The 56,329-nt window shown below is 64.4% G+C and carries 49 protein-coding genes and 1 tRNA gene (1 of these 50 cut by a window edge); 21 read left to right on the plus strand and 29 right to left on the minus strand.

Going from position 1 to position 56,329, the window contains the following annotated elements; translation table 11 throughout:
• Positions 1 to 99: 99 nt before the first annotated feature.
• Positions 100 to 1,533 carry an aldehyde dehydrogenase family protein gene (locus AC07X4_RS03130; protein ID WP_056067777.1) on the minus strand — a complete coding sequence of 478 codons (1,434 nt, stop codon included), beginning with the start codon at positions 1,531 to 1,533 and terminating at the stop codon, positions 100 to 102.
• A gap of 103 nt (positions 1,534 to 1,636) precedes the next feature.
• Entirely contained in the window at positions 1,637 to 2,341 is a 705-nt protein-coding gene (locus AC07X4_RS03135; RefSeq protein WP_056743535.1) for a Crp/Fnr family transcriptional regulator, read from the minus strand.
• 117 nt (positions 2,342 to 2,458) lie between these two features.
• Between AC07X4_RS03135 and AC07X4_RS03140 the strand changes: the two genes are divergently transcribed.
• Positions 2,459 to 2,995 (plus strand): Mpo1 family 2-hydroxy fatty acid dioxygenase, encoded by a 537-nt coding sequence (locus tag AC07X4_RS03140; RefSeq protein ID WP_260667008.1) that lies wholly within the window; start codon positions 2,459 to 2,461, stop codon positions 2,993 to 2,995.
• Here AC07X4_RS03140 and AC07X4_RS03145 read toward each other — a convergent pair.
• The 5 genes from AC07X4_RS03145 to AC07X4_RS03165 all read right to left on the minus strand — a co-directional run bounded on the left by AC07X4_RS03145 (position 2,989) and on the right by AC07X4_RS03165 (position 8,863).
• The gene (locus tag AC07X4_RS03145) at positions 2,989 to 4,197 is read right to left on the minus strand and encodes an ABC transporter permease (RefSeq protein ID WP_494739198.1); all 1,209 of its coding nucleotides are present in this window, start codon (positions 4,195 to 4,197) and stop codon (positions 2,989 to 2,991) included. The two genes, AC07X4_RS03140 and AC07X4_RS03145, sit on opposite strands and share 7 nt — an antisense overlap.
• On the minus strand, positions 4,197 to 5,369 hold the full coding sequence (locus tag AC07X4_RS03150) for an ABC transporter permease (protein ID WP_494739199.1): 1,173 nt from the start codon (positions 5,367 to 5,369) through the stop codon (positions 4,197 to 4,199). The genes AC07X4_RS03145 and AC07X4_RS03150 overlap by 1 nt, the downstream gene beginning before the upstream one ends.
• Before the next feature lie 216 nt (positions 5,370 to 5,585).
• A complete protein-coding gene (locus AC07X4_RS03155; protein ID WP_494739200.1) occupies positions 5,586 to 6,572 on the minus strand; it encodes an HlyD family secretion protein in 987 nt (328 codons plus the stop codon).
• A gap of 17 nt (positions 6,573 to 6,589) precedes the next feature.
• Positions 6,590 to 8,023 carry a TolC family protein gene (locus AC07X4_RS03160; RefSeq protein WP_494739201.1) on the minus strand — a complete coding sequence of 478 codons (1,434 nt, stop codon included), beginning with the start codon at positions 8,021 to 8,023 and terminating at the stop codon, positions 6,590 to 6,592.
• Positions 8,024 to 8,041: 18 nt separating this feature from the next.
• Positions 8,042 to 8,863, minus strand: a complete 822-nt coding sequence (locus tag AC07X4_RS03165; RefSeq protein ID WP_494739202.1) for a metal-dependent hydrolase — start codon at positions 8,861 to 8,863, stop codon at positions 8,042 to 8,044.
• Between the two features lie 140 nt (positions 8,864 to 9,003).
• Between AC07X4_RS03165 and AC07X4_RS03170 the strand changes: the two genes are divergently transcribed.
• Complete coding sequence (locus AC07X4_RS03170) at positions 9,004 to 9,627, plus strand: TetR/AcrR family transcriptional regulator (RefSeq protein ID WP_494739203.1); 624 nt, start codon at positions 9,004 to 9,006, stop codon at positions 9,625 to 9,627.
• Positions 9,628 to 9,670: 43 nt separating this feature from the next.
• Here the strand turns inward: AC07X4_RS03170 and AC07X4_RS03175 are convergent, their stop codons facing one another.
• From AC07X4_RS03175 to AC07X4_RS03200, 6 genes are all read right to left on the minus strand, one after another.
• A complete protein-coding gene (locus AC07X4_RS03175) occupies positions 9,671 to 10,057 on the minus strand; it encodes a VOC family protein (protein ID WP_494739204.1) in 387 nt (128 codons plus the stop codon).
• A 17-nt stretch (positions 10,058 to 10,074) separates the two neighbouring features.
• Complete coding sequence (locus AC07X4_RS03180; protein WP_494739205.1) at positions 10,075 to 12,606, minus strand: cation-translocating P-type ATPase; 2,532 nt, start codon at positions 12,604 to 12,606, stop codon at positions 10,075 to 10,077.
• Between the two features lie 112 nt (positions 12,607 to 12,718).
• The gene (locus AC07X4_RS03185) at positions 12,719 to 12,883 is read right to left on the minus strand and encodes a rubredoxin (RefSeq protein ID WP_494739206.1); all 165 of its coding nucleotides are present in this window, start codon (positions 12,881 to 12,883) and stop codon (positions 12,719 to 12,721) included.
• Positions 12,884 to 12,915: 32 nt separating this feature from the next.
• Positions 12,916 to 13,683 (minus strand): cytochrome b/b6 domain-containing protein, encoded by a 768-nt coding sequence (locus AC07X4_RS03190; protein WP_494739207.1) that lies wholly within the window; start codon positions 13,681 to 13,683, stop codon positions 12,916 to 12,918.
• A gap of 40 nt (positions 13,684 to 13,723) precedes the next feature.
• Positions 13,724 to 14,248, minus strand: a complete 525-nt coding sequence (locus tag AC07X4_RS03195; RefSeq protein WP_494739208.1) for a diheme cytochrome c — start codon at positions 14,246 to 14,248, stop codon at positions 13,724 to 13,726.
• Between the two features lie 10 nt (positions 14,249 to 14,258).
• Entirely contained in the window at positions 14,259 to 14,663 is a 405-nt protein-coding gene (locus AC07X4_RS03200) for a DUF1924 domain-containing protein (protein WP_494739209.1), read from the minus strand.
• 115 nt (positions 14,664 to 14,778) lie between these two features.
• Between AC07X4_RS03200 and AC07X4_RS03205 the strand changes: the two genes are divergently transcribed.
• The 3 genes from AC07X4_RS03205 to AC07X4_RS03215 are packed head-to-tail and all read left to right on the plus strand — an operon-like array spanning position 14,779 to position 17,321.
• Positions 14,779 to 15,165: a PepSY domain-containing protein gene (locus tag AC07X4_RS03205; RefSeq protein WP_494739210.1), complete on the plus strand. Its 387-nt coding sequence runs from the start codon at positions 14,779 to 14,781 to the stop codon at positions 15,163 to 15,165.
• 24 nt (positions 15,166 to 15,189) lie between these two features.
• A complete protein-coding gene (locus AC07X4_RS03210; RefSeq protein WP_099729929.1) occupies positions 15,190 to 15,882 on the plus strand; it encodes a response regulator in 693 nt (230 codons plus the stop codon).
• Complete coding sequence (locus tag AC07X4_RS03215) at positions 15,879 to 17,321, plus strand: sensor histidine kinase (RefSeq protein ID WP_494739211.1); 1,443 nt, start codon at positions 15,879 to 15,881, stop codon at positions 17,319 to 17,321. Before AC07X4_RS03210 ends, AC07X4_RS03215 begins: the two co-directional genes overlap by 4 nt.
• A 212-nt stretch (positions 17,322 to 17,533) precedes the next feature.
• On the opposite strand, the gene AC07X4_RS03220 is transcribed toward AC07X4_RS03215, so the two are convergent.
• Complete coding sequence (locus AC07X4_RS03220; RefSeq protein ID WP_494739212.1) at positions 17,534 to 19,903, minus strand: DUF1631 family protein; 2,370 nt, start codon at positions 19,901 to 19,903, stop codon at positions 17,534 to 17,536.
• Positions 19,904 to 20,000: 97 nt separating this feature from the next.
• Entirely contained in the window at positions 20,001 to 22,082 is a 2,082-nt protein-coding gene (locus tag AC07X4_RS03225; protein WP_494739213.1) for a sodium-translocating pyrophosphatase, read from the minus strand.
• A gap of 256 nt (positions 22,083 to 22,338) precedes the next feature.
• Here AC07X4_RS03225 and ppa point away from each other — a divergent pair, with 256 nt between their 5' ends.
• Together ppa and AC07X4_RS03235 are read left to right on the plus strand one after the other, a co-directional pair.
• Positions 22,339 to 22,875 carry an inorganic diphosphatase gene (gene ppa, locus AC07X4_RS03230; protein WP_056067328.1) on the plus strand — a complete coding sequence of 179 codons (537 nt, stop codon included), beginning with the start codon at positions 22,339 to 22,341 and terminating at the stop codon, positions 22,873 to 22,875.
• A gap of 222 nt (positions 22,876 to 23,097) precedes the next feature.
• On the plus strand, positions 23,098 to 24,933 hold the full coding sequence (locus tag AC07X4_RS03235; RefSeq protein ID WP_494739214.1) for a methyl-accepting chemotaxis protein: 1,836 nt from the start codon (positions 23,098 to 23,100) through the stop codon (positions 24,931 to 24,933).
• A gap of 186 nt (positions 24,934 to 25,119) precedes the next feature.
• Here the strand turns inward: AC07X4_RS03235 and AC07X4_RS03240 are convergent, their stop codons facing one another.
• Entirely contained in the window at positions 25,120 to 25,929 is an 810-nt protein-coding gene (locus AC07X4_RS03240; protein WP_494739215.1) for a lipase family alpha/beta hydrolase, read from the minus strand.
• A gap of 273 nt (positions 25,930 to 26,202) precedes the next feature.
• Between AC07X4_RS03240 and AC07X4_RS03245 the strand changes: the two genes are divergently transcribed.
• From AC07X4_RS03245 to AC07X4_RS03260, 4 genes are all read left to right on the plus strand, one after another.
• Positions 26,203 to 26,742 carry a chemotaxis protein CheW gene (locus tag AC07X4_RS03245; RefSeq protein WP_494739216.1) on the plus strand — a complete coding sequence of 180 codons (540 nt, stop codon included), beginning with the start codon at positions 26,203 to 26,205 and terminating at the stop codon, positions 26,740 to 26,742.
• Positions 26,743 to 26,787: 45 nt separating this feature from the next.
• A complete protein-coding gene (locus AC07X4_RS03250) occupies positions 26,788 to 28,584 on the plus strand; it encodes a methyl-accepting chemotaxis protein (RefSeq protein ID WP_494739217.1) in 1,797 nt (598 codons plus the stop codon).
• A 601-nt stretch (positions 28,585 to 29,185) separates the two neighbouring features.
• Positions 29,186 to 30,979 (plus strand): methyl-accepting chemotaxis protein, encoded by a 1,794-nt coding sequence (locus AC07X4_RS03255; RefSeq protein WP_494739218.1) that lies wholly within the window; start codon positions 29,186 to 29,188, stop codon positions 30,977 to 30,979.
• A gap of 377 nt (positions 30,980 to 31,356) precedes the next feature.
• Positions 31,357 to 33,108, plus strand: coding sequence for a methyl-accepting chemotaxis protein (locus AC07X4_RS03260; protein WP_494739219.1), 1,752 nt, complete (start codon positions 31,357 to 31,359; stop codon positions 33,106 to 33,108).
• 105 nt (positions 33,109 to 33,213) lie between these two features.
• Here the strand turns inward: AC07X4_RS03260 and AC07X4_RS03265 are convergent, their stop codons facing one another.
• Complete coding sequence (locus AC07X4_RS03265; RefSeq protein WP_494739220.1) at positions 33,214 to 34,473, minus strand: GNAT family N-acetyltransferase; 1,260 nt, start codon at positions 34,471 to 34,473, stop codon at positions 33,214 to 33,216.
• 80 nt (positions 34,474 to 34,553) lie between these two features.
• Between AC07X4_RS03265 and AC07X4_RS03270 the strand changes: the two genes are divergently transcribed.
• A complete protein-coding gene (locus tag AC07X4_RS03270; RefSeq protein WP_494739221.1) occupies positions 34,554 to 36,212 on the plus strand; it encodes an NAD+ synthase in 1,659 nt (552 codons plus the stop codon).
• Between the two features lie 54 nt (positions 36,213 to 36,266).
• Positions 36,267 to 36,605, plus strand: coding sequence for a P-II family nitrogen regulator (locus AC07X4_RS03275; protein WP_015013651.1), 339 nt, complete (start codon positions 36,267 to 36,269; stop codon positions 36,603 to 36,605).
• Between the two features lie 175 nt (positions 36,606 to 36,780).
• Here the strand turns inward: AC07X4_RS03275 and AC07X4_RS03280 are convergent, their stop codons facing one another.
• The 6 genes from AC07X4_RS03280 to AC07X4_RS03305 are packed head-to-tail and all read right to left on the minus strand — an operon-like array spanning position 36,781 to position 40,309.
• On the minus strand, positions 36,781 to 37,374 hold the full coding sequence (locus AC07X4_RS03280; RefSeq protein ID WP_494739222.1) for an LOG family protein: 594 nt from the start codon (positions 37,372 to 37,374) through the stop codon (positions 36,781 to 36,783).
• The gene (locus AC07X4_RS03285) at positions 37,367 to 37,777 is read right to left on the minus strand and encodes a diacylglycerol kinase (protein WP_056744177.1); all 411 of its coding nucleotides are present in this window, start codon (positions 37,775 to 37,777) and stop codon (positions 37,367 to 37,369) included. Before AC07X4_RS03285 ends, AC07X4_RS03280 begins: the two co-directional genes overlap by 8 nt.
• A 4-nt stretch (positions 37,778 to 37,781) precedes the next feature.
• Positions 37,782 to 38,330, minus strand: a complete 549-nt coding sequence (locus tag AC07X4_RS03290; protein ID WP_494739223.1) for an RDD family protein — start codon at positions 38,328 to 38,330, stop codon at positions 37,782 to 37,784.
• Positions 38,331 to 38,367: 37 nt separating this feature from the next.
• Entirely contained in the window at positions 38,368 to 39,267 is a 900-nt protein-coding gene (locus AC07X4_RS03295; protein WP_494739224.1) for a DUF3106 domain-containing protein, read from the minus strand.
• 20 nt (positions 39,268 to 39,287) lie between these two features.
• Positions 39,288 to 39,743, minus strand: coding sequence for a DUF3619 family protein (locus tag AC07X4_RS03300; RefSeq protein ID WP_056067352.1), 456 nt, complete (start codon positions 39,741 to 39,743; stop codon positions 39,288 to 39,290).
• Entirely contained in the window at positions 39,740 to 40,309 is a 570-nt protein-coding gene (locus tag AC07X4_RS03305) for an RNA polymerase sigma factor (RefSeq protein WP_056067354.1), read from the minus strand. The genes AC07X4_RS03300 and AC07X4_RS03305 overlap by 4 nt, the downstream gene beginning before the upstream one ends.
• 292 nt (positions 40,310 to 40,601) lie before the next feature.
• On the opposite strand from AC07X4_RS03305, the gene AC07X4_RS03310 reads away from it, so the two are divergent.
• The 6 genes from AC07X4_RS03310 (at position 40,602) to pbpG (ending at position 48,171) form a co-directional block, all read left to right on the plus strand.
• Entirely contained in the window at positions 40,602 to 42,395 is a 1,794-nt protein-coding gene (locus tag AC07X4_RS03310) for an acetolactate synthase 3 catalytic subunit (protein WP_494739225.1), read from the plus strand.
• A gap of 144 nt (positions 42,396 to 42,539) precedes the next feature.
• Positions 42,540 to 43,031: an acetolactate synthase small subunit gene (gene ilvN, locus AC07X4_RS03315; RefSeq protein ID WP_015013659.1), complete on the plus strand. Its 492-nt coding sequence runs from the start codon at positions 42,540 to 42,542 to the stop codon at positions 43,029 to 43,031.
• Positions 43,032 to 43,191: 160 nt separating this feature from the next.
• A complete protein-coding gene (gene ilvC / locus AC07X4_RS03320; RefSeq protein ID WP_056638514.1) occupies positions 43,192 to 44,208 on the plus strand; it encodes a ketol-acid reductoisomerase in 1,017 nt (338 codons plus the stop codon).
• 192 nt (positions 44,209 to 44,400) lie between these two features.
• Positions 44,401 to 45,234, plus strand: coding sequence for a CDP-diacylglycerol--serine O-phosphatidyltransferase (pssA, locus tag AC07X4_RS03325; RefSeq protein ID WP_056067359.1), 834 nt, complete (start codon positions 44,401 to 44,403; stop codon positions 45,232 to 45,234).
• 206 nt (positions 45,235 to 45,440) lie between these two features.
• Entirely contained in the window at positions 45,441 to 46,979 is a 1,539-nt protein-coding gene (locus AC07X4_RS03330; RefSeq protein WP_056067361.1) for a 2-isopropylmalate synthase, read from the plus strand.
• A 115-nt stretch (positions 46,980 to 47,094) separates the two neighbouring features.
• Positions 47,095 to 48,171 carry a D-alanyl-D-alanine endopeptidase gene (gene pbpG / locus AC07X4_RS03335; RefSeq protein ID WP_056067362.1) on the plus strand — a complete coding sequence of 359 codons (1,077 nt, stop codon included), beginning with the start codon at positions 47,095 to 47,097 and terminating at the stop codon, positions 48,169 to 48,171.
• Between the two features lie 276 nt (positions 48,172 to 48,447).
• Here the strand turns inward: pbpG and AC07X4_RS03340 are convergent, their stop codons facing one another.
• From AC07X4_RS03340 to AC07X4_RS03355, 4 genes are all read right to left on the minus strand, one after another.
• Positions 48,448 to 49,275, minus strand: a complete 828-nt coding sequence (locus AC07X4_RS03340; RefSeq protein ID WP_116749561.1) for an IclR family transcriptional regulator — start codon at positions 49,273 to 49,275, stop codon at positions 48,448 to 48,450.
• Positions 49,276 to 49,331: 56 nt separating this feature from the next.
• On the minus strand, positions 49,332 to 50,090 hold the full coding sequence (locus AC07X4_RS03345; RefSeq protein WP_056744184.1) for an arginyltransferase: 759 nt from the start codon (positions 50,088 to 50,090) through the stop codon (positions 49,332 to 49,334).
• Positions 50,087 to 50,842 (minus strand): leucyl/phenylalanyl-tRNA--protein transferase, encoded by a 756-nt coding sequence (gene aat / locus AC07X4_RS03350; protein ID WP_494739226.1) that lies wholly within the window; start codon positions 50,840 to 50,842, stop codon positions 50,087 to 50,089. Before aat ends, AC07X4_RS03345 begins: the two co-directional genes overlap by 4 nt.
• Positions 50,843 to 50,952: 110 nt before the next feature.
• Positions 50,953 to 51,028 (minus strand) — tRNA-Asn (locus tag AC07X4_RS03355).
• Positions 51,029 to 51,192: 164 nt separating this feature from the next.
• Between AC07X4_RS03355 and def the strand changes: the two genes are divergently transcribed.
• A complete protein-coding gene (def, locus tag AC07X4_RS03360; RefSeq protein WP_116749563.1) occupies positions 51,193 to 51,732 on the plus strand; it encodes a peptide deformylase in 540 nt (179 codons plus the stop codon).
• Positions 51,733 to 51,765: 33 nt separating this feature from the next.
• Here def and AC07X4_RS03365 read toward each other — a convergent pair whose 3' ends face one another.
• On the minus strand, positions 51,766 to 54,366 hold the full coding sequence (locus AC07X4_RS03365) for a [protein-PII] uridylyltransferase (protein ID WP_494739227.1): 2,601 nt from the start codon (positions 54,364 to 54,366) through the stop codon (positions 51,766 to 51,768).
• Positions 54,367 to 54,466: 100 nt separating this feature from the next.
• Positions 54,467 to 55,282 carry a type I methionyl aminopeptidase gene (gene map, locus AC07X4_RS03370; protein ID WP_056067376.1) on the minus strand — a complete coding sequence of 272 codons (816 nt, stop codon included), beginning with the start codon at positions 55,280 to 55,282 and terminating at the stop codon, positions 54,467 to 54,469.
• A gap of 137 nt (positions 55,283 to 55,419) precedes the next feature.
• On the opposite strand from map, the gene purL reads away from it, so the two are divergent.
• On the plus strand, positions 55,420 to 56,329 hold the 5' portion of the coding sequence (purL, locus tag AC07X4_RS03375; RefSeq protein ID WP_494739228.1) for a phosphoribosylformylglycinamidine synthase. The gene runs 3,098 nt beyond the window's last position; only the first 910 of its 4,008 coding nucleotides appear in the window; it begins with the start codon at positions 55,420 to 55,422; its stop codon lies off the right edge, out of view.

The raw sequence follows: 56,329 nt of genomic DNA on the forward strand, positions 1-56,329 counted from the left end.
GCTCAGGGGCATGGGGAAGAAAAATCGTCGTACAGAAGCAGCCGAGGTTAGCGGGGCCTGCCCATGCCGTCGTGCGCGGGCGGGACACCTTGTGGTGCTTCAACCGTACTTGATGGCAACGGTCTTCAAGGTGGTGAAGCCGTACAGCGCCTCAAAGCCCTTTTCGCGTCCATAGCCGCTGGATTTGACGCCGCCAAACGGCAGCTCCACACCGCCGGCCGCGCCGTAGTTGTTGATGAACACCTGGCCGCTGTGCACACGCTTGGCCATGCGGAACTGGCGCGCACCATCGCGCGTCCAGATGCCGGCCACCAGGCCGAATTGCGTGGCGTTGGCCAGCTCGACCGCGTGGTCCTCGTCCTGGAAGGCCATGGCCGACAGCACGGGGCCGAAGACTTCTTCCTGTGCCAGGCGGTGGCCCACGGGCACATCGCGCAGCAGGGTCGGCGCCTGGTAGTAACCGGTCTCGGGCGCTTCGTCCACCACCACGCCCTGGGCCACCATGGGGATGCCGGCCACTTGCGCGTCCGATAAAAAGTCCCACACGCGCTGCTGCTGCGTCTGGCGGATCAGCGGGCCCACATCCAGGTCCATGGCAGCGGGGCCGACGCGCAGCTTTTCAAACGCCTTGCCCAGGCGCTCCAGCAGGGGTTCATAAATCAGCGAGTCGATCAGCACGCGCGAACCGGCCGAGCAGGTCTGCCCGGCGTTCTGCACGATGGCGTTGATGACCACGGGGATGGCGGCGTCCAGGTCGGCGTCGGCAAAGATGATCTGGGGGCTCTTGCCGCCCAGCTCCAGCGTCACGGGGCAGTGGCGCTCGGCCGCCACCTGCTGGATCAGCGTGCCGATCTTGGGGCTGCCGGTGAAGCTGATGTGGTCGATGCCGGGATGGCGCGCCAGCGCGTCGCCCACCTCATGGCCATAGCCGGTGACGATGTTGAGCGCCCCTGCAGGAAAGCCAACCTCCGCTGCCAGCTGCGCCACGCGGATCAGCGACAGGCAGGCGTCTTCGGCCGGCTTGACCACGCACACATTGCCCGCCGCCAGGGCGCCGCCCACGCTGCGGCCAAAGATCTGCATGGGGTAGTTCCAGGGGATGACATGGCCCGTGACGCCGTGGGGCTCGCGCCAGGTCAGCACGCTGTAGCCGTCGGGGTAGGGGATGGTCTCGCCGTGGAACTTGTCGCACGCACCGGCGTAGAACTCGAAGTAGCGTGCCAGCGCAATCGCGTCGGCGCGTGCTTGCTTGGTGGGCTTGCCGCAGTCGCGTTGCTCCAGCGCCGTCAGCTCGTCCGCATGCTCCAGGATCTTGGCCGAGAGCTTTTGGAGCAGGCGGCCGCGCTCCACCGGGGCCAGCTTCTGCCACACCGCGTGGTAGCACTGGCGGGCTGCATGCACCGCCGCGTCGATGTCGTCGGCGTTGCTGCGCTGGATCTCGTCGAAGGGCTGGCCGTCGGACGGGTCGATCACGGGGATCGTGCGGCCCGAGGACGAGGGCACCGAGGCGTTGGCGATGTAGTTCAGTTGCATGGCCGTCATTTTGCCCGGAAATGGAATGTGTGCTTAGTATTTGTGTGAAAACACGCCGATGTGCTATTGCAATATGCCTTAGTTGCTATCGATTTAATAGTAATCAGGCGCAGGCACCCCGCAGGCCGGCCAGGTCCAGAATCTCCACCTCGCCGCGCTGCACGCGCACCAGGTGGCGCGACTCCAGGTCCTTGAGGATCTGGTTGGTGGTCTGGCGCGAGATCGCCAGCATCAGCGACAGCTGCTCTTGCGAGATCTCGATCACGCGGCGCGACTGCCCCTCTGCCGTCCACTGGCCGTAGCCCTCGGCCATCATCACCAGGCGCCGCGCCAGACGCTGCGGGGCGGGCAGCAGGGCCAGCTCTTCCATCGCAACAAAGGCCGAGCGCAGCTTGTCGGTCATCAACAAGGCCAGCGCATGCCAGTGCTGCGGGTGGGCCTGCAGCCAGTGCTGCAGCCGCTCGTGCGGGATGTGCACCAGGGTGGTGGGTTCGGTGGCCTGCGCATCGTGGGTGCGGGCCGAGTTGTCAAACACCGAGATCTCGCCAAACCAGTGCGGCGGCTCCAGGCGGATCAGCAGCGCCGCACGCGCCTCGTCGGCCCGCCCCCCGGTGCCCGAGATGCTGACCGCGCCGCGCACCACGGCATACAGGCCACAGGGCGCATCGCCGCGCCGGAACAGCACCTCGCCCGTCGGCAGATGGCGCAACTGCGCCATGGCAATCAGCGGCTGGGAAAAGTCGGGCGGCAGGTGGGCAAACCAGCGGCCAGACTGGAGGACAGGCAGGTAGGCGGAAGGGGTGGACATGGGATGCGATTGAACGGGGCAGGAGGGCGCGGCGGCTTTTTGTCGTCTGCACGACAGACGCTGGCGCGGCCTGAGAGCGAGTATTGATGCTGCGCAAAACACATGCTGGAGACACCCATGAAAACCCTGATCGACCACCTGTCCCAATACGCCGACTATCACCGCGACCCGCGCAACATCCACACCCATTTTGTGGGCGTTCCCATGATCATGTTCGCCGTCGTCATCCTGCTGTCGCGTCCGACCTGGATGGTGGGTGCGCTGCCGCTAAGCCCGGCGCTGCTGGCAGCGCTGGCGGCCAGTGTTTTCTACTTCCGGCTGGACATGCGTTTTGGCCTGGCCATGGCCGCGCTGCTGGCCGCCATGCTGGTGGGCGGGCAATGGGTGGCCGCCCAGACCCTGGCCGTGTGGTTGGCCACGGGCATCGGCCTGTTTGCCGTGGGCTGGGTGATCCAGTTCGTGGGCCACTACTACGAAGGCCGCAAGCCCGCGTTTGTGGACGACCTGGTGGGCCTGATCGTCGGCCCGCTGTTTGTGGTGGCCGAGTGGGCGTTTGCACTGGGCCTGCGCAAGGAAGTGCAGGCGGCGGTGGAAGAGCGCAGCGGCCCGGTGCGCTTGCGTACCGGGCAACAGGCTGCTGCCCACCCTCAGTAAGCGCTGCGCTCGCGCTCCGCCGCGTTTGCTGCTTGAGCGCCAGGGCTTGACGGCCTCGCAAGGGCCAGCACGGCCCCTGCGCACACCGCACCCAGCGCCACCAGCGCGCACAGGTACGGCAACGCAGCCGACAGCGGCGCGCCCAGCTGGTTGAGCCGCAGAGACGCCTGCACGCCCGAGGTGCTGGGCAGCAGCCAGCGCAGCCACTGCAGCGGCTCGGGCAGGGCCTCCACCGGCCACGAGAAGCCTGCGACGAACGCGATGGGCAGCGTGGTGAACAGCAGCACCTGCAGCGCGCGTTCACGGTTGCCAAACCACAGGCCCAGCAACGCGCCCAGCGCCGCGATGGCCGGGATGTAGCAGGCCAGCAGCGCCAGTGCGCCCAGCGGGTTGCCGCCGCGCGGGTAGTCGTGCAACACAAAGATCCACCCAAAGTAGAAGAGGCCACTGGCCCAGCCCAGCGTGCACAGTGCCAGCAGGCGGCCCAGCCAGGTGGTGGCGCGGGCGCGGTGCTGGACGCTTTCGACCCAGGTGCCGGTGAGCATCGCAGCGCCCATCAGCAGGGTCTGCTGCAGGATGAGCAGCGCCACGGCAGGCACCACAAAGCTGCCGTAGCCCTCGGTGGGGTTGAACAGCGCCACCATCTGCAGCTGCACGGGCGCCCGGCTGGCGCGGGCCTGCGGAGCGCTCTGGCCGCTGGCCTGCAGCTTGCGGATCTCGACCCCGGCAGACACCGTGCCGACGGCTTCCGCAAAGCCGTATTGCACGGCCTTGTTCAGCAGCGCGTAGGCGCCGTTGGCCTCGATGCTGACCACGGCGTTTTCGCCGCGCACCACGTTGCGCTTGAGCCCGGCTGGGATCACCGCGTAGCCCTCGATCTCGCCGCGCCACAGGGCCTCCTGCGCCTCGCGCTCGCTACCGGTGACCAGATGCACCTCGATGCGCGGGTCGGCGTCGGCAAAGCGGGTGATCTGGCGCGACAGGCTGGTGTGGTCCAAGTCCACTACCGCCACGGGGACTCGGGTCAGCACCTCGTCGGCGTAGAACCAAGGATAGAAAAAGCCGTAGAGCACGGGCGCGCCCACCAACAGCAGCAGCACGCCCTTGTCGCGCACCACGGTGGCCAGCGCGTGCAGCCAGGCGCCCAGCAGGCCTTGCTGCGAGGGAGTTGCCCCGGGCACGGGTTGTGTTGTCGTGTTCATCAGCGGCTTCCCCACGTTTCGGGGCGCTGGTGTGCCAGCGTGAGTGCAGTGGCGCCCAGCAGCCACAGCACGGCGGTGGCGAGGATCAGCGCCACGACGGTCGATACGCTGGTGGCCAAGGGCGCTCCCATTTGCAGCTGCTCAATCTGCAGACGGATGTAGTGGGTGAACGGCATGGCCTCGGCCCAGGCGCGGGCGCTGCCGGGCATGCCCGCGAGTGGGAAAGCCACGCCGCTGAACGCAAACGCCGGTGCTGCAAAAAAGCCCGCACCCGACAGCGCAGTGCGCAGCGACCGCGTGATGCCCGCCAGCGCAGCGCCTGCGGTGATCGACACCGCTATCAGCAGCGCCAGCGCCGCAGCCACCCACCACAGGTTGCCCGGCGGGTGCCAGCCCCGGCCCCAGGTGATGCCCACCAGCGCCAGCAGGCCCACCAGCGTGAGAGATACCCAGGGCAGGGCCAGCTTGCCGGCCAGCGCGCCCGCAGTGCGCACCCAGCCCCCCGCGCCCAGCCATTCGCCCAGCGTGCGGTCACGCAGTTCGCGGCCCACCGTCCAGGCACCTGCCGTCATGGCCAGGATGTGCAGCAGGGCGGGGATCAGCGCCGCGCCCAGAAACTGCTCGTAATTGCTGGACACGTTGAACAGCGCCACCATCTGCGTGTGGATGGGCTCCATGCTCACGTGCACGGCCTGGGCGCTTTCGCCGCGCTTGTTGCGCGCGGCCATCTCGATACCCGCCGACAAGGTGCCCACGGCCGTGCGCACATCGCGCTGCAGCAGGCCCGAGTGGGTGGACATCTGCGCGTTGTGCAGCAGCGTGACCTGCGCAGCGCGGCCTTCCTTCACGGTGCGCGCAAAGTCGCGCGGAATGGAGACCACGGCGTACACGTCCACCGCTCGCAGCGCGCGTTCGGCCTCGGCCGCGTTGGTGAAGTGCTGGGTGATCTGTACGCCCGGCGTGGCGTCCAGCATGCGCACCAGCTGGCGCGACAGGCTGGAGTGGTCGTCGTCCACCACGCCCACCGCCAAGTGGCGCGGCAGGCCGGCCGAAAAGATCCACCACAAGAGCGCCACGCCCAGCAGCGGCACCCAGGTGACCATGGCCAGGTCCCACGGGTCGGCCGCCAGGCGGCGGGCTTCGCGGCGAAGGCTGTTTGCTATTGAATTCATAGCTTTTTGCGCTTGTAAGATAAGCGCTGGAGGCACTTTTTTGGATCGGTTTTCCATCGCGCTCCACTCCCGTCGCGGAATTCGGAACAGGCGCGGCCCTGCGAGGGCAGCCGAGCAAGGGCCGCCCCGCAGCGAGGGCTGCGTCCCCCTGCCCGCAACGTATAGCGTTGCGAGAGCGGGGGGAAGCGCCGAAGGCGCTCAGGGGGGTGTCGCATTTCAGTTCACCAGCACCGTCATGCCAGGGCGTGCGCCTTCGATGGGGGCAGCCGGGCGCGCGCGCACTTCAAACGTGCGGGCGTCAAAGCCCTGGCCTGCGCGCGTGGCGCGCCAGGTGGCAAAGTCGGGCAGCGCAGCCGTGTGGTAGACCTTGAACTTCACGGTCTTGCCGCCCAGCGCGGGCAGGGTGGCGTCGAACTCGTTGCCGATGGCAAAGCGCTGCAGGCGGTCTTCGCGCACGTTCAGCACCACCCACTGGTCCTTCAGGTCCACCACCGTGACCACGGCCACGCCCTGCGGCGACAGCTCACCGGTGCGGGCCAGCACCTTGGCCACTTCGCCGGCCACGGGGCTCTTGAGCTCGGTCTCGGCCTGGGCGGCCTGCACCTCGGCCACCACGCCCGCCACCTGGCGCGCCTGGGCGCTGGCGGCGGATCGGTCTTCGCTGCGCGCACCGGCGCGGGCCAGGTCGTACTGGGCTTTGGCGGCCAGTGCCTGGTCGCGCGAGGCCTTGAAGTTGGCCTCGGCCTCGTCGCGTTTTTGCGCCGCCACCAGGCCCTCGCGGGCCAGGCCATCGACACGCTTGAAGGACGATTCGGCCAGGTCGGCGGCGGCCACGGCGCGCTGCCAGTTCAGGCGGGCCATTTCAATCTCTTGCGGGCGCGCGCCGTGCTGGGCCTTGTCGGCCACGGCCTGGGCAGCCTCTTGCGCCGCCGTGGCCTGGGCCAACTTTGCGGTGACTTCGGGGCTGTCCATCCGGATCAGGGGCGCGCCCACGGCGATCTGGTCGCCTTCCTTCACCAGGATCTGCGCGATGCGCGCAGTGACCTTGGGCGCGATGTCGGCCTCTTGCGCTTCGATCTGGCCCTGAAAGACTTCGGGCGCGGGCTGCGAGGCCTTCCACAGGCCAAAGCCCACAAAGCCTGCCACGGCCACAAAGGCCACGGTGCCGATCACGGCTGTCTTTTTGCTGTTGTTCTTGCTCATGTTCGTTCCACCTTTACTCATTCCACCCGCACCACATCAGCGCGCGCCATGTATTTGCCAAAGTCTTCCGACAGGCCGCAGGCCTCCAGCAGATCGGCCAGCGCCTTCACGTAGTCGTGGGCGGCCTGCGCGCGTTCGGTCTGGGCCTTGGCCTGGTTGACCTGGGCGTCGATCAGGTCCAGCGTGGTGCTGGTGCCCGCCTCCAGGCCGGAAATGCGCAGGCGCAGCACTTCGTCGGCCAGCTCCAGACCCGGCTGCAGCGCAAAGTAGGCGCGGCGCGCCTGCTCCAGGGCCAACCAGCGTTTTTCCACCAGCAGGGCAATGTCGTTCTGCGCCTGCGCGCCGGTGCGCTCAGCCTGCTCGATCTGGCGGTTGGATGACTCGGCCAGCGCGTTGCGGTCGATGGAGTCCCACAGCGTCCAGCGCACGCCCACGCCGGCCACCCAGTCGGCATCGCGGCCGGTCTTGAGCTGACGCTGGCCAAATGCGAACACCTGGGGCTTGCGCAGTGCCTCCTGTGCGGCATGCAGTTGTGTGGCTTGCTCTTTCTTGGCGGCCACCTTGTCCAGCCCGGGGTGGTGGGCTAAGGCGGTGTCGATGAAGTGGGGCAGGGGCTCGACCGGCTGGCTCAGCACAAACAGGGGGCTGGTGGGCGTCACAGGGTCGGACGCCTTGAGGGTGCGGGTCAGCGCCGTGGCGGCCAGCTCGGCATCGTCGCGGGCCTTGCGGGCATTGCGTCGGGCCTCTTCCAGTGCGGAGCGGGCCTGCAGGCGTTCGACGCGCGCGATCACACCGGCGTCCAGCATCTTCTGTGCGGCGGCGTCGTGCTGCTCGATGGTGGTCAGGGCCGATTCGCGCAGCAGGGCAGCGCGCTGCGCCAGCTGGGCGCCAAAGTAGCGCTGCACCAGCAGGGTGGTGGCCTCGTGGCTGGTTTTGGTGGCGTCGGCCTGGGCCTCTTGCGCCTGGGCATTCAGCAGGCCCCGGGCGGCATGGCTGGCGCCGCCCATGTAGATGGGCCAGATGGCGGAGACCGAGGCCGTGGTGTCGCTCTTGCTGCGGTTGAGCGTGTAGCTGGACGGCAGGTGGGGCAACTGGGCCAGCGAGCCCGCCAGCTGGGGCGGCAGCTGCGACAGCACGCCGGGCAGGGCGCGGTTCAGCGGGTTCAGGTCCACGTCCAGGTTGGCGTTGTAGGTATAGGCGGCGCCGCTCAGGTTGACCACCGGGCCGCCCAGGCGCTGCATGGCGTCGCGGCGCAACTGGGCGCTTTCGACGGCGCTGCGCGATGCGGCCAGCTGGTCGGAGCGCTGCTGCAGCTGCTGCAGCGCTGCGTCAAACGCCAAAGGGGCGGCGTGGGCCTGCAGGGGCAGCAGGGTCAGGGTGGTAGATGCAAGCAGGCAGAGCAAAGCCGCGCCTGCCCGGCCTGTGTGCCGGGGCGTGGTGGGATGGGTCATGGTGTCAGGTTGTGGTTGTCAGCGCGCACCCACCGGGGTGTAGGCGTTGCTGTGCTCTGCCAGCCAGCGTGCCGACAAGTCGGTGCCGTGCTGGCTGGGGTGAAAGTCGGGGCGCAGGTACTCGCGCCAGGGGCGCCAGGTCTCGCGCACCAGACCGCCCTTGCCGAACAGCGTGCGTGCGGCGCTGGTCCACGTGCTCCATTTCCACAGCGAGCCATCGCGGCGCAGGTTCAGCACCGTCTGGCGCAGCACATCGCCAAGGAACACCACCGTGATGCGGCGAAACCAAGTGATGCGCCACTCGTGGTTGCCGCCCAGGGCCTGGTAAAGGTCGAAGGCCGTGTTCTTGTGCTCGGACTCTTCGGCACAGTGCCATTGCCACATCGTGGCCAGGCGCGGCTCGGCGCCCTGCAGTACCTCGGGGTGGGCAAGCAGCCATTCGGCGAGCAGGGCGGTGAAGTGCTCGTTGGCAGCGGTCACAGCCAGCGGATGGCGTGGGTCGGCGCCCGCAAACAGCTTCATGCGCTCTTGCGCACGCGGGGCCCATTCATTGGCGAGGCCCTGCTGGTCGAGGTGGCCGTTGAACAGCGCATGGATGCGGCGGTGTGTGGCCTCCTGCCCGATGAAGCCATGCACTTCGTTGGCAAACTGCGCTTGCTTGTCGGGGGGCAGGGCCTTGTGGCCATCACGCACTGCGTCGATAAAGAACTGCTCGCCGACCGGAAAGCTCATCGACAGCGCGTTGAACAGCGCAGAGCGAAACGCGTCGCCACCACACCAGTGGCGCGCAAACGGCGTCTCCAGGTCGATCAGCAGGCGGCGGACAACGAGTTCGGTCATGAAGAGGGCTCCTGGCGCAAGGGGGCTGCGCGGTGGTGCATGGATTTGGTACTTTGCAGTACCGGTGGATTTGTATGATGCAGATCAACTATGGTACTGTCAAGTACCTCGTCGAATTTTCTGCATTGCGATCAGCCTCCATGAGTGAAGTCACCGCCCCAATTGCTGCGCCCGCTCCACCCGCTGCGGGCATCGAACACCGCGCCCGCCTGCTGGAGGGCATGGCGCGCGCCGTGGCCGCCAAGGGCTATGCCGACACCACCATTGCCGACATCGTGCGCGAAGCCAGCGTGTCGCGCCGCACCTTTTATGAAAATTTTGCCGACAAGGCCGAGTGCCTGACCGCGCTGTACGAGGCGGCCAGTGGCAACGCGATTGCGGTGCTACGCGCTGCCATCGATCCGCACAGCGACTGGGAGGCCCAGGTGGAGCAGGCCATGGCGGCGTACTTTGGCGTGTTGGCGCGAAACCCCGTGCTGCTGCGCACCTTGTTCATCGACATCCTGGGCCTGGGCCCGACGGGCCTGGCCGCGCGCCGCCGCGCCAACCAGCAACTGGCCGACCTGATGCTGGACGTGGTGAACAACCGCCCGGGTGAGCGCAAACGCAAGACGCCCCTGCAGCCCATGATGGCCATGGCCGTGGTGGGGGGCATCAACGAGATGGTGCTGCACTCTATCGAGCAGGACCGGGCCGGGCAGCTGCAAGAGCTGGTGGAGCCCGCGGCAACTTTGTTGCGGGCGGCGATCTCGGCCGAGTTCTGATCGTTGTGTTGGAGACCGTACTGCGATCGGTGCAGCCAGCGCCTCACACCTCGTTGGCAATCTCGATGAGGTTGTCGTCCGGGTCGTAAATGTAGACCGAGCGCAGCCGGTGGCGGGCGCCCGTTGCTCCCACCGGGCCTTGCACGATGGGGACGCCTTCGGCCTGCAGGTGGGCGACGACGTCGTCGAGCGGCATCTGGGTGAGAAAGCACAGGTCGCCCGAGCCCGCCGTCGCGTGGCGCACATTGGGGTCCACCACCGTGCCCACTTCGTGCAGGTTGATCTTTTGCGCGCCGAAGTGCAGCGCGTACCGCTGGGGCTTGAACTCCCGCGCGGTCATGCCCAGCACACGCTCATAAAACGCAATGGTTTTGTCGATGCTGGCGACGGTGAGCACGACGTGGTCGATGGATTCCAGAACAATGGGCATGGTGTAGGGCGGGAGGATCAGGCGAGGGAAGTATGGCGCGCCAGTGTGGCGGGCTGCAGCCAGCGCTTGTTGGCCATAAACACCACCGTGAGCAGCAGCCCGGCCAGCAGGGCCATGAACCAGTGCAGGGGCGATAGCGGCACAAACCGGAAAGCGTTGGCCAGCCACGGCACGGTGGTGATGGCCGTCAGCGCGGCCAGCGTGCCGCCCGCCACCCACAGGCTGACCGGGGTGAGTCCCTTCCACAGGCTGCGCCACACCGTCTGGCTGCTGCGGCTGGGCAGGATGAGCGCGGCGTTGGCGGCCACCAGCACCACAAACGCGGCCGTGCTGGCGGTGGCGGCATGTGCGGGCTGGCGCAGCAGCCAGGCATACAGGCCCACCACGGCAGCGGTCACCACGCTACCCTGCAGCACGCTCAGCAGGATGTGGCGGGTGGACAGCAGGGGTTCGTCGGCCGCGCGCGGCGGCTGCTGCATGAGGTCGGCAGCACCTTCTTCGGCCTCGAACACGATGGAGCAGGCCGGGTCGATGACCAGCTCCAGAAATGCGATGTGCAGCGGCGCCAGCACCAGCGGCAGCCCGAACAGCACCGGCAGCAGCGCCAGCCCAATAATGGGCACGTGCACCGCCAGCGTGTAGACCATGGCGTGGCGCAGGTTGGCAAAGGTCTGCCGGCCCCGGTGAATCGCCAGCACGATGGCCGCGAAGTCGTCGTGCAGCAGCACCAGGGCAGCGGCCTCGCGGGCTACGTCGGTGCCGCGCTGGCCCATGGCGATGCCGATGTGTGCGGCCTTGAGGGCCGGGGCGTCGTTCACGCCATCACCGGTCATGGCCACCACCTCGCCCTGGGCTTTGAGGGCTTCCACCAGCGCCAGCTTCTGATGCGGCTTGATGCGCGCAAACACGCTGACCTGCCGGACCTGGTCGGCCAGCACCTGCGGCGGCATCTGTCCCAGCTCGTCGCCTGTGATCACGCGGTCGTTGGCGATGCCTGCCTGGGCTGCTATGGCGCGCGCGGTGCGGGGGTGGTCGCCGGTGATCATCACCACGCGAATGCCCGCCTGGCGGCACTGCGCAACGGCCTGGGGCACCTCGGGGCGCAGTGGGTCGGCCAGTGCGACCAGACCCAGCCATTCAAAGTCGAAGCCGTGCTGGGCGTCTGGCCAGGTGTCTTGCGTGTGGTGCCGGGCCTTGGCCACGCCCAGCACCCGCAGGCCCCGATCGGCCAGGCGCGCGGCCTGGGCGCTGAGGGCGGCGCGCTCGGCGTCGGGCAGGTGGCAGAGGTCGGCCACGGCTTCGGGCGCGCCCTTGGTGGCTACCGTGTCGTGTGCCGAGGTGCCGTCGCGCCACAGGTGGCTCATGGCCAGCAGCTCGGGCGACAGCTCGTACTCGCGCGCCAGCGACCATGCGGGGTGCAGGTGCTCGGTGTCCACCAGGTGGTCCGCCGCCATGCGGTGAAAGGCCTGCTCCATGGGGTCGTGGGGTTCGATCTCGCTGGCCAGCACGGCGTATTCGAGCAGCTCGTGGAAGGCATCGGGCAGCGCGCTGCCATCCGCAGCGGCAGGCAGGTTCTGCACATCCAGCTCCTGGCCCGCAACGCAGAGCGCTGCCACTGCCATGCGGTTTTGGGTGAGGGTGCCAGTCTTGTCCACGCACAGCACCGTGGTCTGGCCCAGCGTCTCGATGGCGTTGAGCCGCCGCGTGAGCACCTGCTGCGCCGCCAGCCGCCGCGCGGCCAGGGCCAGGAAGATGATCATGATCACGGGCAGTTCTTGCGGTAGCACCCCCATGGCCAGCGTGATGCCCGCCAGCACGGCCTGCAGCCAGTCGCCCCGCAGCGCCCAGAACAGGGCCACCAGCAACGCGCACAGCGACAGGCCAATGACCACCAGCTTGCGCGTGAGCCACGCCATTTCCTCGCGCAGCGGCGAGGCCTGCAGGGCAATGGTGTCGAGCGACTGGCCGATGCGGCCCAGCTCGGTGTGGCGGCCCACGGCGGTCACCTTCAGCAGGCCCTGGCCGTTGACCACGAGCGTGCCCGCAAACACCTTGTCGGCAGGTTGTTTGGCCACAGGCTCCGACTCGCCGGTCAGCATCGACTCGTTGGCGGCCAGTTCGTGGGCCTGCAGCAGCGTTCCGTCGGCCGGGATGCGGTCTCCCTCGGCAATCATCAGCAGGTCTTCGCGCACCACGTCGCGGCCGGCAATGTGCACCATGGTGCCGCCGCGCAACGCCAGGGCCCGGGGGCTGGAGAGGTCGCGCAGGACGTTCAGCGCGTTATCGGTGCGGCGCTCCTGCAGCACCGTGATCGCCATGATGATGACCACGAAGCCCAGCAGAATCATTGCCTCGTGCGCGTCGCCCATGGCGAGGTAAATGGCACCTGCACCCAGCAGGAGCAGGAACATGGGCTCGGTGACCACATCCCAGGCCATGTCGCGCAGCGTGCGGCGCTGGCTGATGCCCAGTTCGTTGGGGCCTTCTTCACGCAGGCGTTGGGCGGCCAGTGCCGGGTCGAGGCCAGTGGGGGAGTCGGTAGTGGGCATGTGGGGCGTGACGCTGCGTTGCAAGGAGGGTCGCAGCGGTGTAACAGTTATACCGCGCGCTGGTGTCAGCCGCCCTGACGGAGCGCAGTGCGCGGCATTCCACCTGCCTTCATCACAACTCGCACATCACAAAGTCAGCCTTGCCAACATTGCATTCGGGGCAGCGCCAGTCTTCGGGCACGTTGGCCCAGAGGGTGCCGGGCGCGATACCGTGGTCGGGCAGGCCTGCAGCCTCGTCGTAGATCCAGCCGCAGACAGCACACATGTAGATTTTCATAGGGCGGTTCCTTCGTGTTCGGTGGCTCTGCGTCAGTCGTCATCGTGGTGCCGTTGGCGTTCGGTCGATGTGCCGCTGGCAACCCAGCCGCTGGGCGACTGCTGCCACTGCCAGGCACCAAAGGCCAGTGTTGCGATCAGCAGCAGGGCGGCGAGCCAGGTGCGGTTCTTCGGGACCAGGTCGGGTCCCTTGCCCTCTACCCGGCCGGTGAGCATGGGCAGTGCCTGGTTCTTGCGGCGCAGCAAGCTCAAGCCAGCAATCAGCGCAATGTGGGCCAACACCACAAACAGCAGGGCGTTGCCGAAGAACTCATGCACTTCTTCCATCGCTTCTCCCATCCAGTTGCCACCCAGCGCGGCACCCCAGTCGTTGTACGTGGCATATCCGCTGAGGGTGAGGGGCACCACCAGCGCCAGCAGCAACACGATGGCCAGCGCCATCAGCAGGTTCTGGCCCTGGCGCCAGTTGATCTGCGTGACCGATGGGGCCTGGGGCAATGTGCGCAGCCATGCGGGCGCCCCTGTCAGCTTGCGCCACAGCAGGCCCAGGCCCGAGGTGCGTGGCCCGAAGATGCCGTACAGCAGTCGAAAGCCCAGCAGCCCCGCCATGGAGTAGCCCAGCGTGACGTGCAGCAGCCGCCAGTGCTCGCCGTCGGCTGTGGCGTAGGCCCCCGCAAAGCACAGTGCAAACAGCCAGTGGAACATGCGCGTGGGCGCATCGGTCACTCGGCGACTGGGAGCCTTGGCGGGGGCGGGTTGCGCCGAGGCATCGGCGGGATGGAGGGTAGGTGTGTTGTTCATCGTGTGTTCCTTGATGGGGCGCAGTTCAGATTCACCGCTCTCAGTCGTTCCAGGCGCGGCGTGAGCGGGCATCCAGCCCCGCCGGCATGCGCAGGTTGTGTTCGTCAAACTGCCCCTGGTCTGCGCCTGTGTGGCATGCCGAACAGTTGGCAGCGCTTTTCACGCTGGCGAGCTTCCAGGTGGTGGGTTCGATCTTTCGGTGCTTGCGTTCAAACCAGGCCGAGCGGGTGATACGGTCCTCGGGTGGCTCCTCATTCACCCGCTTGTAGGTGCCTGCGTGGGCCTGCAGCCACTGGTTGAGTTGGCGTACGGTGGCAGCGTCCAGCGATGCGTCGGTGCCGTAGTGCCTGTCCAGGCCCGTCATCACGCGGTTCCAGGATGCTGCGGGCAGCAGGCCGGGCGGGTAGGCGGTGTGGCAAGCGGCGCATTCCTGTGTGTAGGCACTGGGCACGTTGCGGGGCATGGCGCGCCCACTGTCTGCATGGGCGCTGGAGAGTGACAGCAGGGTCAGTGCGCACACAGCGGCGGCCAGGGCTGCAGGGCGTAATGGGGCTGGTTTTTGCATGGTGTCGGTCTCAGGGCTTGAGGGCGTTGAGGTAGGCCAGCACGTCGGCTTTTTCCACTGCTGTGCATTCACGGCTCACCACGTCGTTGCAGTTGCGGCGGAGCCACTTGTCCACCTTGGCGGTGTCGGTGAACGCCTTGGGGTTGAAGGCCGGAGCCAGGGGCGCAATCGACTTGCCGGTGCTGGCGTGTTTGCCCTGTGCGGTGGGCGGTGTGCCGTGGCAGGATGCGCAAGACCATTCGCCACCATGGCGTGCGTTGAAGAACACCTTGCCTTTGTCTGCATTGCCTGGGCTGCCGGCCTGTGCGCTCCAGTGGGCGAGCTGCTGGGCTGCGGTGGTGTCAGCGGCGTGGCTGATGCTGGTGGCTGCAAGTGCACAGAGCGCGGCCAGAGTCAGGGTGCGAAGGGAAGTCATGCTGTGGTCCTTGTGGGTTTCATCGCTTGTGCAGCCATTGTTGAAATCCCCGCCTGAACGGCGCGTGAAAGGGCTGTTCATCGGCCGTTCAGATATCGCGCAGGACAATGCGCCCATGCCTTTCTCCTTCCACGCTGCTTGTGCGGGCCGCCATGTCCGGTGCATGTGCTTGGCGGCGTGTGTGCTGTGGGCTGCCGCGCTGGCCGTGCCGTCCGCGTGGGCCAGCGGCAAGGAAGACCACGACCGCGCCCGGCAGGCCGTGCAGGCGGGCCAGGTGCTACCACTGCCCGTCGTGCTCGATCGCCTGCAGCGCGAGGTGCCTGGTCAGGTGCTGGAAGTGGAGCTGGAGCAGGAGCGCGAGCGCTGGATCTACGAGATCAAGCTGCTGACGCCTGCCGGGCAGTTGACCAAGGTCAAGCTCGATGCGCGCACGGCGGAGGTGCTGCGTGTGCGATCCCGAGAATCGCGCCAAGATCAGCAGCGAAGCCGTGACAATCGCTGACACCCTTCCGACCACGACACCTCCATGCGCATCCTGCTGGTAGAAGACGACACCCTGCTGCGCGCCCAGTTGCGCAATGCCCTGCACGGCGCGGGTTACACGGTGGACGAGGCAGACAACGGACGCGACGCGCAGTTTCTGGGCGACACCGAGGCAGTGGATGCCGTGGTGCTGGACCTGGGCCTGCCGGTGGTGGACGGGCTCACGGTGCTCAAGCGGTGGCGGGCCGAGGGGCGCAACATGCCGGTGCTAATCCTCACCGCGCGCGACAACTGGCACGAAAAAGTCGCAGGCATCGATGCCGGTGCCGACGACTACCTGACCAAGCCCTTTCACCTCGAAGAACTGCTGGCGCGCCTTCGCGCACTCATCCGCCGCGCCAGCGGGCAAGCGTCGGCCGTGCTGCAGTGTGGAGACTGGTCGCTGGACACCCGCAGTGGCCGCGTGACCTGCGCGGGCCAGCCGGTGACGTTGACAGCGCATGAGTACAAGGTGCTCGACTACCTCATGCACCGGCCTGGCGTGCTGGTGTCACGCGCGGAGCTGACCGAACACATCTATGCGCAGGACTTTGACCGGGACTCCAACACCATCGAGGTCTTTGTGGGGCGCTTGCGCAAGAAGATGTTGCCTCCTGCGGCTTCGTCGGCTGCCCTGGCGGATTCGGCACGCATCGAAACCGTGCGTGGCATGGGCTACCGCCTGGTGCCGCCATGAGCGCGCAGGCTGTGTCACCTGCGCCTGCCGTGCACTGGTCCCGGTCGTTGCGGGTGCGGCTGCTGGCCGTCACGCTGGCGGGGGCGGCCGTAGCCATGGCGCTGGCTGGGCTGGTGCTGAGCGGATTGTTCCGCGAGCATGTGCAGCAGCAGTTTCAGGCTGCACTGCAGCTGCAGCTGGACCAGATCACGGCGCGGCTGGAGTTTGACGCCCAGGGGCAGCCGGTGATTGCTGCCGAGGCGCTGTCCGACCCGCGGTGGCTCAAGCCTTACTCCGGCCTGTATTGGCAGGTGGACGCCATGGCGCCCGACGGGCGGGAGCGGGCAGGGGTGTTGCGCTCGCGCTCGTTGTGGGACACCAGCCTGGCGCTACAGGTGGATGCGTTGGCCGATGGCACCGTACATGTGCACGAGATGACAGGCCCGCAGGGCGTGCCTTTGCTGGTGCTGGAGCGCACGTTGCGCGCCGAGGGCGTGCATGCAGCGCGCTGGCGCTTGATTGTGGCCGCCGACCTGCAGGGCACGCGGGCAGCCACGGCCCGGTTCACTGGCGTGCTGGGGCTGTCGCTGGCGGTGTTGCTATTGCTGCTGGTCGCCGCCGCCTGGGCGCAGGTGGCGGTGGGGCTTAAGCCCCTGCAGGCGCTACAGCGCGCGGTGCAGGATGTGCAAGAAGCGCGGGCTTCGCAATTGCAAGGCAGCTTCCCTGCGGAAGTGCAGCCGCTGGTCGACGACTTTAACGCCGTGCTGCGCCGGCATGGCGAGGTGGTGGAGCGGGCACGCACCCAGGCGGGCAACCTGGCCCATGCGCTCAAGACGCCCCTCACGGTGCTGGAGAACGCGGCCCGCACACAACCGTCCACTGATGGCCCGGAGCTGGCGGCGCTGGTGCGAGAGCAGGTGGTGGTGGCCCGCAGGCACATCGACTGGCACCTGGCGCGGTCGCGGGTGTCGGCATCTGCGCGCTTGCCCGGGCAGCGCACGCCGCTGCAGCCGGTAGTGGATGGGCTGGTGCGCGTGATGAACAAGGTGCATGCGGACCGGTTGCTCGATATCAGTGTCGAGTCTTCAGCGGTGCCGCTTTTCTTTGCGGGCGAGGCGCAGGACCTGCAGGAAATGCTGGGCAACCTGCTGGACAACGCCTGCAAGTGGGCGCAGGCTGCGGTGCGGCTGCAGATGCAACTGCTGCCCGCCGGATCGGGCGCTGCGCAGCCCCAACTGGTGGTTGCGGTGGAAGACGACGGCCCCGGCATTGATGCCGCGCAACGTGATCAGGCGCTGGAACGCGGCGTGCGCCTGGATGAAACCGTGCCCGGCACGGGACTGGGCCTGGCCATCGTGCAGGACCTGGCAGCTTTGTATGGGGGGCGGCTGGATCTGGAGCCCGCAGGCCTTGGCGGCTTGCGGGCGACGCTCACCCTGCCTGCTGCGAGCGCTCACTGAGCCACAGTGGCTGCGGCTGTTCGACACGCCAAAAAAGTCCCGCTGGGCGGGGCGCCTAGAGAAGAACCGCCAAAGCGGAAAACCATTAAAAAAGCCCGCCAAAGCGGGCTAAGGCCCTGACAAATTCCCCTGAATTCTGCAAAGCCTTGGAGTGATGGCGACAGGGTATCACCGTCTGCCGTGTTTGACCACTTTTGTTGTGCAAGCGGCCTTCAGTGCCTGCTTTCCACGCTGTTTTGCATGGCTGTCTGAGCGACGGCGTCCAGGGCGTTGTCCACCACGGTGTGCTCGGCCAGCACCTGCATCGCTCCCTGTTGCAGCAGCCGGTCCAGCAGCCGCAGGGTCATCGATTGGGTGCGGCCAGCGGCGCTGGTAAAGAGGAACAGGTTGCCGTGCGAGCCGATCCAGGACAGCTGTGTGCGCTCCCACTGGCCCGCCACCTGCAGATTGACCCAGGTGCCCACCGTGATGGTGGCGGCGGGCAGCGGCAGGGGCGCAGCGCTGCTGGGGGCAGCTTCGGGGGCCGTGTCTGCGCCCTCGCTCTCGGGCGATTGCGAGATATCGATGTAGCCGGACTCCCTCGCTTCGGAGGGCGCAACCCAGGGGTCGTCGTCGTCAAGGGGCGCCGGTTGTTGCGGCTCTGCCGCGGGCGTTGCAAAAGTCGCTGCGGCTGCAGGGGCTGGCGCAGCCACCCGGGGCCCGGGTTTGAAGGCCTGCTGGTGCAGTTGCATCAGCAGCTCAAAAACAGCCTCCGTGCGGTCTGCAGGGTAGTCGATGGACGCCAGACCTTCGCGCAGTTTGGCCAGCAGCTTGGGCAGCAGGCGAGCCAGCTGGCCCGTGTTGGCGCGCGTCAGTTCGGGTTGTACGCTCCAGATCAGCGCGTCCACCAGTTCCTGGTAGCGGCCCGGGTCGGTCGTGCCTGATTTGTCCGAAAGACGCGCCTCCGCCATGACCTGGGCCCAAGCGCCCAGCAAAAAGCGCGAGATGGCGTCCGGCACCTTGCCGATGTCGGGCAGCAGCCAGATCTCGCGCGATATCTGTGCGGCCAGCAGATGGCGCTGCTCTGCATGCTGCAGGGCCTCGATGGCGCGCAAGCGCTCCTGCTTGAGCGCCTGGTCCTTCTCGGCCCATTTGGCGTGCAGTTGCTGCAGCACTTGTTCAAAGTCATCAGCGCTGTCGATGGTGGTCGTGGCCAGCGGGCCTGCGATGTGCATGAGCGAGCGCATGAAGCTCTGAAAACCAGGGGCTTCGGGGCTGTTGAAGGCCTGGCTGCGGTCGGTGATGTCCTGCAGCAGGCGGCGCGCGGCATGCTCCTTGTGGCTGAAAAAGCGGGGGTCGGCCAATGCCAGCTGCATCAGCGCAGGCTCCAGCGCGCGGATGAACTGTTGCACCGGCCACAGCAGCCGGGTGTCGCGCGCGATGTTGTCCACCATCAGCGCCACCACCTCCATGCTCAAGGCCTGGCCCAGGCCCTGCGCCTGCGCCCGCTGCGCGGCAGCAGGGTTGCCGTCTGCATCGTTGCCGGCTGGCGCGCGTGGCGTACCCAGACGCTCCATCATCTGGCCGACCTGGTTCATCTCTTGCAGCGCCTCAAACGCTGCGGGCACCGTCATCGCGAAATCCGTGGCCGGTGGGTCGATCTGCGGCAAACCTTGTGACGGGTGTTCAAACTCCCGGTCAAACCGGTCTGCGAAAGATTCCTGGGGGTTGTCGCCGCTGGCGTGCATGTCCGCAGGGGCGGCTGCGTCATTGAACTCGCCCAGCAGCAGGCGGCGCAGGCGGTCCAGCGTCAGCAACGGGTCGCCCGCGCTGGTGGACGACACGTACAAGTCGTTGTCGGCTGCAAAACCGGGGGACGCCCCGGCGTCGGCCGGCGCCACATAGACCACTTCACCCGTGGCCTGCCGCATGGCATAGCCCACAGGCTTCACACCACTTTGCTTGAGCTGGTCGATTTGCGCGAGGTACAGGCTGCGCAGCTCGGCGCCCAATGCCTGTGCCATCAGCCCTACCCAGTCGTGGCGCACCTGGGGTGTGACCTGCATTTGCGACACCACGGACTGCAGAGCCTGCAAGAACACGTCGGGGCGCAGCGGGTTGTGCTCCGGCTGCACCCGGGACAGCCCCTGGGCCGCGCACACCAACGCGTCCAGGTCAGCCAGCGGACCTTCCACTGCAGCGATCAGTACCTGACGGGCACGTGCGCGCTCCACGCTGTCGTTGATCTGCGCCTCGTCCATCAGTTCGAGGTCGTCAAAGTGCACGGTGAACAGTGACCGCGTGGGCTTGTCGTCGCCCTGTGCCGTGTCCTGGTCCAGCGCCTTGCGCAGTGCGTCGGGGTAGCGATCTGCCATCACCGATGCCAGCCGCACCAGTTGCTGCCGTGCCTCCTGCATCGCATGGTGCTCGCCGGGGGTGCGGGCACTGTCCAGGCGCGCTTGCAGGGACACGCGCGTGGCCTCAATGACGCGCTCCACCACAGGCCGGGCCTGGGCCAGCGCGATCTGGACGATGCGCTGCTGGGGCGCAGCGGGGCTGTCGGTCGGGGCCGGGGCGGGCAGGGTGGTGTGTGTCAAGGCCATCTTCAGTGGAACGCGATACCAGTGGCTGCTGCAGTGGATACGATGTTACGCGTCAAAAAGGGGCCAGAGGCCCCTTTTTGACGATGGTGGGGCGCTTTTACCCGCCGTGGAACTTGACCACCAGCGGCACGATGAGCAGTGCCACGATGTTGATGATCTTGATCAGCGGGTTGATGGCCGGGCCGGCCGTGTCCTTGTAGGGGTCGCCCACGGTGTCACCGGTCACGGCGGCCTTGTGCGCCTCGCTGCCCTTGCCGCCGTGGTGGCCGTCTTCGATGTACTTTTTGGCGTTGTCCCACGCGCCACCGCCGGTGCACATGCTGATCGCGACAAACAGACCTGTGACGATGGTGCCCATGAGCAAGCCGCCCAGCGCCTTGGGCCCCAGCAGCAGGCCCACCGCAATCGGCACCACCACCGGCAGCAGGCTGGGGATCACCATTTCCTTGATGGCGGCGGTGGTCAGCATGTCCACGGCCTTGCCGTATTCGGGCTTGCCCGTGCCGTCCATGATGCCCTTGATGGTGCTGAACTGGCGGCGCACCTCCACCACCACAGCGCCTGCGGCGCGGCCCACAGCCTCCATGGCCATGGCGCCGAACAAGTACGGAATCAGCCCGCCGATGAACAAGCCCACGATGACCAGCGGGTCCGACAGATCAAAGGTGATGGCCTTGCCATAGCTCTCCAGCTTGTGGGTGTAGTCGGCAAACAGCACCAGTGCAGCCAGGCCGGCCGAGCCGATGGCATAGCCTTTGGTCACGGCCTTGGTGGTGTTGCCCACGGCGTCCAGTGGGTCGGTGATGTCGCGCACACTGCTGGGCAGCTCGGCCATTTCGGCAATGCCACCCGCGTTGTCGGTGATGGGACCATACGCATCCAGCGCCACTACAATGCCCGCCATGCTCAGCATCGACGTGGCTGCCACCGCAATGCCGTACAGGCCAGCCAGGCCATAAGACACGATGATGGCCGCGCACACAAACACCACGGGCCAAGCCGTGGAACGCATCGAAACGCCCAGGCCCGCAATGATGTTGGTGCCGTGGCCGGTGGTGGACGCCTGGGCAATGTGCTGCACGGGCGAGTACTGCGTGCCGGTGTAGAACTCGGTGATCCAGACCAGCGCGGCCGTCAGCACGAGGCCGGTGGCGCAGGCGCCAAACAGCCGCAGCTGGGTGCCCGTGGCCGTGACCGCGTTGTCCGGCATGATCCACAGCGTGACGAAGTAGAAAGCGATGAGCGACAGCACGCCCGCGATCGCCAGACCCTTGTACAGCGCAGGCATCACGTTCTTCATGCCGGGCGTTGCCTTGACGAAGAAGCAGCCAATGATGGATGCGATGATGGACACCGCCCCCAGCGCCAGCGGGTACACCACCGCATTGACCTGGGCCGTGGCCACCATCAGGGCGCCCAGCACCATGGTGGCGATCAGTGTCACCGCGTAGGTCTCGAACAGGTCGGCCGCCATGCCCGCGCAGTCGCCCACGTTGTCGCCCACGTTGTCGGCAATCACGGCCGGGTTGCGCGGGTCGTCCTCAGGGATGCCAGCCTCCACCTTGCCCACAAGGTCGGCGCCCACGTCCGCGCCCTTGGTGAAAATGCCACCGCCCAAGCGCGCAAAGATCGAGATCAGCGACGAGCCGAACGCAAAGCCGATCAGCGGGTTGAGCAGCGTGGCCAGATGGGTAGTGGGCGTGTGGTTGCCGTTGCCCGCCAGGAACCAGTAAAAGCCCGTGACACCCAGCAAACCCAGCCCCACCACCAGCATGCCGGTGATGGCGCCGCCACGGAACGCGACATCCAGCGCTGGGCCAATGCCTTGGGTGGCCGCCTGCGCGGTGCGCACATTGGCGCGCACAGAGACATTCATACCGATGAAGCCGCAGGCGCCCGAGAGCACGGCGCCCACCACAAAGCCGACCGCAGTGGTGCCGTCCAGAAACACGCCGATGAGCACCGCCAGCACCACGCCCACGATAGCAATGGTCTTGTACTGGCGGGCCAGGTAGGCTGCGGCGCCGGCCTGAATGGCGGCGGCAATCTCCTGCATGCGGGCGTTGCCCGGGTCTTTGGAAAGGATCCAGCCCCGGGCCCAGATGCCGTAGGCCACCGCGATGAGCCCGCAAACGAAGGCGAGGATGAGAGGGGATGTCAGTGCTGAACTTGCAGCCATTCAATTCTCCTTGGTGTGTTGCACGGAGGGGGACCAACGCATCGGTGGCTTCCCCGCTGCGTTGCTTCCTCGTGCTACCCATGCGTTTCGCGCAGGAGCCGATTGGCCAACAGGCCCAATTTACAGGCAAACGCCGGTTTGCAAGCGGGCAGAAAGGGGCGTGCGCCTAAAATCAGGGTTAATCCCGACGCTTCGTTGCGCTGCATCAGTGCCGAAGGCCTCGCGGGTTATCGTCAACAAACCACTATCCAAAGACATGTCCCTCAACAACGTCCCCCCAGGCAAGAACGTTCCTGACAGCTTCAACGTCGTCATCGAGATTCCGATGAACGCCGATCCGATCAAGTACGAAGTGGACAAGGAATCGGGCGCCATTTTTGTGGACCGTTTCATGACCACCGCCATGCACTATCCCACCAACTACGGGTATGTGCCGCAGACGCTGTCGGGCGACGGCGACCCAGTCGATGTGCTGGTGATCACGCCTTACCCGCTGTTCCCCGGCGTGGTCGTGCCCTGCCGCCCCCTGGGCATCTTGATGATGGAAGACGAGGCCGGTGTGGATGGCAAGGTGATTGCTGTGCCCACGTCCAAGATCCTGCCCATGTATGACCACTGGAAGACCATCGACGATGTGAACGCCATGCGCCGCAACGCCATCGCCCACTTCTTTGAGCACTACAAGGACCTGGAAAAGGGCAAGTGGGTCAAGGTGCTGGGCTGGGAAGGCATCGACGCCGCCAAGAAGGAAATCACCGACGGCATCGACAGCTACAAGAAGTCGCAGGCCTGATAGGTCAGATAGGTCAGATAGGCCGGTAGGGCTGGTGCTGATTGCACCAGATGCTATCAAAATAAAAGCACGCCATCCGCCATGGATGGCGTGCTTTTTTGTGGGCGGTGCCCCGGTGGGGTAGGGAAAAGCCGCGCAATGTGCGGTCAGGCCCGCTGATAGACTGCATTTGGTTACACACCTGGGGTGGTCCCGGTGTCACGAGGTACTTTGAGGTGATTCATGAAAATTTCTGATCTGCGCATCGGCGTGAAGCTGGCGGCGGGTTTCCTGGCGGTGGTGCTGCTGACCGCCTTGCTCGGCGCCATTGCGCTGGTGCAGATGTCCCGCATCCACGCCAACGCCGAGGAGATCGCTACCAACCTGCTGCCCAGCGTCACGCAAACGGGCGAGCTGCGGGTGCTGCTCAACCGCATGCGCCGTGCGGAGGCGGGCATGGTCACGGCGCGCAGCGCTGCCGAGGTCAAGGCGTTTGCCGAGCAGGTCGCGCAGCGCCACAAGGACCTGACCCGAGTTGAGGCGATCTACGAGCCGCTCATCGACATGCCCAAGGAGCGCGAGGTGTTCAACGCCTACAAGGCGCGCAAGGCGGCCTATGTGGCGTTGCAGGACAAGCTGGCGGACATTGCCAAGGGCGTGGACTTCAGCACTGCCGAGACCATGGAACTCACGGCAGATGCGTTGAGCATGCTGTATGCGGGCGAATCGGAGTCAGCCTTTGTGGCCACCGCCGAGACGCTGGGCGAGCTGCAAAAGATCAATGCGGACGCCGCCTTGCAGGCCAACGAGGAAGCGAAGACGGTGTTCAGCGTGGCCCGCGCCTGGGTGCTGGGCACCCTCGCGCTGTGCGTGGCGTTGGCGGCCGTACTGGGTGTGGCCATCACCCGCGCCGTTACGCGCCCCGCCCATCACGCCGTGTTGGCCGCCCGCGCGATTGCCGATGGCGACCTGGCGACCGAGGTGCCCCCCGGCGGCAAGGATGAAATGGGCCAGCTGCTGAATGCGCTGGGCGACATGCGGGCCAACCTGGCGCGTGTGGTGTCGGGCGTGCGTGGCAACGCCGAAGGCGTGGCCTCGGCGAGCGCACAGATCGCCTCAGGCAACAACGACCTGAGCGCACGCACGGAACAGCAAGCCAGTGCCCTGGAAGAAACAGCCGCCTCGATGGAAGAGCTGGGCTCCACCGTGCGCCAGAACGCCGACAACGCGCGAGCCGCCAACCAGCTGGCCGTGAGCGCCAGCACTGTGGCCGTGCAAGGCGGAGACGTGGTGGCCGAAGTGGTCGAGACCATGAAAGGCATCAACGCCAGCAGCAACAAGATCGCAGACATCATCAGCGTCATCGACGGCATTGCCTTCCAGACCAACATCCTGGCGCTCAACGCAGCCGTGGAAGCCGCCCGCGCCGGCGAACAAGGCCGGGGCTTTGCCGTGGTGGCCGGAGAAGTGCGCAACCTGGCAGGACGCAGCGCAGAAGCCGCCAAGGAAATCAAAGCCCTCATCACCGCCAGCGTGGAACGCGTGGAACAAGGCACTGCCCTGGTCGACAAGGCCGGAGCCACCATGACCGAAGTCGTCAGCGCCATCCGGCGAGTGACCGACATCATGGGAGAGATCAGCGCCGCCAGCAGCGAACAAAGCGCAGGTGTCGGCCAAGTCGGCGAAGCCGTCACCCAGATGGACCAGGCCACCCAGCAAAACGCTGCCCTGGTGGAAGAAATGGCCGCAGCTGCCAGCGCCCTGAACGCCCAGGCCGGCGAACTGGTCAACGCCGTGGCCGTGTTCAAGCTCGACGCCAGCAGCACGAACAGCAACTACAGCCAGAACCGCCACACGGCAGCGCCCGCCCGCACCCCCATTGCAGCGCCCAGCTACAAAGCCCCGGCCCGCAGCACCAGTCTGGGCAAAAGCGCCAAGACCGGCAGCAAACCAGCCGCCAGCCTGGCGGCGCCCAAGGCCAGCAGCCCGACAGCCTCACCCGCCGCCAAGCCCGCAACGCCCAGCCCGGCCCCGGCACCCAAGGCTGCGGGAAGCGACGACGACTGGGAGAGCTTCTGACCAAGGGCTGCGCAGGCCCCTGAGTGAAGAAATCAGGTCCAAACGGCTGCAAGCGCAGGTGGAACATGCGCTGAAAGCTATCAAAAACAAAGCAAGAAAGCACGCAGAGGAGGCTACCTTCTGCGTGCTTTTTTGTGGGCGGGCGCTTCGCGTCGGCGTAGTCGGATGCGCCGCCGCACCTGCCGGTCAGCGGTGCGGGTTCGGGTACACCAGATGCAGCCCTGGCAGCTGGGGGCGCTGGAACGGCTGCCACACCACGCCTGGCCCGTGCGGCTGGCTCAGCCGGTCGGCCACGGCCCACCAGGCGCTCGGGTTCAGGCCGATGCCAAAGTGGCTGGCCACCACCTCGATGTTCTCGGTGTGCGGGTTGTGGTCGGCGGGCGCCTGGATGCTGCCGCGCCAAGCCACCACGCCGTCGGTGCGCGAGTAGATGCTGGTGGTGGGCACCGGGGGCGCCTCGGGCAGGTTGTAGTTCTCGGTTTCGCGCTCGATGCTGCGGCCGCTGGCGAACTGGTAGATGCGCCATGCGTTGGTAGAGGTGTGGGGGCCGGCAAAGGGCGTGCCCAGGGTCACCACGCAGCGCACCAGGTCGGGCATTTCCTTGGCCAGCTCGCGGGCGTAGATGCCTCCCAGGCTCCAGCCCACCAGGCTGACCTTGTTGCCGCCGGCATTGGCCGCTTGCTGCAATTGGGCCTTGGCGTTTTCCAGCACGCCCTCGCGGGGCCCCAGGTTCAGGCCCTGGCCCCAGCCCAGCGTGTTGTAGTTGCGCGATTCGAGGTAGCGGCGCAGGGGCAGGGTGGTGGCGTCGCCAGCTGTCAGGCCCGGGAACACGATGACCGTGTGCCCATCCCCCAGGGGTGCACGCTGCAGCACAGGCCAGGCGGGCAGCACTGCGCCAAACTCCCACGGAGCCCGCAGCTCCAGGGCCAGCAGGGGCAGGCTCGGCGGTGGCATGTGGTCGGGGGCGGTGGATTTGCGGTCGGAGAAGAGGGGCATCGATTCGTCGTTCCAAAACGGCGCGTGCCAGGCAAGGCACACGGGTGGTGCGACGGTAGCAGTTTTTGCGCACCAGGGCGGGGCGCGAAATGGAGCAAGCTCTCCAATTGCCCCCGCCCGGGCCGGGGGAGTCCCCTTCAGATGGTGGGGGGGATTGCCCACGAATGTCACATTTTGCAACCGTGCGCTGCTATGCTTTGGATAGCTTTTGCGTTCGTCGCGTTCTGGCGCTGTTCGCAACCCTCCCGTTCCAACCGCCTGAAAGCCCGCGCCATGACCGCTATTGCCGACGCCGCTGCGCCTGCCGTCACCCACTCTGCGCACCCCTCGCTGGCCCCAAGCCCCACCGCAGCCCCTCGTGAATTCCTGACCTTTCGCCTGGGTGCTGAGGAGTACGGCATTGACATCCTGCGCGTGCAGGAGATCCGCTCATACGATAGACCCACGCGCCTGGCGCAATCGCCCGACTTCATCAAGGGCGTGATCGATCTGCGCGGCCGCATCGTGCCCATCCTGGATCTGCGGGTGAAGCTGCAATGCCCTGAAGCCAGCTACACCGACTTCACCGTGGTGATCATTCTGGACATCGGAGCCACGGTGATTGGCGCGGTGGTGGACGCGGTAGCCGATGTGGTCTCGCTCACTCCCGACCTCATCAAGCCCACGCCCCAGTTCGAGCGGCAGGGCCATGTGGACCCGGCCTTTGTCACTGGCATTGCCAGCCTGGGCGAGCGCATGCTGATCGTGATGGACATCGAAGCTTTGCTGAGCAGTGACGAAATAGGGCTGGTGAGATCAGCTGCGCACAAGTAATGTGACAACCCACTACACAAGATCAACACACAGAGGAGAAGAAGGATGAATCAGCTCAAGATTTCAACCCGGCTGGCTGTGGCATTTGCCGTCATGGTGCTTCTGTTGGTCGCTTTGGGGGCAGTGAGCTTGGTGCGGTCGGCCAGCCAGCGCGAGGCACTAAATGACATCACCGAGATGCGGATACCCATCACCAAATCGATGGGAGCTCTGGCTGATGGGGTGAACGTCCAGGCCATTCAATTCCGGAACCTCGCAATTTTCAACAATGAGAGCATCACCAAATCTTCAACAGAGCGTGTAGCTGCTGCGCGGATTGCCATTGCTGAGCAAATTAAAACGCTCACCACGCTCATTCAGTCGGAAAAAGGCAAGGAAATTCTGGCCCGTGTGCTACAGAGCCGCGCGGCGTTCCTCAAGCTCGGCGACGAGTACATGGTGCTTATTCAGCAAGGCCAGCGAGACGAGGCGCTGAAGCTCCTGGAAGAGAAGTTGCGTCCCGTTCAACTGGAGTATCAGAAAGCAATCCAGGAGCAAGTCGAATACCAGGCGCAAGTGACAGTGGCGGCGGGCCAGAGAGCAGAAGCTGAGGCGAACGCGCTGCAGCGTGACGTGTTGATTGCGGGCGCCCTTGCCATCGCCATCGCCATCTTTCTGGCCATCACCATCATTCGCTCCATCACCCGCCCCCTGGCGCAGGCGGTGGAAGCGGCCGACCGCGTGGCCGGTGGCGACCTGAGCGGCCAGATCGTCGTACAGTCCAAGGACGAAACCGGCCACCTGCTCAGCGCCCTGCAGCGCATGCAGCAAAGCCTGGTCAACACCGTCAGCTCGGTGCGCCAGAACGCCGAAGGCGTGGCCTCGGCGAGCGCACAGATCGCCTCAGGCAACAACGACCTGAGCGCACGCACGGAACAGCAAGCCAGTGCCCTGGAAGAAACAGCCGCCTCGATGGAAGAGCTGGGCTCCACCGTGCGCCAGAACGCCGACAACGCGCGAGCCGCCAACCAGCTGGCCGTGAGCGCCAGCACTGTGGCCGTGCAAGGCGGAGACGTGGTGGCCGAAGTGGTCGAGACCATGAAAGGCATCAACGCCAGCAGCAACAAGATCGCAGACATCATCAGCGTCATCGACGGCATTGCCTTCCAGACCAACATCCTGGCGCTCAACGCAGCCGTGGAAGCCGCCCGCGCCGGCGAACAAGGCCGGGGCTTTGCCGTGGTGGCCGGAGAAGTGCGCAACCTGGCAGGACGCAGCGCAGAAGCCGCCAAGGAAATCAAAGCCCTCATCACCGCCAGCGTGGAACGCGTGGAACAAGGCACTGCCCTGGTCGACAAGGCCGGAGCCACCATGACCGAAGTCGTCAGCGCCATCCGGCGAGTGACCGACATCATGGGAGAGATCAGCGCCGCCAGCAGCGAACAAAGCGCAGGTGTCGGCCAAGTCGGCGAAGCCGTCACCCAGATGGACCAGGCCACCCAGCAAAACGCTGCCCTGGTGGAAGAAATGGCCGCAGCTGCCAGCGCCCTGAACGCCCAGGCCGGCGAACTGGTCAACGCCGTGGCCGTGTTCAAGCTCGACGCCAGCAGCACGAACAGCAACTACAGCCAGAACCGCCACACGGCAGCGCCCGCCCGCACCCCCATTGCAGCGCCCAGCTACAAAGCCCCGGCCCGCAGCACCAGTCTGGGCAAAAGCGCCAAGACCGGCAGCAAACCAGCCGCCAGCCTGGCGGCGCCCAAGGCCAGCAGCCCGACAGCCTCACCCGCCGCCAAGCCTGCAGCGCCCAGCCCGGCCCCGGCCAAGGCAGGAGGCAACGACGACGACTGGGAGAGCTTCTGACCAAGGCCCCGCAGGCCTCTGGGTGAAGAAATCGGGTCAAAATGGCCGAAAGCGCAGGTGGAACATGCGCTGACAGCTATCAAAAACAAAGCAAGGAAGCACGCAGAGGGGGCTACCTTCTGCGTGCTTTTTTGTGGGCGGGCGCTTTGTTGGTGATGGCTGAAGGCATGCGTGGGGCGGGTCTGCCACCCGCTGGCGCGATGCTTGCTGCAGGTGCGTGATGGCGAGTTGCCGTTGTGGGTAGCGGCGCGCCAAGGTTGGCGGGCGATTTGTACGCAAACGTAACGGAAAGCGCTATGCTGAGCGGGCCCGCCACGGCGCGCGGCCCGTCGGTGGGTGGACATTCCTTTTTTGGCGCCGTTCTCCACAGGAGTTCTGCAATGGACCGAGGTTTCAACGCGTCGCGCACGTGCATGGGTGGCCGCCCCATCATCACCAGCGCGAGCTGCTGTGCGCCTGCCGTGTGGTCTTCGACGCCAACCGTGGCGCCGCCCAGGCCGCACCTGAGTCTGCTGCGCGCTCTCCGTATGCCCCTTTCCAACCGCTGGTGCGCTGCCAGTCGGGCGCAGCCTGTTTGCTTGTTTCCCTCAGGAGTGTTGTCATGAACCAGTTCAAGATTTCCACCCGCCTGGCGGGTCTGCTTGCGGCCTTGTGTCTGCTGGTGTTGCTGGTGGGCGTGGCGGGGCTGTATGGCATGGGCAATTCCAATGCCGGGCTCAAGTCGGTATACGACGACCGGGTGGTGCCGCTCAAGCAGATCAAGGTGGTGGCGGACATGTATGCGGTCAACGTGGTGGACACGGCCCACAAGGTGCGTGACGGTACGCTGACACCCGCACAGGGCCTGCAGTCGGTGGCCGATGCGCGCAAGGCCATCGAGGCCAACTGGAAGGCCTATCTGGCCACCCAGCTGGTGCCGGAGGAAACCCAGTTGGTCGAGCGCTTCAAGCCGCTGCAGGCCAAGGCAGATGCGGCTACCGATGTACTGGCGGGGCATTTCAAGTCTGGCGATGTGGCGGCCCTGACCGCGTTTGCGGCCAAGGAGATGTACCCCGCCATCGACCCATTGCAGGAGGTGCTGGGCCAGTTGATGCAGGTGCAGCTGGACCGCGCCAAGGCCGAGTACGACAGTGCGGCCGCCAGCTACCAGACCATCCGCGCACTGGCGGTCACGGCCGTGGTGGCGGGCATCGTGCTGGCGGTGCTGATGGGCGGCGCCATGATTCGGCAGATTTCGCGCGCGCTGGGCGATGCGGTGCAGATCACCGACGCGGTGGCGCAGGGCGACCTGACCGTGGCGATCCATGCGCGGGGCAAGGACGAGATCGCCCAGTTGCTCAGCGGCCTCACCGCCATGCGGGACAACCTGGCGCATGTGGTGTCGGGCGTGCGTGGCAATGCCCAGGGCGTGGCGTCGGCCAGTGCCGAGATCGCATCGGGCAACAACGACCTGTCCATCCGCACCGAGCAGCAGGCCAGCGCGCTGCAGGAAACCGCTGCGTCGATGGAGGAGCTGAGTTCCACCGTCAAGCAAAACGCCGACAACGCGCGCCAGGCCAACCAGCTGGCGATGAGCGCATCCACCGTGGCGGGGCAGGGCGGCGATGTGGTGGCCGAGGTGGTGACCACCATGAAGGGTATCAACGACAGCAGCAAAAAGATCGCCGACATCATCAGCGTGATTGACGGCATTGCGTTCCAGACCAACATCCTGGCGCTGAACGCGGCCGTGGAGGCCGCCCGTGCCGGCGAGCAAGGCCGGGGCTTTGCCGTGGTGGCGGGCGAGGTGCGCAATCTGGCCCAGCGCAGCGCCGAGGCGGCCAAAGAGATCAAGTCGCTCATCACTGCCAGCGTGGAGCGGGTCGAGCAGGGCACCCAGCTGGTGGACAAGGCGGGTATCACCATGACCGAGGTGGTGGGGGCCATTCGCCGCGTGACGGACATCATGGGCGAGATCAGCGCCGCCAGCAGCGAGCAGAGCACGGGCGTGTCGCAGGTGGGCGAGGCCGTCACGCAGATGGACCAGGTCACCCAGCAGAACGCGGCGCTGGTCGAGGAAATGGCGGCTGCTGCCAGCAGCCTGAGCCACCAGGCCCAGGCCTTGGTGGGGGCGGTGGCGGTGTTCAAGCTCACGGCCGACCAGGCACGGGCATCGCAGCCTGGCGGCGCTGTGGACTCGGTGCCGCGCCCTGCGCCCGCAGCGGAACCGCGCAAGGCGGCGATGGGCGGTCATGCGGCGGGCAGCAAGGCAACCCTTGCTTTGCGCTCTCCCTCTGCTCCTGCCGCCAAAAAGGCACCTGCTGCCAGCGCCACCACCAAGGCCGCGGGCGCCGCACCCAAAGCGGCCCCACAAGCAGTGGCCGCCGGTGCCGAGGACGACTGGGAGAGCTTTTGACCGACGGTAGGCCGCGCCTGCACCGTTTGTAAGCTTTTTGCCCCGTTTTGGGGCGTAGACTTCCCCAAGCTGGTTCGGTGCCTGGCACTGCGCCGACAGCGCCCGCGATGTAGCACCCCAGCCCGAGCGTGCGCTGTTTTGACATCCCCACGGCTGACACAGGGGGCCGCACCCATGCTCCCACCGGCGCAGCGCTTGCGCAGTGGGCCGTCGACTCTCTTGTGATAATTTAAATTGATAAAATCATATTTATCAAAAATATGATATAATTATCACATTCCAGCCGCTGATTCCTTGTTGTCCCGCACAGGTGCGTGGCACCACATCGGCGCACCCATGGCTGGCAAAAGCCCCCATAAAAACCACGAAAGATTCCCATGAGCAACCTGAAAATCGGAGCGCGCCTGAGCCTGGCCTTTGGCCTTGTGCTGTTGATCACCGCCACCATCGCCGCCACCGGCGTCTGGCGACTGGCAGTACTCAAGGAGGCCAGCAGTCGCATTGCCACTGTCGAAATGGAACGCAACGCCCTGGCGCAGGAGTGGAAGGCGGCCATCGACCTGAACTGGGTGCGGGCGTCGGCGTCGCTCAAGGCCACGGATGCGGGCTACATCCAGTCGCTCACGGCAGACATGGCCACCACGTCCCAACGGGCCAGCGAGGCGCAAAAGAAGCTGGAGGCGCTGGTGGACGACCCCACCGAAAAGGCGCTGATGGAGCGTGTGGCGGTGACCCGCAAGGCCTATGTGGACGCGCGCGCCAAATTGCTGGAGCGCAAGAAGGCCGGGGAAGACGTGTTTGCGCTGGTGGACAGCGACCTCAAGCCCCTGGCCACCGCTTACCTGCAGTCGCTGGCCGATGTGGCGGACAACACGCACAAGCAGCTCGATGAGTTCGAGGGCGCCATCATCCAGGCCGCAGGCACCAGCCAGTGGGTGCTGGCGCTGGGGGCGGTGGTGTCGGTGGTGCTGGGCGCATTGTTTGCGCTGTGGACCACGCGTTCCATCGTGGGGCCGGTGCAGCGTGCGGTGCGGGCGGCCGATGAGATCAGCCACGGCAATCTGTCGGTGCAGATTCCCGACGTGGGCAATGGCCGCAATGAGATGGCCCAGCTGCTGCGCTCGCTGGACGAAATGCAGCAAAACCTGTCGCGCATCGTGGGGCATGTGCGCTCCGGCTCCGAGAACGTGGCCACGGCGTCGTCGGAGATCGCCCAGGGCAACAACGACCTGAGCGCACGCACCGAGCAGCAGGCCAGCGCCCTGCAGGAGACGGCGGCATCCATGGAGCAGCTCAATTCGACCGTGCGCCAGAACGCCGACAACGCCCGCCAGGCCAACCAGCTTGCGCAGAGCGCATCGACGGTGGCCGTGCATGGCGGAGAGGTGGTGAGCCAGGTGGTGGACACCATGAAGGGCATTCACGACAGCAGCAGCAAGATCGCCGACATCATCGGTGTGATCGATGGCATTGCCTTTCAGACCAACATCCTTGCGCTGAACGCGGCCGTCGAAGCAGCGCGTGCGGGTGAGCAGGGCCGGGGCTTTGCGGTGGTGGCGTCCGAGGTGCGCAGCCTGGCGGGCCGTTCGGCCGACGCGGCCAAGCAGATCAAAACCCTGATCAACGACAGCGTGGAACGCGTGGCCGCAGGCACCACGCTGGTCGATCAGGCGGGTGCAACCATGACCGAGGTGGTGGGCTCGATCAAACGTGTCACGGATTTGATGGGCGAGATCAGTGCCGCCAGCTCTGAACAAAGCCAGGGCGTGGCCCAGGTGGGCGAGGCTGTGACACAGATGGACCAGGTCACCCAGCAAAACGCTGCCCTGGTGGAAGAAATGGCCGCTGCCGCCGCCAGCCTCAACAACCAGGCGCAGGACCTGGTGAGCACGGTGGCGTTCTTCAAGCTGTCGCCAGCGCAGGCTGCGCAGCCAGCTGCGTCTGCCTTTGCGTATGTGCCCAAGGCTGCAGGCCCATCTCCGGCCTTGGCCGGTTCCAGCCGACCAGCCCCTGTGGCCCAGTCCAAGGTGCCGCCCCTGCGTGCGGCCGCCAAGCCCGCACCGGCTCTTGCGTCAACGGCGCCAGCTCGTTCGGGCAGCGGCAATGATGCTGACTGGGAGAGTTTTTGACAGTGACTCGCCGCCCTCGGTAGGCGTGACGGGCCCTGCCTTCGCCATGTGTTGGTTCAAACCTGGCTTTGATCTTGTCCGCGCGTCCTGCCTGACCGTTGCAGGTCAGGCGGCCTTGAAGGGGCTTCGCGCTTGCAGGTCGCCGAGGTAGCTTTCCACGCCAGCGCCTTCGCGGTCGAGAAAGCGCTGCACCGCCTCAGCAAATGCCGGGTGTGCCAGCCAGTGCGCGCTGGTGGCCTGCACGGGCAGCAGCGCGCGGGCCATCTTGTGCTCGCCCTGGGCACCCCCCTCAAACCGCACGGCACCGTGGGCGATGCACCACTGCAGCGGCTGGTAGTAGCAGGCCTCGAAGTGCAGGCAGTCCACGCGCTCCAGCGCGCCCCAGTAGCGGCCGTAGGCCACCAGCTCGGAGCGTGATTCGGGGCCTGATTCAGCGTCTTTTTGGGCTGATGCGCTAGATGCATATGCGCCGATAGCTATCAAACTGCTAGCAATAGGCCGTCCGTCCCGCTCCCCCACAAACAGCAGCCAGGCCTCGGGCATGTCCGCTGCCATGCGGGCGAAGAAGTGGCGCGTGAGGTAGGGCGGGTTGCCGTGCTCCAGATAGGTGCGCTCATAGCAGCGGTAAAAAAAATCCCAGTCTGCAGCGCTGATGTCCGCCCCGCGTGACCAGCGGAAGGTGACTCTGGCATCGGCAACGCGGCGGCGCTCCTGGCGGATCTTCTTGCGTTTGTCTTGCGACAGGCTGGCGAGGAACTGGTCAAAGTCCTGGTAGCGCGGGGTTTCGCCGTCGGTGGCGGCTACACCCTGGGCCACAGCGAGCGTGGGCCGCTCATTCTTCCAGTGAAACTGCACGGTGTGCCGCAGCATCAGGTCTTGTTGCGCGCTGGTCAGCACATCGTCATCGCTGGCAAACAGCACATGCACGGACGACACGTCTTCTTGCTCGCACCACTGGCACACCGCCTGCACCAGCAGGGCGCGCGTGGCGGCATCGCGGGCCAGCAGCCGGCTGCCTGGCACGGGCGTAAAGGGCACGGCAATGACGGCCTTGGGGTAGTAGGGCACACGGTGCTGCTCGTAAGCGCTGGCCCAGGCCCAGTCAAACACATATTCGCCGTACGAATGGCTCTTGAGGTACAGGGGGCAGGCGGCCACCAGGGTGTCGCCATCCCACAGCGTCATGAAGCGGGGCGTCCAGCCAGTGCGCGGCGTGGCGCTGCCGCTGCTTTCCAGCGCGGCCAGGTATTCATGCCGCATGAAGGGCGTGGGGTGGCTTTGCTGCGCCAGCAGGTGGTTCCAGGCGGTAGTGTCCACGTCCAGCACGGAGGGGAGCACGCGGGCGATAATGGCAGCTTCAGCCATGCAGGCCCCTGTGATGCACCTTTGATTGCGGGCCTGCAACGGCGGTATTCAACCTGGCCGCAGGGGCCGATTCCAGTTCCATGACGCTCTCCATTTGCACTGCGCAGCTCAACTTTGTTGTGGGCGACATGCCCGGCAACGCCCAAAAGATCATTGCGGCAGCCCGCGAGGCCTATGCCCAGGGTGCTCGCCTGTTGCTGACACCGGAGCTGGCCATCTGCGGCTACGCGGCCGAAGACCTGTTCCTGCGCCCTGCCTTCATTGCGGCCTGCGATGATGCCGTGAAAACCGTGGCCCGCGAGACTGCGGGGTTGAAAGGCCTGGCCATCGTGCTGGGCCACCCGCAGGCCATGGCCCCTGGCGCCCAGGCCTTCAGCGTCTGCTTCAACGCCGCCAGCGTGGTGCGCGACGGCAACATCGAGCAGACCTACGCCAAGCGCGAGCTGCCCAACTACCAGGTGTTTGACGAGCGGCGCTACTTCGTGCCCGGCAGCAAGCCCTGTGTGTTCGAGGTGGAAGGCGTGAAGGTGGGTGTGCTGGTGTGCGAAGACGCCTGGTTTGCCACCCCCGCGCGCGATACTGCTGCCGCCGGTGCGCAGTTGCTGGCGGTCATCAATGCATCGCCTTTCCACCTGGGCAAGGGCACGGAGCGCGAGGCCACCATGCGCTCCCGTGTGGTCGAGACGGGCCTGCCGCTGGTCTACGCCCACCTGGTGGGCGGGCAGGACGAGGTGGTGTTCGAAGGCCGCTCGTTTGTGCTGGCCGCCGACGGCTCGGTGGCGGCGCGGGCCCCTGCTTTTGTGGAAAAACTGCTCTATGCGCTAGTCGAATCTGCCCAGGGTGCTATCAAAATTACAGCAGAGGTTGCCCCAGAGCGCACGCTGGAGGCCGACCTGTGGGATGCCCTGGTGCTGGGTGTGCGCGACTATGTGGGCAAGAACGGCTTCCCGGGCGCGCTGCTGGGGTTGTCGGGCGGCATCGACTCGGCGCTGGTGCTGGCGATTGCGGTGGATGCGCTCGGTGCCGACAAGGTCCGCACGGTGATGATGCCGTCGCCCTACACCGCCGACATCAGCTGGATCGACGCGCGCGACATGGCCACGCGCATGGGCGTGCGCTACGACGAGATTTCGATCAAGCCGCAGTTCGAGGCCTTCAAGGCCGCGCTGGCCACCGAGTTTGCCGGGCTGCCCGAAGACACCACCGAAGAAAATCTGCAGGCACGTATCCGGGGCACGCTGCTGATGGCGCTGTCCAACAAGTTCGGCGCCATCGTGCTGACCACCGGCAACAAGAGCGAGATGTCCACCGGCTACTGCACGCTGTACGGCGACATGGCCGGCGGCTTTGCCGTGATCAAGGACGTGGCCAAGACCCGCGTGTTTGACCTGGCCCGCTGGCGCAATGCCAACGACCCGTATGGCACCTGCGCCAGCCCCATCCCTGAGCGCATCATCACCCGGCCGCCCAGTGCCGAGCTGCGGCCCGACCAGAAGGACCAGGACAGCCTGCCGCCGTATGAGGTGCTGGACGCCATCGTTGCCCGCTACATGGAAAACGATGAGCCCATCGAGTCCATCATCGCCAGCGGCTTCGCCCGGGCCGATGTCGAGCGCGTGACGCGCCTGATCAAGCTCAACGAGTACAAACGCCGCCAGGCGCCGGTAGGGATTCGTGTCACGCGCCGCAGCTTTGGCAAGGACTGGCGTTACCCTATCACCAGCAAATTCAGGGCGTGACGCTTCGGCGCCGTGCCCCCAGCCCGATTTTTTACATCCTCCAGGAGACCCGCCATGAAAATGATCACCGCCGTCATCAAGCCCTTCAAGCTCGAAGAAGTCCGCGAAGCCCTGGCCGAATGCGGCGTGACCGGCCTCACGGTGACCGAAGTGAAGGGTTTTGGCCGCCAGAAAGGCCATACCGAGCTGTACCGCGGCGCGGAATACGTGGTGGACTTTCTGCCCAAGGTGAAGGTCGAGGTCGTCGTCAAGTCCGAGGATGTGGACCGCTGCGTGGACGCGATCGTGAACGTGGCGCGCACCGGCAAGATCGGTGACGGCAAGATTTTTGTGACTGCCGTGGAGCGCACGGTGCGCATTCGCACGGGCGATCTCGACGACGCAGCGGTGTGAGGTGACAACCCCCTGAGCCGTTTCTTACCTTGCCCTTTCTCTTGAACGGCTGCGCCATTCGAGAAAAGGGAGGCAACGCCAGCGCAAGCAAGCGAAGCGCCGCATGCGCAGCCTGTTGGCCCTTGCTCGGTGGCCTTGGCTTGTGGGCCGCTCGAGTTTCGGAGTGCGGGGGGAGTCAGATCACCGAGCGCAGCGGGATGGGCGCTTGGTCAGGCCCTGCGTCTTGCACCAGCGCGCGCAGCAGGGCTTCTGCATCCGTGGATGCGTGCAACAGGCCCATCTGCCATTCACCCATGAAGCCACTGGCCACGCTGCCCTGCAAGAAACCCAGCAGGCCGTCGTAGTAGCCCGCCACATTCAGCAAGCCCAAGGGCTTGTCGTGGTAGCCCAGCTGGCGCCAGGTCCACACTTCAAACAGTTCTTCAAAGGTGCCGATGCCGCCGGGCAAGGCGAGGAAGGCATCGCTGCGCTCTGCCATCATGGCCTTGCGTTCGTGCATGGTCTGCACGATGTGCAACTCGTCACATTGGCGGTTGGCCAGCTCCTTGTCCACCAGCGCCTGCGGTATCACCCCCACCACCCGGCCGCCCGCCAGGCGCGTCGCCTCGGCCACTGTGCCCATCAGGCCACTGCGGCCACCGCCGTATACCAGTTGTCCGTTGTGAGTGCCGATCCATTGGCCCACTGCCTGCGCCGCCTGGGCATAGGCGGCGTTGTCGCCGGGGCGCGATCCGCAATATACGCACACAGAAAAAGTGGGTTCAGCCATGGAAAAACCTCTGAAACAATGCGGCGGCCCAGATGCCGATGCACAGCAGCAAGGCCAGCAGAACCGCTGCGCTGCCCATGTCCTTGGCGCGTTTGGACAGGTCATGCCACTCGGGCCCGATGCGGTCGATGGCGGTCTCGATGCCCGTGTTGAGCAACTCCACAATCATCACGATGACCACGGAGCCCGCCAACAAGGCGACTTCGACCCAACTGCGGCCCAGCCAGAGAGACAGCGGCAGCAGCACCATGGCGGCGATGGCCTCCTGGCGGAAGGCCTTCTCGTTCCACCCGGCCCGCAGCCCTTCCATGGAATAGCCGGCGGCATGCCAGATGCGATTGAGGCCCGAGCGCGCCTTTTGGGGGTTGGCCGGAGCGTCCGGAGAAGGGGAGGAGGGTTGCATGCGCTTATTTTTTGGGAATTTCGTAGTGCACCAGCCGGGTGCCGGCCAACGCGTCGTGCCAGAACTGCCGCGTGGGGTGGAACCGGCTGAGCAGCGCCCATATGGCCACCCAGCCTCCTACCAACACGAGAACGCTAAGCGCAGGCATTCCAAACATATACGCTCCCAGCGGCGGCAGAAACCATACCCAACTGAACACATAGCGCAGAAGTGCACGTGGCTGGCTGATGGCTTGTCCTTTCGTGTCGACGACTCGGATGTGCCAGGTTTTCTGGGCGAGGGTTTGTCCTTTCGCCCAAAACCAAATGAAGTAAATACCGAACACGACGAACAGAAACCCCATGCGAAGGTGTCGATTGTCTAGCGCGTGACGAGACTGACTCAAAGTGTCAAACAAATAGTCGGCAATGAAGACCACGCCGAACATCAGCATGCCTTCGTACAGCCAGCAGGCCATGCGCCGCCACAGGTTGGGCGTGGGGCCGCCCGCAAGGACGCCGCTTGAGGCGTTGGCCGCAGGCTGGGGCGTGGTGGGAGAGGGAGAAACGGACATTCCAGGTCAGGCCCGTCGGGCCAGGGCAGGTTGAAACCTACTGAGGATACAGGCCGGAGGTGTCAGGTGTTACTGCGGGGGTGCCGGGCGAGCCCGTGCTGTCGGCTCCGCCAGAGCCCAGGGGCGGAAGTACAGCAGGCACCGCACTGGGGATCGCCACGGGCGCTGTTTCCACGCCACCCGTCAAGGTTGCCGGCGCTGCGGATGCGGGGGCGGATGGCATCGCAGGCGCCGTCGGCTGAGGCACTGGGGCCGCAACGCGGGGCGAGTGGTCTACCACCGGTGGAATCTTGGGAGCGTTGGGGCGATCGGGGCTGGCTTGCGTTGCTGCAGGCACCTGGGCCAGCTTTTTGGGCGAGACAGGGCGCAGGGCCGTGGCAGCCCCGTGGGGATTGGGGGTCGCCTTGGAGGCCAACGCCTTGCGCTCTTCGTCAGACAGTGCCTGGTAGGCCTCCCACTGCGCCCGTTTGTCGTCCCCAGCCAGGCGCTTGGTGACCGCGTAGTTCAAGCGTGCCTGGTTGCGCTGCTGGGCACTCAGATTGGCCCAGTCGGTGATGCGGTCATGGAACTTGCGTTGTTCCTCTTCCGAAAGACTGGGGTAGTTGATGGCCAAGTCCAGCCAACGGCGTTTCTGGGCTTCGCTGATCAGCGCCCAGCGTTCCGACAGCGGATACAGCGCCAGTTTTTGCGCCGTGGTGAGCGTGCCCCAGCCTGGTCCTGATTCCGTGGCAGGGGGCATGTTCACGGCAGACAGGTCTGTGCGGGCGTTATTGGGGCGGGCCACTGCGGCCTCAGCGCCCGCCTGGAGCAATGTGCTGGGGGCCATGCGCATCTGCACCAACGCCTGCCAGCCACCAGCGGTAAGCGCACCCAGAAGCGCCAATGCCAGCACGAAGGCTGGCAGCGTGGAGGGAGCTTCAGAGGGGCTTGGGTGCATGCAGTCCAGAGTCAGGCAGGTCAGTTTGACTGCGCGGAGGTCTTGAGGAATTGTACGAAGCCTGGGTCCGAATAAGCGGCGGGAGGCAGGTCATCGGTCAGCAGAGCGGCATCCACCTCGGCCACATCGTTGGCACTGCGTTCGTCCTGCGCGATGTTGATGACCACCAGTCCCACGACCAGCGCCAGTAGAGGCACGGCGGACACCAGGGCATTCCACCAGCCACCGCCTTCGCCGCCACGGCCCAGTGTGGCGGTGCTGCCTGCGTTGACCACCACTGCTGCGGGGGCGGTGCGATGCACCGGCGCGGTGACTTTGCGTTTGGCCAACGCCTGCATGCGCGAGGCGCGCAGCCGCTCGGAGATGTCATAGGGCAGGGCGTCGGTGCCGCTGGACAGGCGCGCCGTGACGCGCAGCGCAAAGCGCTCGGCAGCAGCTTCAGCTTGGGTCGGTGGGGTCTGTACAGTGTTCTTCATGGCTCGATTCCTTTGGCCTTCAGTGCCTTGCTGAGGGTTTGTATGGCGCGAAAGCAGTGTGTTTTGACACTGCCTTCGGAGCAGCCCATGGCGGCAGCCGTCTCTGCGACGTCCATTTCCTCCCAATAACGCATCAGGAACGCTTCCCGTTGACGTGGTGGCAACTCTGCAATTTCTTCTTCAATGCCCTGGAATATCTGGGCCCGGCGGGTCAGGTCTTCCGCGCTTTCGGCTTTGTCGCCGTCTTCTGTCCCTGAGTACGCTTCGAGCAGATCAAAATCCGTGCCATCTTCACCTGGGCCTTCGAAGTCGCTCATGCTCGAAAACAGTGCATTGCGCGTCTTCTGGCGGCGAAACCAGTCCAGGGTGCAGTTGGAAAGAATCCGCTGGAACAGCATGGGCAGTTCGCCCGCCGGTTTGTCCCCGTAATGCTCGGCCAACTTGAGCATGCTGTCTTGCACGATGTCGAGCGCCGCTTCCTCGTTGCGAACGTGGTAGACCGAGCGCTTGAACGCGCGCTTTTCTACGCTTTTGAGGAAATCGGAAAGTTCTTGTTCGGTTGCCAAGACGGGTCAGCCCGGGAGGAGATCGGCGCAGATATCTGCAGTTTCGCAACTCAACGGCGCCGTAAAACCTCAGATTATCGCACCCGCCGGAGTTTTTTTCGGCTGCGGAGCGTTTTGTGAGTGTTGCAGTGCGATAATCAGGTTGCAATTCAAAAGGCAAACGGGTCACGGTCCGGCGCGGCAATCATCCCGCCCATGTCCTTGGCCTCAAGTTCCAAGCTGGCTTCACAAGAGCGCGTGCGAGGGGCACCCAAGGTTTTTCGTCAGAGAAATTCACAAAGGTTGATCGATCATGGAAATCTCCAAGGCTGAAATTTCTTCAGCAGTCGCTGCTTCGCAGGGCAACACATCTCCCGCTTCCGGTTCGCAGGACCTCATGGGTTCTGAGATCCTCATCAAGGCCCTCCAGGCAGAGAACGTCCAGTACATCTGGGGCTACCCTGGCGGCGCGGTTCTCTACATATACGACGCGCTGTACAAGCAAGACACCATCCAGCACGTGTTGGTGCGTCACGAACAGGCCGCCGTGCACGCTGCCGACGGCTACGCCCGCGCCACGGGTGAAGTCGGCGTAGCCTTGGTCACTTCGGGCCCCGGCTTGACCAACGCTGTGACCGGCATCGCCACCGCGTACATGGATTCGATCCCCATGGTGATCATTTCTGGTCAGGTGCCCACGCCCGCCATCGGGCTTGATGCCTTCCAGGAGTGCGATACGGTCGGTATCACCCGCCCCATCGTCAAGCACAATTTTCTCGTCAAGGACCCGCGCGACCTGGCCGCGACGATGAAGAAGGCCTTCCATATTGCCCGTACCGGCCGCCCAGGCCCTGTGGTGGTGGATGTGCCCAAAGATGTTTCCTTCAAGAAGGTGCCTTACACCGGCTACCCGCAAACGGTAGAAATGCGCTCGTACAACCCCGTGCGCAAGGGCCATGGCGGACAGATCCGAAAGGCCCTGCAGTTGCTGCTTGCGGCCAAGCGCCCTTACATCTATACGGGCGGCGGCGTGCTGTTGGGCAACGCCACCAACGAGCTGCGTACGCTGGTGGACATGCTGGGCTACCCGGTCACCAACACGCTGATGGGTCTCGGGGCCTACCCCGCATCGGACCGCAAGTTCCTGGGCATGCTGGGCATGCACGGCACCATCGAAGCCAACAACGCCATGCAGAACTGCGACGTGCTGCTGGCAGTGGGTGCGCGCTTTGACGACCGGGTGATCGGCAACCCCAAGCACTTCGCGCAGAACGACCGCAAGATCATCCACGTCGATATCGACCCGTCGAGCATCTCCAAGCGCGTGAAGGTCGACATCCCGATCGTCGGTGACGTGAAGGACGTGCTCACCGAGCTGATTTCCATGATCCGCGAGAGCAGCACCCGCCCTGACGCCGGTGCCCTGGCTGCCTGGTGGGACACTATTGAAGGCTGGCGCAAGCGCGAGTGCCTGAAGTACAGCATGGGCAGCGGCGATGTGATCAAGCCACAGTACGTGGTAGAGACGCTGTGGAACATGACGAAGGATGGTGATACCTACATCACGTCCGACGTGGGCCAGCACCAGATGTGGGCGGCGCAGTACTATCGGTTTGACGAGCCGCGCCGTTGGATCAATTCCGGTGGCCTGGGCACGATGGGTGTGGGCATTCCCTATGCCATGGGGATCAAGCTGGCCAAGCCACAGTCCGAAGTGTTTTGTATTACCGGCGAAGGCTCGGTGCAGATGAACATCCAGGAACTGTCCACCTGCCTGCAATACAACACGCCGATCAAGATCTGCTCGTTGAATAACCGTTATCTGGGCATGGTGCGCCAGTGGCAGGAGATCGAATACTCCGGTCGTTACAGCCACAGCTACATGGACGCGCTGCCCAACTTCGTGAAGCTGGCCGAGGCCTATGGCCACGTAGGTATGCTGATCGAACACCCCAAGGACGTGGAGCCTGCATTGCGCGAAGCACGCAAGCTCAAGGACCGCACGGTGTTCATGGACTTCCGTACCGACCCCACCGAGAACGTGTTCCCGATGGTGCAGGCCGGCAAGGGCATCACCGAAATGCTGCTGGGGTCGGAAGACCTCTAAGCCAAATCTGCCTCAGGCGCATGTTTTTCATGCGCTACCAGCTATCGAATAGATAGCATCTAAATTTTTGACGAATCTATTGCCTGCCAAGCCCATGCATTACCGTGCATGGGGGAGGGCAGCAAAAAGAGGAATCTCTTCATCATGAAACACATCATTGCTGTCTTGCTGGAAAACGAGCCTGGTGCTCTTTCCCGCGTCGTGGGTCTGTTCTCGGCCCGTGGCTACAACATCGAGTCGCTCACCGTGGCGCCCACCGAGGATGCATCGCTGTCGCGCATGACCATCCAGACCACGGGCTCCGATGACGTGATCGAGCAGATCACCAAGCACCTGAACCGCCTCATTGAAGTGGTCAAGGTGGTTGACCTCACCGAAGGTGCCTACACCGAGCGTGAGCTCATGATGGTGAAGGTGCGCGCGGTGGGCAAAGAGCGCGAGGAGATGAAGCGCATGGCGGATATCTTCCGTGGCCGCATCATCGACGTGACCGAGAAGAGCTACACCATCGAGCTGACGGGCGACCAGTCCAAGAACGACGCGTTCCTGCAAGCCATCGACCGCACGGCCATCCTGGAAACCGTACGTACGGGTGCCAGCGGCATCGGTCGCGGCGAGCGCATCCTGCGCGTGTAACGGATTTGCCTTCGACCGGCTAGCGTCGTTGGGCAGCCTTGCCGTGCTAAAGCACTGTCTGCAGCTCCCCGCCTAGCCATCCGGCCGAATCCAAATCCGATGTAAGACAATCGACTGTTTATTTTTCAACCCCAACAACGTATTTCAACCGGAGCGACCCATGAAAGTTTTCTACGACAAAGACACCGACCTGAGCCTGATCAAAGGCAAGACCGTGGCCATCATCGGCTACGGCTCGCAGGGCCATGCCCACGCACAAAACCTGAACGACAGTGGCGTGAAGGTCGTGGTCGGCCTGCGCAAGGGCGGTGCCTCGTGGGACAAGGTTGGCAAGGCCGGCCTGAACGTGCTGGAAGTCAACGACGCCGTGAAGGCCGCTGACGTGGTCATGATCCTGCTGCCCGATGAAGACATCGCAGCCGTGTACAAGAACAACGTCGAACCCAACATCAAGCAAGGCGCTTCGCTGGCCTTTGCCCACGGTTTCAACGTGCACTACAACCAGGTCGTGCCCCGCGCCGACTTGGACGTGTGGATGGTCGCCCCTAAGGCCCCCGGCCACACCGTGCGCAACACCTATACCCAGGGCGGCGGCGTGCCCCACCTGGTGGCCGTGCACCAGGACAAGTCCGGCAAGGCCCGTGATCTGGCGCTCTCCTACGCAGCAGCCAACGGCGGCGGCAAGGCCGGCATCATCGAGACCAACTTCAAGGAAGAAACCGAAACCGACCTGTTCGGCGAACAGGCCGTGCTGTGTGGCGGTGCCGTCGAGTTGATCAAGATGGGTTATGAAACCCTGGTCGAAGCTGGTTATGCCCCCGAAATGGCTTACTTCGAATGCCTGCACGAGCTCAAGCTCATCGTGGACCTGATCTACGAAGGCGGCATCGCCAACATGAACTACTCGATCTCGAACAACGCCGAATACGGCGAGTACGTGACCGGCCCTGAAGTGATCAATGAGCAGTCGCGCGCTGCCATGCGCAATGCCCTCAAGCGCATCCAGAACGGTGACTACGCCAAGATGTTCATCCAGGAAGGCCGCCTGAACTACCCATCGATGACAGCCCGCCGCCGCAACACGGCCGACCACAGCATCGAGAAGGTGGGCAGCCAGCTGCGCGCCATGATGCCCTGGATCGCCAAGAACAAGCTGGTCGACCAGACCCGCAACTGATGTTTCGTTTCTGAAGCGTCAAAAGGCCACTTCGGTGGCCTTTTTCATTGGCGGGCGGCACGGTGTGCAGGCGCTACACTGCGGCCTTCGCCTTTTGCGCGCTTGGCAGTCGGCATTCCTGCGGGAAATGGTTTAATACTATAAATTTAATAGCTGCTTGTGCAATATTTGCAAGCGCTGGAGGTCTGTTTGATGCATGACGGCAATGAGTCCACCGAGAACCCCGGTGTGATGGTGCGCAAAAGGCGCAAAGGCATCTACATCCTGCCCAATCTGTTCACGCTGGCGGCGCTGTTTGGGGGCTTTTACTCCATCGTCATGGCCATGAATGGCCGGTTTGATCAGGCGGCGGTGGGCGTCTTCTGCGCGATGGTGCTCGACAGCCTGGACGGGCGCGTGGCCCGCATGACCAATACCCAGAGTGCGTTTGGCGAGCAGATGGACTCGTTGTCCGACATGGTGTCCTTTGGTGCTGCGCCTGCCCTGATTGCCTATGAGTGGTCCCTGCAGGGTCTGGGCCGCTGGGGCTGGATTGCTGCGTTTGTGTACTGTGCCTGTGCGGCGCTTCGCCTGGCGCGCTTTAACGTGAATACGGGCGTTGTGGACAAGCGCTATTTCCAGGGGCTGCCTTCACCAGCCGCTGCGGCCTTGGTGGCAGGGTTTATCTGGCTGATGACCGAGCTGGGCGTGCGTCCCGGCGAAGACCACTGGCTGACATGGAGCCAGGTGACCTGGATCATGTTCTCCTTCACGCTGTATGCAGGGCTCACCATGGTGACCAATGTGCCGTTCTACAGCTTCAAGGATGTGCAGATGAAAAAGAGCGTGCCTTTTGCTGCCATCGTGCTCATCGCGCTGGGCATCGCTGTCATCAACATTCACCCCCCTATCGTGCTGTTTGGTGTGTTCGTGTTCTATGGCCTGAGTGGTTATGGCGTGTATGCCTGGCGCAAGGCCAAAGGGCAGCACAGCAGCGTGATCAGCACCTCTACCGACGAACCTGACGAGCGCGGTCTGCACAAGTGATGACCGTGATTTCCGGCCAGTTGTGCTACATTGCGGCATATGAATTTGTTTGCTCTGGCGCTACTGCTACCTCCCCACGGGCGGAGACAGTAGGCGCACGCGCACACTTTTCCACAGAGGCCCGTTTGCACCCGCGACGGGCCTTTTGTTTTGGGCGCCAGATTTCTACGTTGCGGGGCCCCACCCACTGATACCAGGAGAACAACATGGCTGACAAACTGATCATTTTCGATACCACCTTGCGCGATGGGGAGCAGTCTCCCGGCGCCTCGATGACCAAGGACGAGAAGCTGCGCATTGCCCGCCAGCTTGAGCGTCTGAAGGTGGATGTGATTGAGGCCGGTTTTGCAGCCAGCTCCAATGGCGACTTTGAAGCCGTGCAGGCGATTGCCAACGCCATCAAGGAGTCCACCATCTGTTCCCTGTCTCGGGCCAATGATCGTGATATTTCACGCGCTGCCGAGGCCCTCAAGGGCGCGGCGAGTGCCCGTATTCACACCTTCATTGCCACTTCGGCGTTGCACATGGAGAAAAAGCTGCGGATGACGCCTGACCAAGTGCTGGAGCAGGCCAAACAGTCGGTCCGTTTCGCCCGCAACCTGGTAGGTGACATCGAGTTCAGCCCTGAGGACGGCTACCGCAGCGACCCCGACTTTTTGTGCCGCGTGCTGGAAGCCGTGATTGCAGAAGGTGCCACCACCATCAACGTGCCCGATACCGTGGGCTATGCCGTTCCGGAGTTGTACGGCAACTTCATCAAGACACTGCGCGAGCGCATCCCCAATAGCGACAAGGCGATCTGGTCGGTGCATTGCCACAATGATCTGGGCATGGCGGTGGCCAACTCGCTCGCCGGTGTGAAGATTGGTGGTGCGCGGCAGGTCGAATGCACCATCAACGGTCTGGGTGAGCGCGCCGGTAACTGCTCCCTCGAAGAGGTGGTGATGGCAGTCAAGACCCGCCGTGACTACTTTGGTCTTGAACTGGGGATTGATACCCAGCACATAGTCGCAGCCAGCCGCATGGTCAGCCAGACCACTGGTTTTGTGGTGCAGCCCAACAAGGCCGTGGTGGGTGCCAACGCATTTGCTCATGCCAGCGGTATCCACCAGGATGGCGTGCTCAAGGCACGCGATACCTACGAGATCATGCGGGCGGAAGATGTGGGCTGGAGCGCCAACAAGATCGTGCTGGGTAAGCTCAGTGGTCGTAACGCCTTTAAACAGCGCTTGCAGGAACTGGGTGTCAGCCTGGATAGCGAAACCGAAGTCAACACCGCTTTCACGCGCTTCAAGGAATTGGCTGATCGCAAGAGCGAGATCTTTGACGAAGATATCTTGGCACTGGTGAGCGACGAGAGCGTGACTGCTGAAAAAGAGCAATACGGGTTCGTATCGTTGTTCCAGCAAAGCGAAACCGGTGAGCAGCCCCGTGCACGTATTGTGTTCACGGTGGATGGGCAAGAAGTGCGCGGCGAGGCCGAGGGCAACGGTCCCGTCGACGCCTCGCTCAAGGCCATCGAATCGCATGTGAAGAGTGGCGCCGAAATGGTGTTGTATTCCGTCAATGCCATCAGTGGCTCTACCGAGAGCCAGGGCGAGGTCACGGTGCGGTTGCAGAACAGCGGGCGTGTGGTGAATGGGGTGGGCGCGGACCCAGACATCGTCGTGGCGTCGGCGAAGGCCTACCTTAGCGCTTTGAACAAGTTACAAAGTAAAGCCGATCGGGTGGCCGCACAAGGTTGACTGATCAATTTATAATTCACTCACTTTCTCGGAAAGTCGCGCAAGGTATTGATCTTGCGCGACTTTTTTTGATTCTGTACACTGCTCAATAATTCTTACCGTTTGGAGCACTTTGATGCACCATCGCCGCAACGCTGCAGTGAATCGATTTTTCCAGTGGATGGGTTTCGCGCTCGTGAGCGCTGCCCTCATTTCGCCCTCTGTGCACGCGGCAGATGTCAAAAAGCCAGGGGTCAAAAAACAGCAGGTCAGCGCAAGCAACGCGAAGCGTGCCGTGGCACCACGCAAGGTGGCCGCCAGCATCAAGCCCACGCGCGTCGCTGCCCGGACTGCCAAAGCACCTACCAAGGTGGCGTTTGTTCCAGCCAAGCCCTCTTTCGGCCAGATGGCGGGCTTGCACGAGGTCAATGATCCGCTGGACCTCAAGTCCAGCGTAGCGCTGGTGGTGGACCAAGACACCCATGAGGTGTTGCTCCGCAAGAACGATCAGGCTGTGCTTCCCATCGCCTCGCTGACCAAGCTCATGACGGGTATGCTGATTTCGCAGGCCAAGTTGCCCATGGACGAACCTGTCACCATCACGCAGGACGATGTAGACACCGAAAAGGGGAGTCGGTCGCGTTTGACCGTGGGTACCACGCTGACGCGTGGCGAGATGCTGCACTTGGCGCTGATGTCCAGCGAGAACCGGGCCGCCCATGCACTGGGTCGTACTTACCCGGGTGGGTTGGAGGTCTTTGTGACGCAAATGAACGCCAAGGCCAAGTCACTGGGCATGAATGATACTCACTATGTGGAGCCCACGGGTCTGTCCAGCCGTAACCAATCTAGTGCCCGCGATCTTGCGACCTTGGTGGGTGTGGCGCATGGAGATCCTCTGTTGCGCGAGCTGTCCACTTCCCCCGGCTATGAAGTGGCGGTGGGGCATAAGACGCTTCAGTACAACAATACCAATGGTCTCGTGAAAAATCCTACCTGGGACATCGGTCTGCAGAAGACCGGTTATATCTCCGAGGCAGGTCGTTGCTTGGTGATGCAAGCCCAGGTGGCGGGACGCAAATTGATCATGGTGTTCCTGGACTCTGCAGGTAAATTCAGCCGACTGGGCGATGCCGAGCGGGTGCGCCGCTGGGTGGAGTCCAATCCTTCGTTGGCCGCACCATTACAGGCGGTACGGAGCAACAACGGCTGATACGTAGACATCTGTCCCACATGCGCCTGGCAGGCTGGTCCTGTCAGGCGTTTTCTTTTGTAGTGCGAGTCCGGCCTCGCAAACGGTCTTGGGTAAACAGGGTCAGCGGGCATCTCTTGTCTTGAGTGGGTTGGGATGCGATGAGCTGGCAAGACCATGCCGGAGGCTTGCTGCGCGTGTCCCACGCACACCGTGCAGCGCTTGCCTCGATGCCTCAATACGCCACTGCGGCCCCGCCCATGGCGCCATTGGCAAATGGGGTGTGGATGCAGAATATCAGCGCAATTCGGTGCGTTGGTTGGTGATTGGGTTGTGACTGGCGTCGGTACTTGGTGTATGACCCAGGGCCAGTGAAATTTCGTTCGCCGTTGCTTGCAGCTTGGGCAGCCAGCCTTCATCCAGTCTATCAGCGGGGGCAGAAATGGACAGGCCTGCTACCAGTTTTCCCTGGTCGTCATACACACCGGCTGCCATACAGCGCACGCCCAACTCAAGCTCTTCGTTATCGCGGGCAATGCCGTATTGCCGGGCCTTTGCCAGTTCCCGCTCCAGCACGGGCAGCTGGGTGATGCTGTTCCGGGTGTGGCCTGCAAGACCGGTGCGGGTGGCATAGGCACGAACGCGCTGGGGGTCATCCAGTGCGAGGAAGAGCTTTCCTGTAGAGGTCAGGTGCAGTGGCGCCCTGCCGCCAATGGCGCGCACGACCTGCATGCCCGACCGCTCACTGTAGGCACGCTCCACATACACAATCTCGTCGCCCTGGCGCATGCTCAGGTTCACGGGCTGCTGGATCAGCTTGTGCAGACTGCGCATGGGGGTCAGCGCCGCATCACGAACGCTCAGGCGTGCCTTCACCAGGTTGCCCAGCTCCAGCAGTCGCATGCCGAGCCGGTAGCTGCCCGATTCGGGGCGGTCCACAAACCGTCCAATGGTCAGGTCGTTCAGGATGCGGTGAGTCGTAGAGGGGTGCAGCCCAGTCTTTTCGCTGATTTCCTTGAGGGAAATCGCCTCTTCACGAGAAGCCAGAACATCGATCAGAGTGAACATGCGCTCAAGCACCTGAACGCTGGGTTTGAGAGGGATGCTGGAATCGGTTTTTTTCATGAGCGGCTATGGTGCGAAGGCCGCCACATTTTATCTTGTGAAATGTTAACGCGTATTCAGGTGCTCGCGTGGCCGGTGTCTGCGACCCGGTGCCATAGCCCATCGGTACGGATTTCATGGGGCACAAAGCGTGCCTTGTAGTTCATCTTGGGGCTGGTTTCTATCCAGTACCCCAGGTAGACATGGGGCAGGCCCAGTGCATGGGCTTGCGCAATTTGCCACATGACGTTGTAGGTGCCGTAGCTGCAATGGGGCTCGGGTTCGTAAAACGTATACACGGCAGACAGGCCGTCATCGAGCACGTCAAGAATGGAGACCATCTTGAGCGCACCGGGTTCGCCTGATGCGTCGGTCTCGCGGAACTCCACCAGTCTTGAGTTCACCCTGCTTTGCAGCAGAAACTGTGTGTACTGGTCGATGCTGTCATGGTCCATGCCACCGCCTGCATGGCGGCCGTTCTGGTAGCGCAGGTACAGCTGGTAATGTTCGGGCACAAAACACAGCCGTAGCACCCGGGCCTGCAGTTGGCCGTGGCGTGTTGCCGCGCGTCTTTGGCTGCGATCAGGCTTGAATTCGTTGACCAGGACCCGCAGCGGTGTACACGCCTGGCATCCGTCGCAATAGGGGCGGTAGGTGAACATGCCACTGCGGCGAAACCCTTTGGTTACGAGATCGGAATAGAGATCGCTCTGGATCAGATGGCTGGGAGTGGCGACCTGCGATCGTGCCTGACGGTCCGGCAGGTAACTGCAGGGGTAGGGGGCTGTCGCGTAAAACTGCAGGGTCTGCAGTGGAAGGTCATTGAGTTGCGTCATGCCGGATCGATCTTGGGTGGCAGCAGCTCGTTCCAGTATACGGGCTCAAATCTCCAGGGGATGGCAGGCTGTTGTCGCGCTTTGTCCACATGTACCAGGAAATCGGCGCGGGGTATTTCCCGGCCGCCCAGGGAGGTCAGGTGCTGCGTATTCTGCTGGCAGTCAATCAAGGTGATGCCATGGCGGCGGCACAGGCAGACCAAGGCTGCAAGAGCGATCTTGGAGGCGTCGGTCGCATGGGCAAACATGGATTCTCCGAACACCGCACGACCCAGTGCCACGCAGTACAGGCCCCCTATGAGTTGGTTGTCCACCCAGGTTTCCACGCTGTGGGCATGGCCTGCTCGGTGTAAATCAGTGTAGGCGTTCACCATCTCCGGCACGATCCAGGTTCCAGCCTGGCCCTCGCGTTCCTTGGTGGCACAAGCCGTGATGACGTCCTGGAATGCGCTATCGACGCGTATTTCGCAATGCGCCTGTCTGCGAAACGCCTGCAGCCGTTTGTTCAGTGATCGATGCAGCCGAAATTCCGACATTGGCAGCACCATGCGCGGATCGGGTGCCCACCACAGGATGGGTTGCCCGGGGCCATACCAGGGAAAGGTACCCTGCGCATACGCGGCACGGAGGCTGTTCACATCCAGTGCACCACCTGCGGCCAGCAGTCCCGGCGCAGGGTCGCCCTCTCCCCACGCAAGGGTCGGGGCGGGAAGGGGGTCGTCAGGTTCGAGCCAGGGTAGTTGCGGGGGCATGCGGGTGTGTGTCGCAAAGGCACTATTGTCTGGCACGCGCTGGCACGCTGCGTGGTGGGGGCGGCCAACAAAAAAGCCCCACACTCAGAAAGTGTGGGGCTTTTTCAGATTGGCTCCTCGACCTGGGCTCGAACCAGGGACCTACGGATTAACAGTCCGGCGCTCTACCGACTGAGCTATCGAGGAACAAGACTTAGATTATATACACAAAAATTGTGCCGAATCCACAAAACTGACTGCATCGGTTCGCAAACCCACGCGCCAACCTGAAGCCGTATGGCGCGATATGCTGGGCACCCTGCTGCCAATTTGGCAGTCTGTGCCTTGTCTCCAAGCCTGTCTCATATTTCATGACCATCCACACCATTTTGAAAATGGGCGACCCCCGCCTGCTGCGCGTTGCGCAGCCTGTCACTGCGTTCGACACTGACGAGTTGCATCAGCTGGTGCGGGATATGTTCGAGACCATGGCCTCCGTGAACGGAGCCGGCCTTGCCGCGCCGCAGATTGGGGTAGACCTGCAACTGGTGATCTTTGGTTCCAACGACCGCAATCCGCGCTATCCGGATCGGCCGCTTGTGCCGCCCACCGTACTGCTCAACCCGGTGATCACGCCCCTGGGGGTGGAAGAAGAGGAAGACTGGGAGGGTTGCCTCTCCGTGCCCGGTTTGCGCGGCAAGGTGCCCCGCTGGTCGCGCATCCGCTACACAGGCTTCGATTTGTACGGCGACCCCATTGACCGCACGGTAGAGGGCTTCCATGCGCGTGTCGTACAGCACGAATGCGACCACCTGATCGGCAAGCTGTATCCCATGCGGGTGCGTGATTTCACGCAGTTCGGTTTTACCGAGGTGCTGTTCCCGGAGATCAGTGCCACCGAAGACGACTGATAGGGATCCTCTCCTGGGCCTATCCCTGCGCGGTCAGGACGACAGTTCCTGCAGCAGCTCGGTTTCGATCTGGATCTGGCGGGCGTTGTTTTGCAGCTCTGGGCCCTGGATGAGAAAAGTGTCTTCCACCCGCTCGCCCAGGGTACTGACCTTGGCCAGTTGCACGCTCAGGTGATGCTGCGCCAGGATGCGAGCCACGAGATAGAGCAGACCGGCACGGTCGCTGGCCGAGATAGCCAGCAGCCAGCGCTGCGCCTTTTCGTCGGGGCGCAAGGTCACCCGGGGCGCTACCGGAAAGCTCTTGACCCGGCGTGACACCCGCTTGCGGGTGGGTTCTGGCAAAGGGCCGCCTTCCTCGATCACGCGCATCAGGTCGCTCTCGACCATGTGGGTCAGCTCGCGGTAGTGCCCTGGCTGCTCCGATGCCGAAGAGGCCACGACCTGAAAGGTGTCCAGCGCATAGCCGTTGTTGGCGGTGTGCACCCGCGCATCGAGGATGCTGAAACCCACACGGTCGAAGTAGCCGCAGATGCGTGCAAACAGGTCGGCCTGGTCGGCGGCGTAGACCATCACCTGCAGCCCATCACCCGCCAGCGACTGGCGGGCGCGCACCACGGGCTTGGCCGTGCCTACATGGCGCGACAGGTGGCGTGTGTGCCAGGCAATGTCAGCAGCGTCGTGGCGCATGAAATAGCTCACGTCCAGCGTGGCCCATAGCGTCTTGTGCGCTTCAAAGGGCAGGGCGTTGAGCGCCAGCAGCACCAGCGCCTCGCGCTTGCGGGCTTCGATTTCGGCAGCAGCATCGGGTGCGCGGCCACCCAGGGTGCGCAGCGTGGCGCGGTACAAGTCTTCCAGCAGCTTGCCTTTCCAGGCATTCCAGACCTTGGGGCTGGTGCCACGGATGTCCGCCACCGTGAGCAGGTACATGGCCGTGAGGTTGCGTTCATTGCCCACGCGGCGTGCAAAGGCAGCAATCACATCGGGGTCGCTCAGGTCCTGCTTTTGCGCCACAGTGCTCATGGTCAGGTGCTCACGCACCAGAAACTCGATGAGCCGGCCATCTTCGCGGTCCACGCCATGCTGGCGGCAAAAGCGCCGCACTTCTTCAGCGCCGATTTGCGAGTGGTCGCCACCGCGTCCCTTGCCAATGTCGTGGAACAGCGCGGCCACGTAAAGAATCCACGGCTTGTCCCACCCTCCCGCCAGTTGCGAGCAAAACGGGTATTCGTGCGCATGTTCCGCCATGAAGAAGCGGCGCACATTACGCAGCACCATCAGGATGTGCTGGTCCACCGTGTAGACGTGGAACAGGTCATGCTGCATCTGCCCCACGATGCGACGGAACGGCCACAGATAGCGCCCCAGCACCGAGGTCTGGTTCATCAACCGCATGGCGTGCGTGATGCCCGAGGGCTGCTGCAGGATGCGCATGAAGGCATCGCGGTTGACCGGGTCTCGACGGAAGGCGCTGTCCATCACGCCGCGTGCGTTGTACAGCGCACGCAACGTGCGCGCCGACAGGTCCTTGAGCCCGACCGTGGTCTGGTAGAGCAGGAAGGTCTCCAGGATCGCGTGCGGGTCGCGGGTGTAAAGGTCGTCGCTGGCCACCTCGATAAGACCCGCCTTCTCAAAGAACCGTTCGTTGATCGGACGCGGCTCATGGGTCGATGGGTTCAGGCGCTCTTCAATGTTGAGCAGCAGGATCTGGCTGAGTTGCGACACGGCCTTCGCTGCCCAGTAGTACCGACGCATCAGACTTTCGCTGGCCCGCATGGGCAGGCGCGAACCATCGGGTGCTTGCGAGCGGTAGCCGAACGACTCGGCCACGGCGGTCTGCAAGTCGAACACCAGCCGGTCTTCGTGCCGCCCGGCAGCCGCATGCAGACGGGCGCGGATCAGGCACAGCAGCGCCTCGTTGCGCTCGATCTGGCGCACTTCAAAGGCCGTGGCCAGGCCACTGGTGGCCAGTTCCTTCCAGTTGCTGCCCAGCCCGGCAGCCTGCGACACCCACAGGATCATCTGCAGGTCCCGCAGCCCGCCGGGCGACTCCTTGCAGTTGGGCTCCAGCGAATAGGGCGTGTTCTCGTATTTGGTGTGGCGCTGGCGCATCTCCAGGGTCTTGGCGACCAGAAACGCCTGGGGGTTCATCTGCGCGCGGTACTGGCGCTGGAATTCTGCAAACAGCGCGGCGCTGCCGCACACCAGCCGCGATTCGAGCAGCGAGGTCTGCACGGTGACATCGCCCGCGCTTTCGGCAAGGCATTCGGCCACCGTGCGCACGCTCGATCCGATCTCCAGGCCCGTGTCCCAGCAGCTACCGATGAAGCCTTCCAGCTTCGTGCGCAAGGCACTGCCGGCCTCGGGCGCCGTGCCGTCGGGCAGCAGCAGCAGGACATCGACATCGGAATAGGGGAACAACTGGTCGCGCCCAAATCCACCGACGGCCACCAGGGCCATATCGTCGGGCAGCTCAGCACGCTGCCACAGGGTCTGCAGCAGGTTGCCCGCCAGCGACGACAGCTTGCGCAGCAGCACACGGATGCCGCGTGTCGATGCGCCGGTGGATTGCATGGCCGCCAGCAGCGCGGCCTTGTCGCTGCGGTAGGCGTCGCGCAGGGCATGGAGTTCAGTCATGGTCGGTAAGTATCGTGGGAGGCCATGAAAAAGCCATGCAAGAGTTGTGTTGTGCAAGCAGCTGCCTTTTTGCGCGGGAACCGGCGGCCCGGCGCTCGCCTCAGGTCTTGGTGGCTGTCACAAAGGACGGCAATGGGGGCGAACCCGCTGACAGCGTCATCACCTCGTACCCCGTGGGCGTGACCAGTACCGTGTGCTCCCACTGGGCCGACAGGCTGTGGTCCTTGGTCACGATGGTCCAGCCGTCGTTGCCAAATTCCTTCACTTCGCGGCGGCCGGCATTGATCATGGGCTCGATGGTGAACACCATGCCGGGTACCAGTTCTTCGAGCGTGCCGGGCTTGCCATAGTGCAGCACCTGGGGTTCTTCGTGGAACTTTTGGCCAATGCCGTGGCCGCAGAACTCGCGCACCACCGAGAAGCCGTGCCCTTCGGCAAACTTCTGGATCGCGTGGCCGATATCCCCCAGCCGCGCGCCTGGCTTGACCTGCACGATGCCATGCCACATGGCTTCAAACGTCAGCGCTGACAGGCGCTTGGCGGCGATCGAGCATTCGCCGATCAGGAACATACGGCTGTTGTCGCCGTACCAGCCGTCCTTGGTGATCACGGTCACGTCCACATTGACGATGTCGCCCTTCTTGAGCGGCTTGTCGTTGGGGATGCCGTGGCACACCACATGGTTGACCGAGGTGCACAGCGAAGCCGGGTAGGGCGGGTAGCCCGGTGGCTGGTAGCCCACGGTGGCCGAGATGGTGCCCTGCTGGGCCATGCATTCGGCGCCCAGGCGATCGATTTCTTTGGTGGTGATGCCGGGCTTGATGTGCGGTGTGATGTAGTCCAGCACTTCGGAGGCCAGACGGCAGGCCAGGCGCATGCCCTCGATGTCCTCGGCGCTTTTGATGGTGATGCTCATGGCGCAATTATCCCATTGGCCCCCCGGCTGCGCAGGCGGCCCGGCCATGCCCGGTAAAATGGAGGGCTCCGGTGCTGGTTGCACGCTGGCGCCCGGAGCCACCCTCTACCCCTGACACCCCCCAACAGGCCGCTACCGTGACCTTGCACATGACCACGCTGGCGGGCGGCAACGCCCTCAGCTCCTTCCGCGCCCAGCAACTTCAACCCGCCCTGGAGGCGATCCACCCCAAGATCAGTGGCATTGCAGCGCGTTTCGTGCACCTGGTCGCCACCGATGCGGCCCCCACTCCTGCAGAACAAGAACGCCTGGCCGCGCTGCTGACCTACGGCGACCCCTACGCGGGCCCTGAAGACGGCGCCGCGCTCATCGTCACGCCCCGCCTGGGCACGCTGTCGCCCTGGGCCTCCAAGGCCACCGACATTGCGCGCAATTGCGGCATCGCCATCCGCCGTGTCGAGCGCATCACCGAGTACCGCATCAGCCTGAAATCCGGCCTGCTGGGCAAGACGCCCGAGCTGACGGCCGAGCAACTGGGCCAGATCGCGGCCCTGCTGCACGACCGCATGACCGAATCGGTGGTGGCCGACCGGAGCGCAGCAGCCGCCCTGTTCACCGAACTGCAGCCCGCGCCCATGGAGCATGTGGATGTGCTGGCCGGTGGTCGCGCTGCACTCGAAGCGGCCAACACCCGCTTCGGCCTGGCCCTGGCCGACGATGAAATCGACTACCTCGTGACTGCCTTCACGGGCCTGAAGCGCAACCCCACCGACGTGGAACTGATGATGTTCGCGCAGGCCAACAGCGAACACTGCCGCCACAAGATCTTCAACGCCGAGTTCACCATCGACGGCGTGGCGCAGAGCAAGAGCCTGTTCGGCATGATCCGCAACACGCACCAGCTGGCGCCCCAGCACACGGTGATCGCGTATTCGGATAACGCCTCGGTCATGGAAGGCCATCAGGTAGAGCGTTTTGTGGCCAAAATGGCCGCTGGCGCTAGTGAATCAAGCGCTGGTAGCTATCAAAAAAGTAGCATTACCCAGC

This window comes from Acidovorax sp. GW460-11-11-14-LB4, from assembly GCF_059423685.1.

What these genes read in the sequence shown, in the direction of transcription:
- AC07X4_RS03185 (WP_494739206.1), bottom strand. Translation starts at nt 12,883, where the DNA reads ATGAAAATCTACATGTGTGCTGTCTGCGGCTGGATCTACGACGAGGCT.
- AC07X4_RS03365 (WP_494739227.1), bottom strand. Translation starts at nt 54,366, where the DNA reads ATGACTGAACTCCATGCCCTGCGCGACGCCTACCGCAGCGACAAGGCC.
- AC07X4_RS03180 (WP_494739205.1), bottom strand. Translation starts at nt 12,606, where the DNA reads ATGCCCACTACCGACTCCCCCACTGGCCTCGACCCGGCACTGGCCGCC.
- def (WP_116749563.1), top strand. Translation starts at nt 51,193, where the DNA reads ATGACCATCCACACCATTTTGAAAATGGGCGACCCCCGCCTGCTGCGC.
- AC07X4_RS03240 (WP_494739215.1), bottom strand. Translation starts at nt 25,929, where the DNA reads ATGCCCCTCTTCTCCGACCGCAAATCCACCGCCCCCGACCACATGCCA.
- AC07X4_RS03195 (WP_494739208.1), bottom strand. Translation starts at nt 14,248, where the DNA reads ATGCAAAAACCAGCCCCATTACGCCCTGCAGCCCTGGCCGCCGCTGTG.
- aat (WP_494739226.1), bottom strand. Translation starts at nt 50,842, where the DNA reads ATGCCCCCGCAACTACCCTGGCTCGAACCTGACGACCCCCTTCCCGCC.
- AC07X4_RS03190 (WP_494739207.1), bottom strand. Translation starts at nt 13,683, where the DNA reads ATGAACAACACACCTACCCTCCATCCCGCCGATGCCTCGGCGCAACCC.
- AC07X4_RS03150 (WP_494739199.1), bottom strand. Translation starts at nt 5,369, where the DNA reads ATGAATTCAATAGCAAACAGCCTTCGCCGCGAAGCCCGCCGCCTGGCG.
- AC07X4_RS03340 (WP_116749561.1), bottom strand. Translation starts at nt 49,275, where the DNA reads ATGAAAAAAACCGATTCCAGCATCCCTCTCAAACCCAGCGTTCAGGTG.
- AC07X4_RS03265 (WP_494739220.1), bottom strand. Translation starts at nt 34,473, where the DNA reads ATGGCTGAAGCTGCCATTATCGCCCGCGTGCTCCCCTCCGTGCTGGAC.
- AC07X4_RS03330 (WP_056067361.1), top strand. Translation starts at nt 45,441, where the DNA reads ATGGCTGACAAACTGATCATTTTCGATACCACCTTGCGCGATGGGGAG.
- AC07X4_RS03170 (WP_494739203.1), top strand. Translation starts at nt 9,004, where the DNA reads ATGAGTGAAGTCACCGCCCCAATTGCTGCGCCCGCTCCACCCGCTGCG.
- AC07X4_RS03200 (WP_494739209.1), bottom strand. Translation starts at nt 14,663, where the DNA reads ATGACTTCCCTTCGCACCCTGACTCTGGCCGCGCTCTGTGCACTTGCA.
- AC07X4_RS03300 (WP_056067352.1), bottom strand. Translation starts at nt 39,743, where the DNA reads ATGAAGAACACTGTACAGACCCCACCGACCCAAGCTGAAGCTGCTGCC.
- AC07X4_RS03155 (WP_494739200.1), bottom strand. Translation starts at nt 6,572, where the DNA reads ATGAGCAAGAACAACAGCAAAAAGACAGCCGTGATCGGCACCGTGGCC.
- pbpG (WP_056067362.1), top strand. Translation starts at nt 47,095, where the DNA reads ATGCACCATCGCCGCAACGCTGCAGTGAATCGATTTTTCCAGTGGATG.
- AC07X4_RS03255 (WP_494739218.1), top strand. Translation starts at nt 29,186, where the DNA reads ATGAACCAGTTCAAGATTTCCACCCGCCTGGCGGGTCTGCTTGCGGCC.
- AC07X4_RS03250 (WP_494739217.1), top strand. Translation starts at nt 26,788, where the DNA reads ATGAATCAGCTCAAGATTTCAACCCGGCTGGCTGTGGCATTTGCCGTC.
- AC07X4_RS03270 (WP_494739221.1), top strand. Translation starts at nt 34,554, where the DNA reads ATGACGCTCTCCATTTGCACTGCGCAGCTCAACTTTGTTGTGGGCGAC.
- AC07X4_RS03175 (WP_494739204.1), bottom strand. Translation starts at nt 10,057, where the DNA reads ATGCCCATTGTTCTGGAATCCATCGACCACGTCGTGCTCACCGTCGCC.
- AC07X4_RS03165 (WP_494739202.1), bottom strand. Translation starts at nt 8,863, where the DNA reads ATGACCGAACTCGTTGTCCGCCGCCTGCTGATCGACCTGGAGACGCCG.
- AC07X4_RS03205 (WP_494739210.1), top strand. Translation starts at nt 14,779, where the DNA reads ATGCCTTTCTCCTTCCACGCTGCTTGTGCGGGCCGCCATGTCCGGTGC.
- AC07X4_RS03260 (WP_494739219.1), top strand. Translation starts at nt 31,357, where the DNA reads ATGAGCAACCTGAAAATCGGAGCGCGCCTGAGCCTGGCCTTTGGCCTT.
- AC07X4_RS03160 (WP_494739201.1), bottom strand. Translation starts at nt 8,023, where the DNA reads ATGACCCATCCCACCACGCCCCGGCACACAGGCCGGGCAGGCGCGGCT.
- AC07X4_RS03145 (WP_494739198.1), bottom strand. Translation starts at nt 4,197, where the DNA reads ATGAACACGACAACACAACCCGTGCCCGGGGCAACTCCCTCGCAGCAA.
- AC07X4_RS03290 (WP_494739223.1), bottom strand. Translation starts at nt 38,330, where the DNA reads ATGTCCGTTTCTCCCTCTCCCACCACGCCCCAGCCTGCGGCCAACGCC.
- AC07X4_RS03220 (WP_494739212.1), bottom strand. Translation starts at nt 19,903, where the DNA reads ATGGCCTTGACACACACCACCCTGCCCGCCCCGGCCCCGACCGACAGC.
- map (WP_056067376.1), bottom strand. Translation starts at nt 55,282, where the DNA reads ATGAGCATCACCATCAAAAGCGCCGAGGACATCGAGGGCATGCGCCTG.
- AC07X4_RS03135 (WP_056743535.1), bottom strand. Translation starts at nt 2,341, where the DNA reads ATGTCCACCCCTTCCGCCTACCTGCCTGTCCTCCAGTCTGGCCGCTGG.
- AC07X4_RS03130 (WP_056067777.1), bottom strand. Translation starts at nt 1,533, where the DNA reads ATGCAACTGAACTACATCGCCAACGCCTCGGTGCCCTCGTCCTCGGGC.
- AC07X4_RS03295 (WP_494739224.1), bottom strand. Translation starts at nt 39,267, where the DNA reads ATGCACCCAAGCCCCTCTGAAGCTCCCTCCACGCTGCCAGCCTTCGTG.
- pssA (WP_056067359.1), top strand. Translation starts at nt 44,401, where the DNA reads ATGCATGACGGCAATGAGTCCACCGAGAACCCCGGTGTGATGGTGCGC.
- AC07X4_RS03140 (WP_260667008.1), top strand. Translation starts at nt 2,459, where the DNA reads ATGAAAACCCTGATCGACCACCTGTCCCAATACGCCGACTATCACCGC.
- AC07X4_RS03235 (WP_494739214.1), top strand. Translation starts at nt 23,098, where the DNA reads ATGAAAATTTCTGATCTGCGCATCGGCGTGAAGCTGGCGGCGGGTTTC.
- ppa (WP_056067328.1), top strand. Translation starts at nt 22,339, where the DNA reads ATGTCCCTCAACAACGTCCCCCCAGGCAAGAACGTTCCTGACAGCTTC.
- AC07X4_RS03245 (WP_494739216.1), top strand. Translation starts at nt 26,203, where the DNA reads ATGACCGCTATTGCCGACGCCGCTGCGCCTGCCGTCACCCACTCTGCG.
- AC07X4_RS03280 (WP_494739222.1), bottom strand. Translation starts at nt 37,374, where the DNA reads ATGGCTGAACCCACTTTTTCTGTGTGCGTATATTGCGGATCGCGCCCC.
- AC07X4_RS03210 (WP_099729929.1), top strand. Translation starts at nt 15,190, where the DNA reads ATGCGCATCCTGCTGGTAGAAGACGACACCCTGCTGCGCGCCCAGTTG.
- AC07X4_RS03225 (WP_494739213.1), bottom strand. Translation starts at nt 22,082, where the DNA reads ATGGCTGCAAGTTCAGCACTGACATCCCCTCTCATCCTCGCCTTCGTT.
- ilvC (WP_056638514.1), top strand. Translation starts at nt 43,192, where the DNA reads ATGAAAGTTTTCTACGACAAAGACACCGACCTGAGCCTGATCAAAGGC.
- AC07X4_RS03275 (WP_015013651.1), top strand. Translation starts at nt 36,267, where the DNA reads ATGAAAATGATCACCGCCGTCATCAAGCCCTTCAAGCTCGAAGAAGTC.
- AC07X4_RS03285 (WP_056744177.1), bottom strand. Translation starts at nt 37,777, where the DNA reads ATGCAACCCTCCTCCCCTTCTCCGGACGCTCCGGCCAACCCCCAAAAG.
- AC07X4_RS03345 (WP_056744184.1), bottom strand. Translation starts at nt 50,090, where the DNA reads ATGACGCAACTCAATGACCTTCCACTGCAGACCCTGCAGTTTTACGCG.
- ilvN (WP_015013659.1), top strand. Translation starts at nt 42,540, where the DNA reads ATGAAACACATCATTGCTGTCTTGCTGGAAAACGAGCCTGGTGCTCTT.
- AC07X4_RS03215 (WP_494739211.1), top strand. Translation starts at nt 15,879, where the DNA reads ATGAGCGCGCAGGCTGTGTCACCTGCGCCTGCCGTGCACTGGTCCCGG.
- AC07X4_RS03310 (WP_494739225.1), top strand. Translation starts at nt 40,602, where the DNA reads ATGGAAATCTCCAAGGCTGAAATTTCTTCAGCAGTCGCTGCTTCGCAG.